Origin of the sequence: Pseudomonas sp. BF-R-19, assembly GCF_019956445.1 — a bacterium.
Taxonomy (GTDB): Bacteria; Pseudomonadota; Gammaproteobacteria; order Pseudomonadales; family Pseudomonadaceae; genus Aquipseudomonas; species Aquipseudomonas fluorescens_BH.
The window spans coordinates 1-55,242 of record NZ_JAHBDN010000052.1 but is presented as its reverse complement, the minus strand read 5'-3'; the positions used below and the strand labels follow the sequence as shown (position 1 = coordinate 55,242).

General features: G+C 60.3%; 54 protein-coding genes, 2 tRNA genes, 2 pseudogenes and 1 riboswitch (1 of these 59 only partly in view). Of the genes and pseudogenes, 28 read left to right on the top strand and 30 right to left on the bottom strand.

What is annotated here, in order from left to right:
• The 4 genes from KGB28_RS14550 to KGB28_RS14535 all read left to right on the top strand — a co-directional run.
• Nucleotides 1-833, top strand: the 3' portion of a protein-coding gene (locus KGB28_RS14550; protein WP_223446065.1) for a LysR family transcriptional regulator. It extends 76 nt beyond the left edge of the window; 833 of the gene's 909 nt are visible here — the last part of the coding sequence; its start codon lies beyond the left edge, outside the window; its stop codon occupies nt 831-833.
• A gap of 225 nt (nt 834-1,058) precedes the next feature.
• Entirely contained in the window at nt 1,059-2,252 is a 1,194-nt protein-coding gene (locus tag KGB28_RS14545) for a CaiB/BaiF CoA transferase family protein (RefSeq protein WP_223446063.1), read from the top strand.
• Nucleotides 2,249-3,175, top strand: a complete 927-nt coding sequence (locus tag KGB28_RS14540; RefSeq protein WP_223446061.1) for a hydroxymethylglutaryl-CoA lyase — start codon at nt 2,249-2,251, stop codon at nt 3,173-3,175. The genes KGB28_RS14545 and KGB28_RS14540 overlap by 4 nt, the downstream gene beginning before the upstream one ends.
• A gap of 175 nt (nt 3,176-3,350) precedes the next feature.
• Nucleotides 3,351-4,682 (top strand): MFS transporter, encoded by a 1,332-nt coding sequence (locus tag KGB28_RS14535; protein WP_223446059.1) that lies wholly within the window; start codon nt 3,351-3,353, stop codon nt 4,680-4,682.
• A gap of 128 nt (nt 4,683-4,810) precedes the next feature.
• Here the strand turns inward: KGB28_RS14535 and KGB28_RS14530 are convergent, their stop codons facing one another.
• On the bottom strand, nt 4,811-5,299 hold the full coding sequence (locus KGB28_RS14530; protein WP_223446057.1) for a DMT family transporter: 489 nt from the start codon (nt 5,297-5,299) through the stop codon (nt 4,811-4,813).
• A gap of 77 nt (nt 5,300-5,376) precedes the next feature.
• On the opposite strand from KGB28_RS14530, the gene KGB28_RS14525 reads away from it, so the two are divergent.
• Nucleotides 5,377-6,285: a LysR family transcriptional regulator gene (locus KGB28_RS14525; RefSeq protein ID WP_223446055.1), complete on the top strand. Its 909-nt coding sequence runs from the start codon at nt 5,377-5,379 to the stop codon at nt 6,283-6,285.
• Between the two features lie 20 nt (nt 6,286-6,305).
• Here the strand turns inward: KGB28_RS14525 and KGB28_RS14520 are convergent, their stop codons facing one another.
• Together KGB28_RS14520 and KGB28_RS14515 are read right to left on the bottom strand one after the other, a co-directional pair.
• Nucleotides 6,306-6,590 carry a type II toxin-antitoxin system RelE/ParE family toxin gene (locus KGB28_RS14520; protein ID WP_116262211.1) on the bottom strand — a complete coding sequence of 95 codons (285 nt, stop codon included), beginning with the start codon at nt 6,588-6,590 and terminating at the stop codon, nt 6,306-6,308.
• Nucleotides 6,580-6,819 carry a CopG family ribbon-helix-helix protein gene (locus KGB28_RS14515; RefSeq protein ID WP_223446053.1) on the bottom strand — a complete coding sequence of 80 codons (240 nt, stop codon included), beginning with the start codon at nt 6,817-6,819 and terminating at the stop codon, nt 6,580-6,582. The genes KGB28_RS14520 and KGB28_RS14515 overlap by 11 nt, the downstream gene beginning before the upstream one ends.
• A 153-nt stretch (nt 6,820-6,972) precedes the next feature.
• Here KGB28_RS14515 and KGB28_RS14510 point away from each other — a divergent pair, with 153 nt between their 5' ends.
• The 5 genes from KGB28_RS14510 to tam all read left to right on the top strand — a co-directional run bounded on the left by KGB28_RS14510 (nt 6,973) and on the right by tam (nt 10,853).
• A complete protein-coding gene (locus KGB28_RS14510) occupies nt 6,973-7,611 on the top strand; it encodes a LysE family translocator (protein ID WP_223446051.1) in 639 nt (212 codons plus the stop codon).
• A gap of 79 nt (nt 7,612-7,690) precedes the next feature.
• The gene (locus tag KGB28_RS14505) at nt 7,691-9,037 is read left to right on the top strand and encodes a bifunctional diguanylate cyclase/phosphodiesterase (protein ID WP_150757365.1); all 1,347 of its coding nucleotides are present in this window, start codon (nt 7,691-7,693) and stop codon (nt 9,035-9,037) included.
• A 118-nt stretch (nt 9,038-9,155) separates the two neighbouring features.
• Nucleotides 9,156-9,314 (top strand): KGG domain-containing protein, encoded by a 159-nt coding sequence (locus KGB28_RS14500; protein ID WP_223446049.1) that lies wholly within the window; start codon nt 9,156-9,158, stop codon nt 9,312-9,314.
• Between the two features lie 72 nt (nt 9,315-9,386).
• Complete coding sequence (locus KGB28_RS14495; protein WP_223446047.1) at nt 9,387-9,890, top strand: DUF4142 domain-containing protein; 504 nt, start codon at nt 9,387-9,389, stop codon at nt 9,888-9,890.
• A gap of 192 nt (nt 9,891-10,082) precedes the next feature.
• The gene (gene tam, locus KGB28_RS14490; protein ID WP_223446045.1) at nt 10,083-10,853 is read left to right on the top strand and encodes a trans-aconitate 2-methyltransferase; all 771 of its coding nucleotides are present in this window, start codon (nt 10,083-10,085) and stop codon (nt 10,851-10,853) included.
• Nucleotides 10,854-11,225: 372 nt separating this feature from the next.
• Here tam and KGB28_RS14485 read toward each other — a convergent pair.
• The 15 genes and pseudogenes from KGB28_RS14485 to KGB28_RS14415 form a co-directional block, all read right to left on the bottom strand.
• Nucleotides 11,226-11,480 (bottom strand): annotated as a pseudogene (locus KGB28_RS14485) (type II toxin-antitoxin system HicB family antitoxin); the annotation flags it as partial.
• Between the two features lie 77 nt (nt 11,481-11,557).
• A complete protein-coding gene (locus tag KGB28_RS14480; RefSeq protein ID WP_007997797.1) occupies nt 11,558-11,827 on the bottom strand; it encodes a hypothetical protein in 270 nt (89 codons plus the stop codon).
• Nucleotides 11,828-12,291: 464 nt separating this feature from the next.
• The gene (locus tag KGB28_RS14475) at nt 12,292-13,836 is read right to left on the bottom strand and encodes a Fic family protein (protein ID WP_223446043.1); all 1,545 of its coding nucleotides are present in this window, start codon (nt 13,834-13,836) and stop codon (nt 12,292-12,294) included.
• Between the two features lie 327 nt (nt 13,837-14,163).
• A tRNA-Gly gene (locus tag KGB28_RS14470) sits at nt 14,164-14,237 on the bottom strand.
• 181 nt (nt 14,238-14,418) lie between these two features.
• The gene (locus KGB28_RS14465) at nt 14,419-15,303 is read right to left on the bottom strand and encodes an alpha/beta fold hydrolase (RefSeq protein ID WP_223446041.1); all 885 of its coding nucleotides are present in this window, start codon (nt 15,301-15,303) and stop codon (nt 14,419-14,421) included.
• Between the two features lie 313 nt (nt 15,304-15,616).
• Nucleotides 15,617-16,309, bottom strand: coding sequence for a pseudouridine synthase (locus tag KGB28_RS14460; RefSeq protein WP_223446040.1), 693 nt, complete (start codon nt 16,307-16,309; stop codon nt 15,617-15,619).
• A gap of 37 nt (nt 16,310-16,346) precedes the next feature.
• Nucleotides 16,347-16,562 carry a cysteine-rich CWC family protein gene (locus KGB28_RS14455; RefSeq protein WP_150673090.1) on the bottom strand — a complete coding sequence of 72 codons (216 nt, stop codon included), beginning with the start codon at nt 16,560-16,562 and terminating at the stop codon, nt 16,347-16,349.
• Nucleotides 16,549-16,743, bottom strand: a pseudogene (locus tag KGB28_RS14450) (diguanylate cyclase domain-containing protein); the annotation flags it as partial. The gene KGB28_RS14455 and the pseudogene KGB28_RS14450, both read right to left, overlap by 14 nt.
• Before the next feature lie 94 nt (nt 16,744-16,837).
• Nucleotides 16,838-18,616: an allophanate hydrolase gene (gene atzF, locus KGB28_RS14445; protein ID WP_223446038.1), complete on the bottom strand. Its 1,779-nt coding sequence runs from the start codon at nt 18,614-18,616 to the stop codon at nt 16,838-16,840.
• A 25-nt stretch (nt 18,617-18,641) separates the two neighbouring features.
• Nucleotides 18,642-22,286: an urea carboxylase gene (uca, locus tag KGB28_RS14440; protein WP_223446036.1), complete on the bottom strand. Its 3,645-nt coding sequence runs from the start codon at nt 22,284-22,286 to the stop codon at nt 18,642-18,644.
• Nucleotides 22,287-22,569: 283 nt separating this feature from the next.
• A complete protein-coding gene (locus KGB28_RS14435; protein WP_223446034.1) occupies nt 22,570-23,211 on the bottom strand; it encodes an urea amidolyase associated protein UAAP2 in 642 nt (213 codons plus the stop codon).
• A gap of 11 nt (nt 23,212-23,222) precedes the next feature.
• Complete coding sequence (locus KGB28_RS14430; protein ID WP_223446032.1) at nt 23,223-23,948, bottom strand: urea amidolyase associated protein UAAP1; 726 nt, start codon at nt 23,946-23,948, stop codon at nt 23,223-23,225.
• 13 nt (nt 23,949-23,961) lie between these two features.
• Nucleotides 23,962-24,750, bottom strand: coding sequence for an ABC transporter ATP-binding protein (locus KGB28_RS14425; protein ID WP_223446030.1), 789 nt, complete (start codon nt 24,748-24,750; stop codon nt 23,962-23,964).
• Entirely contained in the window at nt 24,747-25,562 is an 816-nt protein-coding gene (locus tag KGB28_RS14420) for an ABC transporter permease (RefSeq protein ID WP_102672054.1), read from the bottom strand. Before KGB28_RS14420 ends, KGB28_RS14425 begins: the two co-directional genes overlap by 4 nt.
• A gap of 15 nt (nt 25,563-25,577) precedes the next feature.
• Nucleotides 25,578-26,645, bottom strand: coding sequence for a putative urea ABC transporter substrate-binding protein (locus KGB28_RS14415; protein WP_223446029.1), 1,068 nt, complete (start codon nt 26,643-26,645; stop codon nt 25,578-25,580).
• A gap of 60 nt (nt 26,646-26,705) precedes the next feature.
• A riboswitch (guanidine-I (ykkC/yxkD leader) is annotated at nt 26,706-26,806 on the bottom strand.
• Between the two features lie 280 nt (nt 26,807-27,086).
• On the opposite strand from KGB28_RS14415, the gene KGB28_RS14410 reads away from it, so the two are divergent.
• Complete coding sequence (locus KGB28_RS14410; RefSeq protein WP_223446027.1) at nt 27,087-27,335, top strand: hypothetical protein; 249 nt, start codon at nt 27,087-27,089, stop codon at nt 27,333-27,335.
• 167 nt (nt 27,336-27,502) lie between these two features.
• On the top strand, nt 27,503-27,913 hold the full coding sequence (locus KGB28_RS14405; RefSeq protein WP_223446025.1) for a hypothetical protein: 411 nt from the start codon (nt 27,503-27,505) through the stop codon (nt 27,911-27,913).
• A gap of 144 nt (nt 27,914-28,057) precedes the next feature.
• Here KGB28_RS14405 and KGB28_RS14400 read toward each other — a convergent pair whose 3' ends face one another.
• Nucleotides 28,058-29,170 (bottom strand): enoyl-CoA hydratase/isomerase family protein, encoded by a 1,113-nt coding sequence (locus tag KGB28_RS14400; protein ID WP_223446023.1) that lies wholly within the window; start codon nt 29,168-29,170, stop codon nt 28,058-28,060.
• A 132-nt stretch (nt 29,171-29,302) separates the two neighbouring features.
• Between KGB28_RS14400 and ung the strand changes: the two genes are divergently transcribed.
• Complete coding sequence (ung, locus tag KGB28_RS14395; protein WP_008050720.1) at nt 29,303-29,995, top strand: uracil-DNA glycosylase; 693 nt, start codon at nt 29,303-29,305, stop codon at nt 29,993-29,995.
• A 101-nt stretch (nt 29,996-30,096) separates the two neighbouring features.
• Here ung and KGB28_RS14390 read toward each other — a convergent pair whose 3' ends face one another.
• Genes KGB28_RS14390 through KGB28_RS14370 form a run of 5 tightly spaced genes read right to left on the bottom strand, consistent with a single transcriptional unit; the run spans nt 30,097 to nt 35,470 of the window.
• Nucleotides 30,097-31,137, bottom strand: a complete 1,041-nt coding sequence (locus KGB28_RS14390) for an AbrB family transcriptional regulator (protein WP_223446021.1) — start codon at nt 31,135-31,137, stop codon at nt 30,097-30,099.
• Nucleotides 31,130-32,644: a tripartite tricarboxylate transporter permease gene (locus tag KGB28_RS14385; RefSeq protein ID WP_056720684.1), complete on the bottom strand. Its 1,515-nt coding sequence runs from the start codon at nt 32,642-32,644 to the stop codon at nt 31,130-31,132. The genes KGB28_RS14390 and KGB28_RS14385 overlap by 8 nt, the downstream gene beginning before the upstream one ends.
• Nucleotide 32,645: 1 nt before the next feature.
• Nucleotides 32,646-33,104 carry a tripartite tricarboxylate transporter TctB family protein gene (locus KGB28_RS14380; protein ID WP_223446019.1) on the bottom strand — a complete coding sequence of 153 codons (459 nt, stop codon included), beginning with the start codon at nt 33,102-33,104 and terminating at the stop codon, nt 32,646-32,648.
• Between the two features lie 59 nt (nt 33,105-33,163).
• Nucleotides 33,164-34,141 carry a Bug family tripartite tricarboxylate transporter substrate binding protein gene (locus KGB28_RS14375; protein ID WP_223446017.1) on the bottom strand — a complete coding sequence of 326 codons (978 nt, stop codon included), beginning with the start codon at nt 34,139-34,141 and terminating at the stop codon, nt 33,164-33,166.
• A gap of 39 nt (nt 34,142-34,180) precedes the next feature.
• The gene (locus tag KGB28_RS14370; protein ID WP_223446016.1) at nt 34,181-35,470 is read right to left on the bottom strand and encodes an OprD family porin; all 1,290 of its coding nucleotides are present in this window, start codon (nt 35,468-35,470) and stop codon (nt 34,181-34,183) included.
• A 237-nt stretch (nt 35,471-35,707) separates the two neighbouring features.
• Between KGB28_RS14370 and KGB28_RS14365 the strand changes: the two genes are divergently transcribed.
• A complete protein-coding gene (locus tag KGB28_RS14365; protein WP_007979804.1) occupies nt 35,708-36,379 on the top strand; it encodes a response regulator in 672 nt (223 codons plus the stop codon).
• A complete protein-coding gene (locus KGB28_RS14360; protein ID WP_223446014.1) occupies nt 36,372-37,760 on the top strand; it encodes a sensor histidine kinase in 1,389 nt (462 codons plus the stop codon). The genes KGB28_RS14365 and KGB28_RS14360 overlap by 8 nt, the downstream gene beginning before the upstream one ends.
• Before the next feature lie 127 nt (nt 37,761-37,887).
• Here KGB28_RS14360 and KGB28_RS14355 read toward each other — a convergent pair whose 3' ends face one another.
• Together KGB28_RS14355 and KGB28_RS14350 are read right to left on the bottom strand one after the other, a co-directional pair.
• Nucleotides 37,888-38,709, bottom strand: coding sequence for an HDOD domain-containing protein (locus KGB28_RS14355; RefSeq protein WP_223446012.1), 822 nt, complete (start codon nt 38,707-38,709; stop codon nt 37,888-37,890).
• Between the two features lie 34 nt (nt 38,710-38,743).
• Nucleotides 38,744-39,685, bottom strand: coding sequence for a YgfZ/GcvT domain-containing protein (locus KGB28_RS14350; protein ID WP_223446010.1), 942 nt, complete (start codon nt 39,683-39,685; stop codon nt 38,744-38,746).
• A 149-nt stretch (nt 39,686-39,834) separates the two neighbouring features.
• Here KGB28_RS14350 and KGB28_RS14345 point away from each other — a divergent pair, with 149 nt between their 5' ends.
• Nucleotides 39,835-40,089 carry a succinate dehydrogenase assembly factor 2 gene (locus KGB28_RS14345; RefSeq protein WP_057716026.1) on the top strand — a complete coding sequence of 85 codons (255 nt, stop codon included), beginning with the start codon at nt 39,835-39,837 and terminating at the stop codon, nt 40,087-40,089.
• Nucleotides 40,073-40,525 carry a protein YgfX gene (locus KGB28_RS14340; RefSeq protein ID WP_223446008.1) on the top strand — a complete coding sequence of 151 codons (453 nt, stop codon included), beginning with the start codon at nt 40,073-40,075 and terminating at the stop codon, nt 40,523-40,525. Before KGB28_RS14345 ends, KGB28_RS14340 begins: the two co-directional genes overlap by 17 nt.
• Here the strand turns inward: KGB28_RS14340 and nadB are convergent.
• On the bottom strand, nt 40,494-42,110 hold the full coding sequence (gene nadB / locus KGB28_RS14335) for an L-aspartate oxidase (protein ID WP_150727532.1): 1,617 nt from the start codon (nt 42,108-42,110) through the stop codon (nt 40,494-40,496). The two genes, KGB28_RS14340 and nadB, sit on opposite strands and share 32 nt — an antisense overlap.
• 551 nt (nt 42,111-42,661) lie before the next feature.
• Here nadB and rpoE point away from each other — a divergent pair.
• From rpoE to KGB28_RS14315, 4 genes are all read left to right on the top strand, one after another.
• Entirely contained in the window at nt 42,662-43,243 is a 582-nt protein-coding gene (rpoE, locus tag KGB28_RS14330; RefSeq protein WP_003172477.1) for an RNA polymerase sigma factor RpoE, read from the top strand.
• A gap of 31 nt (nt 43,244-43,274) precedes the next feature.
• A complete protein-coding gene (locus tag KGB28_RS14325) occupies nt 43,275-43,862 on the top strand; it encodes a sigma-E factor negative regulatory protein (RefSeq protein ID WP_223446006.1) in 588 nt (195 codons plus the stop codon).
• An 8-nt stretch (nt 43,863-43,870) separates the two neighbouring features.
• Nucleotides 43,871-44,830, top strand: coding sequence for a MucB/RseB C-terminal domain-containing protein (locus KGB28_RS14320; protein ID WP_223446004.1), 960 nt, complete (start codon nt 43,871-43,873; stop codon nt 44,828-44,830).
• Between the two features lie 178 nt (nt 44,831-45,008).
• Nucleotides 45,009-46,433 (top strand): DegQ family serine endoprotease, encoded by a 1,425-nt coding sequence (locus tag KGB28_RS14315; RefSeq protein ID WP_150727529.1) that lies wholly within the window; start codon nt 45,009-45,011, stop codon nt 46,431-46,433.
• A 79-nt stretch (nt 46,434-46,512) separates the two neighbouring features.
• Here the strand turns inward: KGB28_RS14315 and KGB28_RS14310 are convergent, their stop codons facing one another.
• Entirely contained in the window at nt 46,513-47,946 is a 1,434-nt protein-coding gene (locus tag KGB28_RS14310) for a M48 family metalloprotease (protein WP_223446003.1), read from the bottom strand.
• Nucleotides 47,947-48,044: 98 nt separating this feature from the next.
• Between KGB28_RS14310 and KGB28_RS14305 the strand changes: the two genes are divergently transcribed.
• Both KGB28_RS14305 and KGB28_RS14300 read left to right on the top strand, forming a co-directional pair.
• Nucleotides 48,045-48,284 (top strand): sulfurtransferase TusA family protein, encoded by a 240-nt coding sequence (locus KGB28_RS14305; RefSeq protein WP_007996208.1) that lies wholly within the window; start codon nt 48,045-48,047, stop codon nt 48,282-48,284.
• Nucleotides 48,285-48,315: 31 nt separating this feature from the next.
• The gene (locus tag KGB28_RS14300; RefSeq protein ID WP_223446001.1) at nt 48,316-49,386 is read left to right on the top strand and encodes an AI-2E family transporter; all 1,071 of its coding nucleotides are present in this window, start codon (nt 48,316-48,318) and stop codon (nt 49,384-49,386) included.
• Nucleotides 49,387-49,523: 137 nt separating this feature from the next.
• On the opposite strand, the gene KGB28_RS14295 is transcribed toward KGB28_RS14300, so the two are convergent.
• Nucleotides 49,524-49,997 (bottom strand): peroxiredoxin, encoded by a 474-nt coding sequence (locus KGB28_RS14295; RefSeq protein WP_223445999.1) that lies wholly within the window; start codon nt 49,995-49,997, stop codon nt 49,524-49,526.
• Between the two features lie 10 nt (nt 49,998-50,007).
• The gene (locus KGB28_RS14290; protein ID WP_007979776.1) at nt 50,008-50,568 is read right to left on the bottom strand and encodes a glycine cleavage system protein R; all 561 of its coding nucleotides are present in this window, start codon (nt 50,566-50,568) and stop codon (nt 50,008-50,010) included.
• A 328-nt stretch (nt 50,569-50,896) separates the two neighbouring features.
• Between KGB28_RS14290 and dapA the strand changes: the two genes are divergently transcribed.
• From dapA to KGB28_RS14265, 5 genes are all read left to right on the top strand, one after another.
• Entirely contained in the window at nt 50,897-51,775 is an 879-nt protein-coding gene (gene dapA, locus KGB28_RS14285) for a 4-hydroxy-tetrahydrodipicolinate synthase (protein WP_223445998.1), read from the top strand.
• Nucleotides 51,776-51,792: 17 nt separating this feature from the next.
• Nucleotides 51,793-52,908, top strand: a complete 1,116-nt coding sequence (bamC, locus tag KGB28_RS14280) for an outer membrane protein assembly factor BamC (RefSeq protein WP_223445996.1) — start codon at nt 51,793-51,795, stop codon at nt 52,906-52,908.
• Between the two features lie 4 nt (nt 52,909-52,912).
• Nucleotides 52,913-53,671 (top strand): MBL fold metallo-hydrolase, encoded by a 759-nt coding sequence (locus KGB28_RS14275; RefSeq protein WP_095945094.1) that lies wholly within the window; start codon nt 52,913-52,915, stop codon nt 53,669-53,671.
• Between the two features lie 28 nt (nt 53,672-53,699).
• On the top strand, nt 53,700-54,413 hold the full coding sequence (purC, locus tag KGB28_RS14270) for a phosphoribosylaminoimidazolesuccinocarboxamide synthase (protein WP_093413164.1): 714 nt from the start codon (nt 53,700-53,702) through the stop codon (nt 54,411-54,413).
• Between the two features lie 83 nt (nt 54,414-54,496).
• A tRNA-Ser gene (locus KGB28_RS14265) sits at nt 54,497-54,586 on the top strand.
• Nucleotides 54,587-55,242: the final 656 nt, after the last annotated feature.

Below are 55,242 nucleotides of genomic sequence, written 5' to 3'. Positions count from 1 at the left end.
CGCTGACCCGTGCCGCCTCGCGCGAAGCGATTGCCGTCTCGGCGGCGAGCAAGCGTTTGATGGAACTGGAGGAGGCACTGGGCATCAGCCTGTTCGTGCGCCAGGCCAAGGGCATGTCCCTGACGCCGGCCGGTGAAACCCTGCTGCACCATGCCCGGCAGATGTTGTTCAACGTCGAGAAAATGGGGCTTGAACTGGGCGAGCACAGCCACGGTGTGCGCGGCTACGTGCGGATGCTCGCCAACCTGTCGGCGATCATTCAGTTTTTGCCCGAGGACCTGCGGGATTTTTCCGAGCGTCACCCACAGGTCAAGACTGACCTTGAAGAACGTCCCAGCGCGGGGGTGATTCAAGGCGTGCTCGACGGGGTGGCCGACCTCGGGATCTGTTCCATCGACAGTGACATCAAGGGCCTGCACAGCGTGCTGTATCGCCAGGATAAGCTGGTGGTGTTGATGCCGCCGCACCATCCATTGGCGAGCCGCTCGAGCGTGGCGTTCGCCGATACGCTGGACAGTGATTACGTTGGGTTGCACGCCGCCAGTTCGATCAACATGCGTACCCACGCGGCGGCGCGCCAGACTGGCAAGGTGCTGCGTTTGCGCATTCATGTGCCGGGGTTTGATGCGATGTGCCGGATGGTCCAGGCCAACATGGGTATCGGCATATTGCCGCACAAGGCTTATGAACTGTTCGGCCGGGCGCTGGGTTTGCACGCGGTGCCGTTGACGGACGAGTGGTCGGACCGGGCGTTGATTCTGGTGGTGCGTGATGAGGCGCTGCTGTCGCCGGTGAGCCGGATGTTGTTTGAGCATTTGCGGGGTTCAGCCTGAAAGTTCTTCGCTGACTGGGCCGGCCTCTTCGCGAGCAAGCCCGCTCCCACATTGGAATGCGTTCCTCTGTGGGAGCGGGCTTGCTCGCGAAGGCTGCCCTGAGGCCACGACAATCTCCCCGAGCGTTCGCATTTCGCGAACGCTCGTTGCCAACTGAAGGTTGGATTCCCGAGCCCCCTGTCCTCTAGCCTTGGCACATATTCCAAGAACAAGAGGTACCCCGCGATGACTGCCCCCTTGAGTGCGATCAAAGTGATCGAGATTGGTACGCTGATCGCTGCGCCATTTGCGGCGCGCATGCTGGCCGAGTTCGGCGCCGAGGTGATCAAGATCGAAGCCATGGGCCAGGGCGATCCCCTGCGCAAATGGCGCAAGCTGCACGAAGGCACCTCGCTGTGGTGGTACCTGCAATCGCGCAACAAGAAGTCCCTGGCGCTGAACCTCAAATCCCCCGAAGGCATCGAACTGGTCAAGCAACTGGCGACCAGCGCCGATGTGCTGATCGAGAACCTGCGCCCCGGCGCCCTGGAGAAACTCGGCCTCGGTTGGGACGTGTTGCACGCGCTCAATCCCAACCTGACGCTGGTGCGGATCTCCGGTTACGGCCAGACCGGCCCGTACCGCGATCGTCCGGGTTTCGGAGCCATCGGCGAGGCCATGGGCGGGATTCGCTACACCACCGGCACCCCCGGTTCACCACCGGCGCGGGTCGGTGTGAGCCTTGGCGATTCCCTGGCTTCGCTGCACGCGGTGATCGGCGCACTGATGTCATTGTTGCGGGTGAAGACCGGGCAGGGCGGCGGGCAGATCGTCGATGTGTCCCTGGCCGAAAGCGTGTTCAACGTCATGGAAAGCCTGGTGCCGGAATACGACATGCTTGGCCATGTGCGCGAACGCAGCGGCGGTGCCTTGCCGGGCATCGCGCCGTCCAACACCTATCTGACAGCCGATGGCGCCTACGTGGTGATTGCCGGCAACAGCGATCCGATCTACAAGCGCTTGATGCAAACCATCGGCCGCCCCGATCTGGCCGAGGCGCCGGAATTCGCCCACAACGACGGGCGTGCAGCCAAAAGCAATCTGCTCGACGCCGCCATCACCCACTGGACCAGCAGCCTGCCCATCGACGAAGTCCTGGCCGCGCTAGAGGCCGCCGAAGTCCCGGCCGGGCGCATCTATTCGGTGGCCGACATCGTCGCCGATCCGCACTATCAGGCGCGGGACATGCTGCTCAATGCCGAGCTGCCCGGTGGTGCCACGGTGAAGATGCCGGGCATCGTGCCGAAACTCTCCGAGACGCCCGGCGGCGTGAACTGGTCCGGCCCCGGTCTGGGCCAGCATACCGACGGCATTCTCGCGCAATTGGGCCTGACCGCGATGGACATCGAACGCCTGAAAGTCGAAGGAGTGGTGCAATGATCACTGATTATTCCGACAGCCTGATCGTGCAGGAAGTGTCCCCGCGCGACGGTTTGCAAATCGAGCCGACCTGGGTTGAAACCCACGACAAGATTGCCCTGATCGATCAATTGTCGCAGGCCGGACTCAGCCGCATCGAAGCCGGTTCGTTCGTGTCGCCCAAGGCCATTCCGGCGCTGCGCGATGGCGAGCTGGTGTTCAAGGGTATCGCCCGGCAACCGGGGGTGATCTACGTCGCGTTGATCCCCAACCTGAAGGGAGCGCAACGGGCGCTGGCATGTCGCGCCGATGAGTTGAACCTGGTGATGTCCGCCAGCCAGACCCACAACCTGGCGAACATGCGCATGGGTTGTGAAGATTCATTGACTGCGTTCGGCGAGATTGTGCAGTTCGTTGGCGACAGTCCTGTGCGACTCAACGCCAGCATCGCCACCACCTTCGGCTGCCCGTTCGAGGGCAAGATCGATGAGGACCGCGTGGTGCAAATCGTCGAGGCCTATCAGGAGCTCGGCATCCAGGGCATCACCCTGGCCGACACCACCGGCATGGCCAACCCGCGCCAGGTCGACCGGCTGGTGCGCCGAGTGCTGCAGCGGGTGTCCCCGGCGGACCTGACCCTGCATTTTCACAACACCCGCGGCCTTGGCCTGTGCAACGTTCTGGCCGCCTACGAGGCCGGTGCCCGCCGCTTCGACGCGGCCCTCGGTGGCCTCGGCGGCTGCCCGTTTGCGCCGGGGGCGTCGGGAAACATCTGCACCGAGGATCTGGTGAACCTGTGCGATGAAGTCGGCATTCATACCGGCATCGATTTGCCGCTGCTGCTGAAACTGTCCCGAGGACTGCCGGCGCTGCTTGGCCATGAAGTGCCGGGGCAATTGGCCAAGGCCGGGCGCAATTGTGACCTGCACCCGACACCCTCCTGACCAAACACGAAACCCTGTGGGAGCGGGCTTGCTCGCGAAGACGGAGTGTCAGTCGACATCAATGCTGAATGTCAGACCGCTTTCGCGAGCAAGCCCGCTCCCACAGTAAAAAAGCACCTCAACCAGACAACAAAAACAATCGGACACCCACGGGAAGTCCGCCTGGAGAACCGCAATGAGCCTTAATGCACTGGAGGCCGGCGCGAGCCTGGCCATTAGCCACGACACCGAAAAAGCCCTGGTCAGCAAAGTCGCCTGGCGCCTGATGCCGCTGATCATGGTCTGCTACCTGTTCGCCTTCTTCGACCGCATCAACATCAGCTTCGCCAAGTTTCAACTGCAGGCCGACCTGAGCTTGAGCGACACCGCGTACGGCCTCGGTGCCGGGTTGTTCGTGGTCGGTTATGTGATTTTCGAAGTGCCGAGCAACATGATGCTGTACAAGGTCGGCGCCCGGCGCTGGATCGCCCGGATCATGATGTCCTGGGGCCTGGCCACGGCGGCCATGGTGTTCGTCAACAGCGAATGGCAGTTCTATGTATTGCGCTTCGTGATCGGTGCGATGGAGGCGGGGTTTGCCCCGGGCGTGCTGTACTACCTGACCCTTTGGTTCCCGCAGCACTATCGCGGGCGCATCACCTCGATGCTGTTCCTGTCGTCGGCGTTCGCCGGCCTGGTGGGCGCACCGTTCTCGGGCCTGGTGCTGCAACACCTCGACGGCGTGCTGCAAATGCGTGGCTGGCACTGGCTGTTTCTGCTCGGTGGCGTGCCGTGTATCGGCCTCGGTTTGCTGGTGCTGACCCTGCTCAAGGATCGCATCGAAGATGCCCATTGGCTGACGCCTTCGGAGAAGACCTTGCTGGCCAGCCGCATCGCTCAGCATGAGCCGCACAAGAGTGGCGGTTCGCTGCTCGCCGCGCTGCGGATTCCGGGTTTCCTGACCTTGGGCCTGATCTATTTCCTGATTCAGGTAGCGTCCTACGGTTTGAATTTCTGGGCGCCACAACTGATCCGCAGCGCTGGTACTGAAAGTCCGGTGATGATCGGCTTGCTGACGGCCATCCCTTACATCTGCGGTGCCATCAGCATGGTGGTGATCGGACGCCTGTCCGATGCTTCTGGCGAGCGACGCAAGTTTGTCGCCGGTCTGGTGGCGGTCGGTGCGGTCGGGTTCTTCTGCGCGGGGATCTTCGCCAACCACACGACCTTCCTGATTGTCGCGTTGGGCCTGCTCGGTGCCGGGATCATCGCCTCCATCCCGAGCTTCTGGACCTTGCCGCCGAAACTGCTGGCTGGTGCCGGCGCGGGCGCTGCCGGCGGGATTGCGGTGATCAACACCCTGGGCCAGTTCGGCGGCATCGTCAGCCCGGTGATGGTCGGCCGGATCAAGGACCTGACCGGCAGCACCACACCGGCGCTGTATGTCATTGGTGTTTGTGCGCTGATTGCGGTGGCGCTGTTGCTGTGGGGGTTGCCGCAGAAGTTGCGGACTTTGGACAAGGCTTGATTGCTGCGGTGTCAGATAAATCGCTTTCGCGAGCAAGCCCGCTCCCACAGGGACCGTATACTCCCTGTGGGAGCGGGCTTGCCCGCGAAGACTGACTGAAAAACACCATAGTACTTTCGGTTTTCCCCTCAACCCGCCGTCGCCAAACCCTTGGCCGGTGCATCAAAAAATTGAATCAACACCACCCCGGCCATCAACAGCGCCACCCCAAACACCTTCGGCAAGGTGAGCTGCCGTTCCATCAACCCAAACCAGCCGAAATGATCCAGCAACAACGACGCCACCACTTGCCCCGCCAGCGCCAATGCCATGAACCCCGCGGCACCGAGTTTGGGCAGCAGTACCAATGCCAGGGAAATAAAGATCACCCCAAAAGCGCCACCGGCCCACATCCAAAGCGGCGCCTTGCTGATGAATGCCAGTGACGGCAACGGCAAATGCATCGCAACGATGATCGGCAACAGCACGATAACGCTCACCAGCAACGAGGCGAGCGTCGCCCACAACGGATGGCCCAACCCACGCCCGAGGTTGACGTTGATCGCACTCTGAAACGGCACCACCGCCCCGGCGATCATCGCCAGCCCCATCAGACCGGCCCAATGCAACGTACTCATGATCGATCTCCAACAGGTTTTGCTGGACTCTAGGGTATTCGTCGCGCAGATTTAAATTCCGTTTTGTTATTCAGAACATGCAGCCAATGAATGATCTTCGACGTATCGACCTCAACTTGCTGGTGATCCTCGACGCCTTGCTCAGCGAGCAACACGTGACCCGGGCGGCCGAGCGTCTGCACTTGAGCCAGCCAGCGGTCAGCCATGCGCTGGCGCGATTGCGTGACCTGCTCGGCGATCCCCTGCTGGTGCGCGCCGGTGCCGGCCTTGTACCGACTCCGCGAGCACTGGAACTGGTGGCACCGCTGGCCCAAGCCCTGGCCCAGGTGCAAGCGCTGCTGGCGCCCAATGCCTTCGATCCCGCGACCACACAGCGCACCTTCCGCCTGGCGATGTCCGACTACGGCGCCGCCATTGTCTTGCCGGGACTGATCCGGACGTTGCGCCGCGAAGCGCCGGGCATTGACCTGCAAATCAGCCATGGCAGCCGTGAAAGCATGCTCGAAGGGGTGCTCAACGGTGACATTGATGTCGCCGCCGGTGTATTCCCGGAAATGCCCAACGAATTGCGCAGCACAGCGCTGTTCGATGAGCACTACGCCTGCCTTGTGGACCGCAACAGCCTGCCCGCAGAGGGTGTTCTCGACCTGGCCACTTATCTGGCACGCCCCCACGTCCTGCTGGAAATGCGCGGCAGCGGCACCCCGGAGATCGAGCGCGCGCTGACTGCCTTGCGCGAACGCCGGCGTGTCGCCATCAGCCTGCCGCACTGGAGCGTCGCCCCGCAGCTCATCAGCGGAACCGACCTGATCCTCACCGTCGCCTCGCGCGGATTGCGCGATATCGATGAGTCCTCATTGGTTGTCGTGCCACCGCCGTTTCACATTCCATCGTTCACTTTTGTGTTGGCGTGGCATAAACGGCGGGGTGGGGATCAGGCGTTGAACTGGTTGAATCGCAGGATTGGGGAGGGGATCGAACGCTAGAAGCTTTTCTAAAATGGTCTTTACCAATTGGAAGGTGGCAGGCGACGCGTATGAAAAATTCGTAGTACCTGAAGCCGACCTTGGCGAACCCGGTAGGGAATCAAATAGGGTCGATCAGGCATGACCCATTCCCGGGTACCGGGTAAGCGTCCTTCACGACCCGTCGCTGGAAATCGGGCAAGGTGATCGACACTGGCGAGAATCGCCTGGACAAAATCTGCTGCAGCTTCTGGATTCTCGATGGCGATGTAGGCGGCTTCGTCATCCAGATTCTTTAACGCCGTACGCAACCACTCAACGCGCATTCGCCGTCCACTTGTCAGCCATTGCGTTCACTTCTTCTTGTGTCGCGAAGTCACCTTCATCGGCTTCTTTCAAGGCTTTCTGAATTTCCTCGATTTGCCACGCTTCACGGGCCAGGTATTCACGCAGCGCATCCACGGCCAGAAATGATTTGCTGCGGCCCGTTGCTTTGGAAAGACTCGCGAGGGTATCGGCGATTTCGTCTGGTACGCGCAGGGACATAACTGACATGGCGGTCTCGATGTAGTGGTTTGTAATACAACATAATACACCGTCATCAGTGAGGCGGGGCCAGCCCGTTCGTCTGTCGAGATGTTTCAGTCGATAGGCAATGACCTGATATAGACTGGCGACCATTCACCAAGCAGTTCAAAAGGACTCCCAATGACCCCATCGTTGCTAATGGCCGTGCTTGCCTCGGGTTTTATCTACGGCATCACCCCGGGGCCGGGTGTGCTGGCGGTGTTCGGCATTGGCGCGGCCCATGGGCGACGGGCCGGGGCGGGGTTTCTGTGCGGGCATTTGCTCGGCGATGTGGTGTGGTGCAGCACGGCGCTGATCGCGATTGTCGGTGCGCGGGAGATCGGCAGTACCGCGTTCGACGTGCTCGGCGTGCTCAGCGGCCTGTACCTGTTCTGGCTCGGCTGGCGTGCGGTGCGCGCCCGGCGCAGCAGCGCTGATGCGCCACAGGGGCCGGCGCGGCAACCGTTCTGGCACGGCATTCTGTTCGGTTTGACCAATCCGAAGGCCTATCCGGTGGCGGTGGCGACGTTCACGGCGCTGTTGTCGAGCCGCGCGGAACTGCTCAACTGGTCAATGCTGCCGACGCTGATCGCCCTGAGTTTCGTCGGCGGGTTGCTCGCCTACGCTATTCTCATTGGCGTTGTCGGTGCGCGGCGAGTGCGCAGCTTGTACCAGCGTCATGAACTGGCAATCACCCGGTTGTGCGGGGTGATGTTCATCGGTTTCGCCATCAACGCGCTGGTCCATGCGTTGCCGGGGCTGATGCCGAACAAGGCTTGAATAGGATCACAAGGATGCAAGGCCGACAGGGCAGGGATGATTGATAAGCGCTGCATTATCAGGACACCCACGCTGAACCATGGAAAACCGAAACTCCGCGCCGCTGGCGAGCTATATCGATCTGTTGCTGGACGCCGTCTGTGCGGTGGATAAACAGGGCCGCTTCGTCTTTGTCAGTGCGGCGTGCGAGCGCATTTTCGGCTACAGCGCCGATGAGATGATCGGCCAGCCGATGATCGACATGGTGCACCCGGGCGATCGCCAGCGCACCCTCGACGCCGCCCGGGAAATCATGGGCGGCGAACCCAAACTCAACTTCGAAAACCGCTACCTGCGCAAGGATGGCCGCGTGGTGCACATCCTCTGGTCGGCGCGTTGGTCCGAGGACGATCAGTTGCGCATCGCGGTCGCCCGCGACATCACCGAACGCAAGCAGGCCGAATCCCGGCAGGCAGCGTTGTATGCGATTTCCGAGGCGGCCCATGCGGCAGAGGATCTGCTGGCGTTGTTCAAACGCATCCACATGATCATTGGCGAATGGCTGCCAGCACTGAATTTTTCCGTGGCGCTGTACGACGAGCACTGCGCGCAGCTGAATTTCCCTTATCACGTCGATGACCACGAGCCACGGCCCGAACAGCCCGGAACCATGACCGGGCGCTTGTGCACCGAGGTGATCCGCACGGGACAGCCGATCCTGTTGACCCCGGACCAGTGCACACCTCCTGCCGGCTTCGAAGTGCTGTTGACCGAGCAGAACGCTCCGTGTTGGCTGGGTGTGCCGCTGAACTCGCAAAACGGCACCATCGGCGCGTTGATCGTCAAAAGCATTCCGGGCGGCGAGCACTACACCGAGCAAGACATGGAACTGCTGCAATACGTCTGCGCCCAGGTCGCGACCGCCATCGAGCGCAAGCAACTGCATGCCCGCCTGCAATACATGGCCCAGTACGACCAACTGACCCAGTTACCCAACCGTGAACTGCTGCGCGACCGGCTCAAGGCATCACTGCAAGTGGCCCGGGAGAACCGCGGGCGCATGGCGCTGTTGTACGTCGACCTCGACCGCTTCAAGCACGTCAATGACACCCATGGCCACGCGGTCGGCGACATGCTGCTGCAAGCGGTGGCCAACCGCCTCAAGGGCTGTGTGCGGGAAACCGACACCGTGGCACGCATCGGCGGCGATGAGTTCGTGGTGTTGCTGCACAGCATTCGCGCTGCGGGCGATACCGACATCGTGGTCGAGAAAATCCGTCAGGTCCTGGTCCAGCCCCTGCGCCTGGACGGGCACAGCGTGAACATCCAGCCAAGTATCGGCGTCGCCCGATACCCCGATCACGGCACCGAAGAGAAGCAATTGTTCCGGCATGCCGACGAGGCAATGTACTGCGCCAAACGCGAGCATCACCTGCGACTGGTCTGAAAACCCGGGCACCGTTCGTCGTGGTATCCAGGTAATTTTCTAAACCTTTTGGGACGCGCAAATTCAGATTCTATGCGGGCTACAGCTCGCCGCGACTACCACCAAGAGGAAGAGAATCATGCCTAATTCAAGAAACTCGAACTCGGGGAACTTCACCAACGATCGAACGAAGGCCTCTGAAGCAGGTCGCAAGGGTGGGAAAACCACCACCACGACCGTCGATAAAGACCCGACGAAACCCGACATGGGTCGCAAGGGCGGTCAGAAATCCCGCTAAAGGATGCAGGTGGTTTTGATTGAGAGGCGGGGGCGAAAGCTCCCGTTTGAACTTTTCAAGGAGGGCGCGACCATGAACCGGATGGCCACCCGATTATGCAATGCCAGTTTTGCCACGTTACTGGGCCTGTTTGCCAGCAGCACCTTTGCCCAGTCGCCCGCCGAATTCATCGACGAGGCCTCGGCAAAAGGGATCGCCGATATCGAAGCGAGTCGCCTGGCGCACCAGAAAGCTGAGTCCAAAGAGGTCAAGGACTACACCATTATTGTTATCAATGACCGCACCACTGCGAACCAGCACCTGGCGAAAATCGCCAGGAAACTGGATTTACCGGTCGCCCCGCGCGAAGAAATTGTCGAAAAGGCCAAAGCCCTGATGCCACAAGTCATGGATGGGGCGACTTTCGATGAGGCCTATGCCGCCAGTCAGGTGAAGACCACCCAGGAAGCCATCGATCAGTTGCAGCAGGAGGCGCGGACCACTGACGTGCCGGAAATCAAGGTGTTCGCCGAAGAAACCCTGCCCAAATTGCAAAATCATCTGCAAATGGCCAAGGCGTTGCAGGCCAGTCGTTGACCTGAAGGTTTGAACACAAACGGCGCGGGACTTCACTCACGCGCCGTTTTTCTTTTCCGCACTGATCCAGATGTGGCTTGGGGTTGTGAATGAAAATTCGACGTGACCGAAAAGGTGATTCTCTGAAACATTTAGCGGTGCTCGCCGCGGTATCGTAGCGGCCCGAGAACAACACACCGACAGGAGAACGCAATGAGTTGGTCCGCCAAACAATACGTCGCTTTTGAAGATGAACGCACCCGTCCCGCCCGTGACCTGCTGGCGGCCATCCCCGCCGGGGACGCGCGTTCGGCCATCGATATCGGTTGCGGTCCCGGTAACTCGACCGAGCTGCTGGTGGAGCGTTTTGCCAATGCCACGGTGCGTGGGCTGGACAGTTCCAGCGACATGATCGAAGCCGCTCGCAAGCGCTTGCCGCAGGTGCAGTTCGATGTTGCCGACATCGACACCTGGAATGACAGTGGCCCGTTCGATGTGATTTTCGCCAACGCGGTGTTGCAGTGGCTGCCCGATCACGCCACGTTGCTACCGTCGCTGGTGAGCAAACTGGCGCCGGGTGGCAGCCTGGCCGTCCAGATGCCTGACAACCTGAATGAACACTCGCACCGTTTGATGCGTGAAGTCGCCGCTGATGGCCCATGGGTCAGCAAACTGGCAGGTGTCGCTGGGCTACGGACCGAGATGGCCGATGCCAGCGGTTATTACTCGATACTCAAAGCCTGTTGTACCCGCGTCGATGTGTGGCGCACCACTTACCACCATCCGCTGGCGGGTGGCGCGTCTGGCGTGGTGGAGTGGTTCAAGGGCAGTGGCTTGCGGCCGTTTCTCGATCCGCTGGATGAGGCGGAGCGGGCGCAGTATCTGAAGCAATATCAAGCGGCTATCGAGAGGGCCTACCCGGCATTGGCCGATGGCTCGGTGCTGCTGCCGTTTCCGCGACTGTTTATCGTCGCGACCCGCTGACGCGAAAAAGGGACAGTTGATGAGCGTCAACTGTCCTTTTTTTACCGCTTGGAAAAATCACTGTGGCTTGTTCTTTTTTGAGCGCCGGGCACTCAAGTACTCAAAGGCAAACGAGGCAAAGCCGAACAACCCGATCAATGAAATGATCATGATTCCCAACTCTGAATTGTGCATGTTGATCTCGGGGCGAAGGGTAAGCCGGGAGAATAAGTGATCAACTGCCGGGCTCAACGCAGCTCTACGGCTTCTTTACTCGCTTGCGGTGATCTATACGCAAAAGATATGAGCGTCTGGGTGGCAGAGTCACATTCAGCGCTGAACACCGACCCACTGTTTTGAGTCATATCAGGGGCTCCAATCAGTTCACTCGATCACGTCGATTTCCACCAATGCCCACGTACAGCCTGCGTACTTCGGATTTGCTGCATGCAGGGTAACGCTGCTGGCTGAGGGGAAGGGCGCACCGTCTTCGACGAGCATCTCGAAATGCCCCTCAATGGCTTGTTGAACCATGGCTATTGCATCTTCCAGATCTTCACCGGCGCTAAAACAACCTGGCACATCCGGGACTTCCACGCCCCACGCATGTTCGTCGTCGCCCATGGAAATCGCAATCGGGTAAAACATGTTCATGGTCCTCCGTGAACACAGCGGGTGGGGTTATGAATCCCAAAGGGCGCCCCCGAAAGGCGCCGGGTGGACTGTCAGGATGGTTCAGCATCCATGCGTCGAGCGATTACATCCAGCACATCGCAACCGTCGCGCAACGGCACGCAGCAGAGCAATGCGAAGTCACTGAGTACAACTGAGTCAGAGGTCAGGTCGCCGCGCATCGCGAGGTTTTCAAGAAGCTGCGTCACGGCGCGAATTCTGTAGCTGGCGGTGCTGAGCAAGGAGTGCAGGGGTTGGGTGGTGTTGACGTAGAGGGAGGGGAGGTCGTCGGCGTTGCTGGTTAAAGCCATGAATTCTTTCATGAGTGATTTCCTTGAATCGAGGTGATCTACCACTCAGTGTCGCCAAACAATGGGTGGCAGCTGTACGCGGGTTGGCGAACCGGGACAAGGCAAACCGGTAGACCCTGGGGTCTCCCACGCACAGCCGCCAAAAAAAAGGCAGGTGAGTGCGTTCAGAAACGCTCCGAGATAGCTCGGAGGTTTCTGTGCTTTGCCATCGAGTCGCCAAACCCGATACGCCATTTGGGCGCGGTCGGACTATAGGTCTCATGACAAAGGCACAGCAATGCGCAAGTCTACGGACATTTCCCAGTGTCGTGTAGGACGTTGCTTTTTCTGGCGTTGAAATCCGTTGAACCTATAAAAGTGGGCCCTTAACACTCGCGTTGGCAGGCGCATCACCAGATCCCGCGCACAAAAAAACCGGTCACCCGGACCGGCTTTCTCCTGAGCTGCAGATGTACGCTATCCAGTTCTACCGGAGATCACTCTTCACCGGCCCCCATCAATCGATCCTCAAACGCCGAACGCACTGCATCCACAACACGTTGCGCCATGCGCTCATCTTCAAGTATTGGGTACCCTTTTTTCAGCTTACCGGAGACCTTCCAACCGTTTTCCTTGATCGAGCGGATGATGCGATTGGCATCCTGATCCGGCATTTCGATCACTTCTTTGAGTTGTTCCTGCGCTCGCTGAAAGATCACCAGTACTCTGGCCTCATCTGCCATCTCCGTACGAATCGTATGTTCGACAACGCGTGCGGTGTAGAGAACGTGCTCGGTCAGGTCTGGGTACCGCCAGGCAAAGCTTGCGTCTACGTATTCATCGAAGTTGAAATTGCTAAGCGTTCCGTCCTCGTAGGTCACGAGTTCGCCAAACCGATAGTCTGCCGCGTAACGGCGCATGAACGGTCTTGAGAATACTTCAAGCGTACGATCGTAGCCGGCCCTGAAATCGATAGAACTGGTGATCGTGGCTGACACGGGCAGTATCACTCCGTCGGGCACTGCCTTATCCCGGATCAAGGTGTCATTGATCAGGAAGCGATGAATCCGGCCGTTGCCGTCACGCATTGGATGGATGTACACGAAGCCGAATGCAAGCACCGCGGCGCGTGCCACTGACTCGGCACCACGCGTTGCGACCTCGAACTCGTTGAGGCCTTCCAGGAGGGGGGCAAGATCTTCAAAGTGCGGGGCAATGTAATGCACGATGTCTTCGCGCATTGTGGCTTGTCCCACGAAGACAGGGGAGCGTCGCAAGCCTAGTCCGATGGCATCGTGGCCCAGAATGCCGGCTTGCAGGGACCGAAGGGTGTCGTTGCTCAATGGGGCATCTATATGGCCGCAGTGCTGGGCAATGACATGCGCAAACCGCTGGATGCGATCGGCCTGGTCGGCTTCCTTTTCGATGAGAAAGCTCGCGCGCGATTCCTTGAACGTCAGCCAACTGGCCGTTCGCATCAGGATGTCGGGACCAAAGGCTTGATCCAACTCATCCAATGCCGCACGCAGATCGAATTGCAAGGCCTCCCGCACTGGCTCGGTACGACGAACCAAGGGACAGAAGTCGGGTGTCCCCGGCAGATTGTTATTGATTCGCCAGCGCCGCGTTCGCAACGACTCGCGACGAGTCAGGTAGTTTTGTGGTGAAAGTACATCAACATAGGCGCCATTGGTCACATCAGGCACCTCCAGACGTTCCCCTGTCAGCCATTCGTAGAGGAATCCTGTGCGACGGGCATACTGGCCAAAAGGCTCCCGTTGACACCAGTCTTCAACAGGCTGCGGGCCTATGGCCGCAAACAGGCGAGCAAAGAACTCGAGATGAATCTCTTCGTATTTGAGACCGAACTCGAAATGCCCTGCGAAATCGTCTGCAGGGCGGTAGCGTGGCGGATACCTGTTCTCCACGTTTCCGGAGCTTTCACGGCTGACACGTACGGTGCCAATCATCGACTGTACGCGCAGAGGCTGCGCCAATGTGATGTTGTAACGGTTCGCGAGGGCCTGGAAACCGACTTGCATTGACGAAATCCTTTACGGGGATAAGAAAAACGCTAATAGAACTTCAATATTATGGCGAAACGATAATTTCGTGGATGGAAAAATATTAATGCTGGATGAAATTTGATACTGAATTCGTATTTTTGGAGAAAAACGTTAATAGTTTTCAGAGTAGTCGCTACAGCCGCGAAAGAAAGTACTCACCGATCACCGGAAAGTGACCGACCAAGCTATCCACAAATCCGACGCCATCAAATTACGCCCACAAAAAAACCGGCCATCAAGGCCGGTTTTTTCTGTCTCTGTATCCCCCGTCAAAAACACCCTGACGTGAGATCAAAATTCGATTGGAGCGGGTGAAGGGAATCGAACCCTCGTTATCAGCTTGGGAAGCTGGAGTAATGCCATTATACGACACCCGCTCAGAGCGCTGACTTTGTACCAGATACGGCCGCGGATTTGAAGTTTTTCTTTACGTGGAGCGGGTTTAACGCAGATGTGACAAAAAAGCCCGGAGCGCATGACGGTCGATCGCGGGCAAGCCTCGCGCCTGCAGAATGCGTTTAACGCAGCAGGGCGGGGCTTGCTCGCGATGACGCTACTTCAGCCTGCCAATGCATGGTGTTCCTGGACGTTGTGGTAACGCGGTCGGCTTTCGTGTTGCGCTGGTTTCAGGAAGCCCATCAGTGCGTTGCGGCTGTCTCGGCAGGCGGCTTTGTGCTCCATGTCGAGAAAGTGGCCGGTGGCCTGAATGGTACTGAACGTGCTGTGTTGCACGTGGCCGGCGAACAACCGGGCGTCGTCGGCGGCGGTGTATTCGTCCCATTCGCCGTTGAGGAACAGCACCGGCACGTCGATTTTCTTCGCCGCGTGCAGGTAGCACTGGCGATCGCTGTGCAGCACGTCGTTGATGTGGAAGTGCATCTGCCCGTACTCATGTTCGGCCAAGGAGCTGACGTGGCGATAGTTGAAGCGCTTGAACAACGACGGCAGGTGTTTGCCGATGGTGTCGTTCACCAGGTGCCCGACCCGGTCGCGGTCCAGGTTGCCGAGGTGTTCGACGCCGCGCTCGAGGTAGTCGAGCATGTGCGCGTTGATCACCGGGGAGAACGAACTGATCACGGCTTTTTCGATGCGCCGTGGCCGTTGCGACAACGCCATCATGGTCGCGGCACCGCCCCAGGAAAACGACAAAACGTGCTCGGCGGCGAAGTGGTCGATCAGCTCAAGAAGGATCTGCCCTTCGATTTCCTTGGTGAGCATTTTTTCATGCAGGTTGTGGGCTTTTGACCGGCCCGCGTAGGGCTGGTCGTAGCAGACGACGTTGAACTGCGGATGGAGGTTTTTCACGGTTTGTGCAAACGACGCAGTCGTGGCCATCGAGCCGTTGACCATAATAATGGTCTTCTCTGCGGCGTCTGCGCGATAGAACTCCGTGTAAACCCGATACTGACCCTGTATATCCAGCACAGCGATTTCTGGCCTCATGTCATAAGACTCCTGGCAAGCGGGTATGCGCGCAATAGAGATTGCACGAGCTTTGTGACAGGTAGGCATACGCCTGGAATTTGAGAGGCCCATGTCGATCCATTGCAGTCCGGTCGACGGGTATTGTTATTGGCGGGCAGTCTGCCGGATGAGGCCGGAACCCAAGGGTTCCTACCGGCAAAAAGTTTCTTAGAAGTATGTGGTGACTCATCGGTCACATTTCGGCCGACGTCCTGATTCAAGCAGGGGTCACGTCATCGCGCAAGTGCCATTGGTAAATTGTTCGACAACTTTCTGCTCGACGGTAGCCTGCTTAGATCAATCCGATCTCTGCATCGCTCAGTGGGCGGTATTCGCCCGGTCTCAACGCGTTGTCGAGCACCAGCGGTCCCATGCGTTCGCGGTGCAGGCGCATCACCTTGTTGTTGAAGTGACCGAACATGCGCTTGACCTGGTGATAACGGCCTTCGACGATGCTCAGGCGTGCGCATTTTGGCCCGAGCAGCTCTAGCCCGGCCGGTTGCGTGGTGAGGTCTTCGAAGGCGAAGTACAGCCCCTGGCTGAACGTGATCGCGTATTCGGGGCCGATGTCCTGCTCGGTTTCGACGTAATAGACCTTGGGCAGTTTGGTCTGCGGTTGGGTCAGGCGTCGCGACCAGCTGCCGTCGTTGGTGATCAGCATCAGGCCGGTGGTGTTGAAGTCCAGGCGTCCGGCGATGTGCAATTCGTCCTTGTCCGGTTCATGGATCAAATCGAGCACGGTCGGGTGCTGCGGATCCCGGGTGGCGCTGACGTATCCGGCGGGCTTGTGCAACATGAAGTGGCGCAGGGGTTTGCCGACTTGCAGCACGTCGTTGTCGACTTCGACGCGGCTGAATTCGCGGACTTCGCTGTGCGGGTCGCTGACGGTTTTTCCGTCAACCCTGACGCGTTTTTCCACCAGCAACAGGCGCACCTGCTTACGGTTGAAGCACGGCAGGTTGCTGAGGAAACGGTCGACACGCATGACTTAAGGATCGGTAAAGAAAGGGGCGCGCATCTTACTAGATCGATTCGGGCGCTGCTTGCAACTGCGCCTCGACTTCGGCGCAGCGCGGGCACAGGCACGAGGCGTCGCGCAGCTCCGCCGGCAGCGCCTGGAGCACGGCTGGGTCGATGCTGACGCCGTAGCACCAGCAGGCGCGGTCAGCGGTTCGCGGATCGGCCAGGGTGCAGTCGTTGGGGGCGCCGCAGGCGGGGCAGAGGTCAGGCTGGTTCATGGACGGAGTGAGACTTCTCTACGCAGGTTCGGTTGCGGCCACTTTGTTTGGCCCGATACATTGCATGATCCGCCCGCGACAGCAGGCTGTGCAAGGTGTCATCGGGCTGCAGGGTGGTGAGGTCGATGCTCACGGTCAGTTGCAAGGCTTCGTGCAGGCGCTTGTGGGAGCGAGCTTGCTCCGGGCGGCGATCCGACGATTGCGGTGTGTCAGTCACATCAATCGTGAATGTGCTGACGCCATCGCGAGCAAGCTCGCTCCCACAGGGGATGTGTTTATCGCAGGGTTTTCAGGTACATCCGCCAGCCGCCAAAGTGGCTGATGTTCACCGCACCCTCCAGTCCGTAGGCCTCACAGATAAACCCACTCTCCCAGCGACCATCCGCCAATTGTACCTTGCCCAATCCCAGCGGCGCCGGAATCCCGGTCAGGAACGAACCCAACTCGCTGCTTGGCAACTCCCAGACTTCCACCGCAATCGCCACGCCGCCATCCTTCACGCGGACCATGCCCGGACGGAATGGCGGGCCGTCGGCCAGGGCATAGAGTTGATAATCCGGCGAGCTGAATGTCGATTCCAGCAACCGGGCGCCGCGCTGCTTGAGCTGCCAGTTCAACGCCAACCCGTCCAGATGCGCACCACAGACCACCAGTCGCGCCCGATCATGGCGTGCAAACGTCGCCGGTGCAGGCGCGGCCAGGCCCTGCTGACGCTGCAGGGCATCCGCCACGCTCAACAGATACTGATCGGTAAAGGCGCGGCCAAACAGCGTCACGCCCCACGGCATGCCGTTGTCCATGAACGCGCTGGGCACGGCGACGGCGGCATAGTCGAGCAGGTTCATGAAATTGGTGTAGTAGCCCAGTTCCGAATTGCGCAGCACCGGTTCGGCCTCGAGCTCCGCCAGCGTCACCGGGCGGCCGATGGTCGGCGTGACGACGCAATCCAGGCCTTCCAGCGCTGTGTCGCACAGGGCTTTGAGCGCTTGCAGCCGATAGTAGGCGCGGAAGGTTTGTACGCCGTCGACGGCGGGCGCCTTGGCCAACACGGCGCGAATCACCGGCAACACGGCCTCCGGGTTTTGCGCCATCAACTCCCCGGCCACGCTGTAACGTTCGGCCACCCACGGACCCTCATAGAGCAAGCGTGCGGCCTCCAGAAACGGCGACAGGTCCAGTTCCACCGCTTCGCCGCCCAGGGCCTTGAGGCGGTCGATGGCATCACCGAACAACAGCGGGCCTTCAGGGCAACCGAAGAATTGCAGGTCTTGTGCACGGGGTACACCGAAACGGAAGGGGCGTGGTGTACCGAACGCCGAGCCGTCGTTCCACAGTGGATTGCTGCGGCTGTATTCGTCCCGTGGGTCGAGGCGTGCGGTGAGCGCGAGCAACTGACTGGCCTCCCGCGCCGTGGCGGTGAAGGTGGTGACGCAATCGAGCGTACGGCAGGCCGGTACGACGCCGGCCGTCGAAATCAGGCCCTTGGTGGCTTTCAGGCCGACCAGATTATTCAACGCCGCCGGTACACGCCCGGAGCCGGCGGTGTCGGTGCCCAGCGCAAAACTCGCGACCCCGAGCGCCACCGCCAGCGACGAACCGGCGCTGGATCCGCCCGACGGATACTCCGACAACACGCTGTTGGGGCATGCGCCGTACGGTGAGCGGCTACCGTTGAGTCCCGTGGCGAACTGGTCGAGGTTGGTCTTGCCCAGGGGAATCGCACCGAGGGCCAGCAGTTGTTCGACGATTGTCGCCGACCGCTCCGGCACGTAGGCAAATGCCGGGCACGCCGCCGTGGTCGGAATGCCCGCCAGGTCGATGTTGTCCTTGATCGCAAACGGCACGCCGTACAGCGGCAGGCTGTCGAGGTCGCGACCGTCGAGGGTGGCGAGGTAGGGCTCCAGTTCATCAACACTGAGCAAGTGGATGAACAGGTGATAGTCCGGGTTCAGCGCCGCGGCTTTGTCCCGCAGTTGCAGCAGCAATTGCCGTGGCGTGGTGCGGCCGTCGCGATAAGCGCCGCGCAGGGCGTCGAGTTGCAGATTGATGTTCATGGCATGAGTCCTTTTCAAAATGGGTTCAGTCGAGTTCCAGCACCACGACGCGCTGCCCGGCGCGCACCGCCGAACCCGGTTGCACGCGAATCTCGCGCACCACGCCGGCCATTGGCGCGAGCAGGGGGATTTCCATCTTCATCGACTCCAGGATCACCAGCACATCACCGGCCGCGACACGGCTACCGGTCTCTACCTGGACCTGCCAGAGGTTGCCGGCGATGTGGCTGTCGACGCTTTGTTGACCGCTGGTCAGCGGTGCATCGTCGGTCGCCACCAGGGCCAGCTCTTCACTGTCGAAATGCGCCTGGCCGCTGGCGATCCAGCGTTCGCGTTCGGCATTGAACGCGCCTTTTTGCTGATCGCGAAACGCGCCGATGGTCTCGGCTTCCCGGGCCAGGAACGCCTGGTAATCCGCCAGGTTCAACTGACTGTGCTCGATGTTCAGGTCGAAGCGCCCGAGGGGGAAATCCCGGCGGATGCGCAGCAGTTCATCGGCGCTGACCGGGTAGAAACGGATCTGGTCGAAAAACCGCAGCAACCAGGGTTTGCCATCGAACGCGGCGACTTCGCGGTAGCGGTTCCACATCTGCAACGTGCGCCCGACAAACTGATAGCCGCCGGGGCCTTCCATGCCGTAGACGCACATGTAGGCGCCACCGATGCCCACCGAGTTTTCCGCGGTCCAGGTGCGCGCCGGGTTGTACTTGGTGGTCACCAGGCGATGGCGCGGGTCGAGCGGGGTGGCGACCGGTGCGCCGAGGTAGACGTCGCCCAGGCCCATCACCAGGTAACTGGCGTCGAACACCGTGCGCTGCACTTCATCGAGGTTCGGCAGGTCGTTGATGCGACGGATGAACTCCAGGTTGCTCGGGCACCATGGCGCGTCCTTGCGCACCGTGGTCATGTATTTCTCGATGGCCAACTGGCACGCCGGGTCGTCCCAGGAAAGCGGCAGATGCACGATGCGCGAGGGCACTTGCAGGTCCTTGGCGGCGCACACGGCGTCCCATTCACCGGCAACGATGCCGAGCAGGTCGGACAGTGGCAGTTGTTCGGGCTGATAGTGGATTTGCAGGGAGCGGATACCCGGCGTCAGGTCGATCACGCCGTGCAGGTCTTTGCTTTCCAGCGCCTGCATCAGGGCGTGGGCGCGGAAGCGCAGGACCAGATCGAGTTCCGGGGCGCCGATTTCCAGCAGCAGGTGGGTGTCGCCGGAAAGACGCGCCACCAGCCGTGTGTCGTCCTGCCCAATGTCCAATACAACAGGCGACACCATCCCCTGTGGGAGCGGGCTTGCTCGCGAAAGCGGTGCTTCAGACGCATCAATGTTGACTGACACGCCCTCTTCGCGAGCAAGCCCGCTCCCACATTGATCCCATTTCAAGGCCAGGGTGCGGGCGGTCTTGAGGTCGACGGGGGAGAACTGCACCCTATCCCCAGCCTTGAGCTGTCCCAGCTGCCAAAGGTCCGCCTCGATCACCGTCACCGGGCACACGAACCCGCCAAGGCTCGGGCCATCCGGGCCGAGGATGACTGGCATGTCACCGGTAAAATCCACCGCGCCGATCGCATACGGATTGTCGTGGATGTTCGACGGATGCAAACCGGCTTCACCACCGTCGGCACGCACCCACTCAGGCTTCGGTCCGATCAGGCGAACGCCGGTGCGGCTGGAGTTGAAATGCACTTCCCACTGCGTGGCGAAGAAGGTGTCGATGTAGTTTTGCGTGAAGTATTCAGGGGCGCCGTGGGGGCCGTAGATCACCCGAATCTGCCGAATCGCTGGCAACTCGGTGACCTGCTCTTCAGCCAGTTGCTGACCGGCACGGCGGTCATTCAGGGCTGGCAGGTGCAACACATCACCGGCTCGCAACGCGCGGCCACCGTGGCCACCAAACTGGCCGAGGGTGAAGGTGCTTTTGCTGCCCAGATAATCCGGTACTTGCAGGCCGCCACGCAGGCACAGATAGCTGCGCGCACCTGCGCCGGCAATGGTGCCGAGGCTCAAGGTGGATCCTGCGGCAACCAACAGCGCAGTGTTCATCGGCACGGCTTCACCGTTGAGCAGCAATGGAATCACCGCGCCAGTCACCGCCACCACCACCTCGTAATTGAAGCGCAGCAATGGCCCGCTCATGGTGATTTCCAGCGCCGCCGCGCCTTCGTCATTGCCCAGCAAACGGTTCCCCAGACGCAGCGCCCGACTGTCCATCGGCCCCGATGGCGGCACGCCAACCGCCCAGTAACCGAGACGGCCGGGATAATCCTGAACGCTGGTCTGGGTACCGGCGCTGAGTACCTCGAAGGTGTTGGCTTGATAGACCAGTCCTTCCAGGCAACGGGTCCACGGCTGGCCGCTGGCGAAAGGCGCATCGAGCAGAATCTGTCGCAGGTAATCGCGGTTGGTTTCCACGCCGTAGAGCAGGCTGGCCCCCAGCGCATGATCCAGATCCGCAGCGGCCTCCTCGCGAGTCGGCGCCCAGCTGATGACCTTGGCGATCATCGGGTCGAAGTAAGGCGGGATCTCGCAGCCAGCCTCGACCCAGGTGTCGATACGCAGTTCAATGCCATTGGCCGCCGGGAAATCCACGGCAGTGAGCAACCCCGGGCTCGGCTGAAAATCGCGGCCCGGATCTTCCGCATACAGCCGCGCCTGGATCGCATGACCCACCGGTTGCAAACCCTGCATCAGTTCGCTCAGGGGCGGCAGATCACCGGCCGCCAGTTGCACCATCCAGCGCACCAGATCGACACCCCACACCTGTTCGGTGACACCGTGTTCCACCTGCAAACGGGTGTTCACTTCCAGGAAATAGAAGCGCTGGGCCTCGCTGTCGAACACAAACTCCACGGTGCCGGCGCTGCGGTAATTCACCGCTTTGGCCAGTTTGATTGCCGCCGCGCACAACTCATCGGCCATGCCGGCGGGCAGGTTCGGTGCCGGGGTTTCTTCGAGGACTTTCTGGTTGCGTCGTTGCACCGAGCAATCACGCACGCCGAGGGCGATCACTTCGCCGCGACCGTCGCCGAACACTTGCACTTCCAGGTGCCGGGCGCGCTGGATGTACTTCTCGATGAATACCCCGGCGTCGTTGAAATTGTTCTGGCCCAGGCGCTTGACCGCTTCGAAGGATTCGCTCAACTCGGCCGCGCTGCGACACACGCGCATGCCGATGCCGCCACCGCCGGCGGTGCTCTTGAGCATCACCGGGTAGCTGACCTGTTCACCGGCCAGCAGCGCTGCATCGAGGCTGTCGAGTAGTTCGGTGCCTTCGAGCATCGGCACGCCGTGTTGTCTGGCCAGGGCGCGGGCGGTGTGCTTGAGGCCGAACACCCGCAGTTGTTCGGGCGTCGGGCCGATGAATGCAATGTTGACGGCCTCGCAGGCTTCGGCGAACGCGGCGTTTTCCGAAAGAAAGCCGTAGCCGGGATGGATCGCGGTGGCGCCGCTGGACTTGGCGATGGCGAGGATCTTGTCCACCGCCAGGTAAGTTCCAGCCGCTGCACCCTCACCGAGGCTGTGGGCCTCATCGGCTTGCAGGATGTGCAGGCTGGCGGCATCGGCTTCGGAGTACACGGTAACGCCCTGCACTTGCAGTTCACGCAGGGTCCGCAGGATGCGGCAGGCAATGGCGCCACGGTTGGCAATCAGGACTTTTTCGAACATGGCATAACCCCTGATGGGGATGCGGGCCGTCCCGCAGTTTTTCGAAAGGCATCGGGGTCGTCCCCGGTGGCAGAATCAGATTTCTTCAAATCACCGCCGAACCCCTGTGGGAGCGGGCTTGCTCGCGAAGGGGGCGTGTCAGTCGACTTCGATGTGTCTGATACACCGCTTTCGCGAGCAAGCCCGCTCCCACATGGGGATTTGTGGTGTTTTTACTGTTTCAGGCACTGCCCGGAACGGGCCTGGCACAAGGCAAACAACCAACGGCGCAACCGCGAAAGTTTCAGTTCCATACCAGCAGCTCCGCAGGGGTGGGGTTGTAGGCGTTGCACGGGTTGTTCAGCTGCGGGCAGTTGGAGATCAGCACGATCACGTCCATCTCGGCCCGCAGGTCGACGTACTTGCCCGGTGCCGAGATGCCGTCTTCGAAGGTCAGGCCGCCGTCTGCGGTGACCGGTACGTTCATGAAGAAGTTGATGTTCGGCCCGATGTCGCCCTTGCCCAGGCGGCCATCGTGAGCACAGGCGCGCAAGTAGTTGTCGCGGCAGCTGTGCATGTAGCGTTTTTCCAGGGCGTAGCGCACGGTGTTGCTCTCTTGCGCACAGGCGCCGCCGAGGGTGTCGTGACGCCCGCAAGTGTCGGCGACGATGCTCAGCATCGGCTTGCCGAGGTTGGAATAGAGCACACTGCCAGTGCTCAGGTACACGCTGTTTTGCCGACGCAGGGTGCGCTGCACGTCGTAGCGCTCCCTGGGATTGGCAACGCTGTAGAACAAAGTGTCGACGGCCTGATTGCCTTCAAGGTCGAGGATGCGCAGGGTCTGTCCGGCCTTGACCTCCATCAGCCAAGGCTCGCCGGCGGGGATGGTGGCGCGATAGATCGCGGTGTCTGGCTGCTTGTGAACGGTAGCGATAGCGAGTGACATGGCAGCGATCCTCAGGCAAACAGACGGTCGGTGTTGATGAAGCCGCGCTCGTTTTCCGGGCGCGAGGTGCGGCAGTGTTCGGCGATGCTGGCGTCGGCGTTCATCCAGCTGAGTTTCAGCGGTTTCGGTGCATATTCCGGCGACGGGTCCATCGGGTGCTGCAGGGCGGTGAGCACCACCAGGGTGTCCATCGGCGCGTACAACTCGATGTAGTCGCCAGCCTTGGAATTGCCCTCGACGAAATGGAAGCGCCCGGCGTCATCGACGTTCACGCGGCTGAACAGGTTGAGGGTCATCAGCAGGTCGGACAGGCCCAGCCCCCACTTGCCCAGTTCCACCAACAGGTTGTCGGTACCGTTGCGGAAAAAGCCGTTGCGCAGTTCCTGATAGCGGCCCGCGCCGTACTTTTGCGCCACTTCTTCAGCGCAGAGCACGCCGCCGAGGCTGTCGCTCCAGCCGCAGGTGTCGGCGCTGATGGCGGCCAGCACGCGGCCCATGTCCGAGTACAGGCAGTGGCCGGCGGTGAGCCTGGCGGTGTGTTGGCATTTGAGGCTGTCGGGCAGATTCAGCCGTTCGGTTTTTTCATTGGCGTTGAGCAACGTCAGGCTGACGTTGGCGCCGCCACGCAGGTCGGTCAGGCGCAGCAATTGGCCGCGTTTGAGCACGAAGGAACGATGGCCGCCACCGGGGAGCATTTCCTCGGCGAAGGGCGGGAACAGTCGGGTCGAATCAGTCATGGGCAAAACCCTCTCAAGCGGTTCGAAGTGAGCCCGCCAGTTGCACTGGCAGGGCGTCGACGGCGGCACGGTGGGTGCGGCGGTCGCTGTTCAAAGGGATGTCGTAGGTGATGCGTGCGCCATAGCGGCCGGGCGCATGCGGGTCGAGACGGACCTTGTCGAACACCAGCAGGCGGGTGCCGAGGCTGAAGCCTTCGGACAGGTCATGGGTGACCATGAACACCGTCAGTCGGGTCTCGCGCCACAGCTCCAGGAGCAGGGCATGCATGTCTTTGCGGATGCCCGGGTCGAGGGCGCCGAACGGTTCGTCGAGCAGCAACACCCGTGGTTTCATGATCAGCGCCTGGGCGATGGCCAGCCGTTGTTGCATGCCGCCGGAGAGCTGCGCCGGGTACTTGTCCAGCGAGTGACCCAGGCCGACTTTGTGCAGCAGCACCGAAGCCTGTTCGCGGGCCTCTTTTTTCGCGCTGCCGAACAGGCGTCCAAGCAAACGCGAGCGCGGCAGTTCGAGGCCGATGGCGACGTTGTCCAGCACGCTTAGATGCGGGAACACCGAGTAGCGCTGGAACACCACGCCACGGCTGGCGTCCGGCTCTGCGGCCAAGGGCTGGCCGTCGAGCAGGATCTCGCCGCGACTGGCGCGTTCCTGGCCGAGCAGCAGGCGCAGGAAGGTCGATTTGCCGCAACCGGAGGCACCCACGAGGGTGCAGAACTCACCTTCGTTGACGGACAGGTTCAGGCCTTCGAGCACCACCTGATCGGCGTATTGCTGCCAGACGTTTTTCACCGTGATGAAGCTCATTTGGCCGCTCCTTCATACCAAGGGAACGCGCGGCGGGTCAGCTGCTTGAGCCCCCAATCCATCAGCCAGGCGAGCAGGGTGATCCACACCACGTAGGGCAAAATCACGTCCATCGCCAGGTAGCGGCGTACCAGGAAAATACGGTAGCCGAGGCCGTCGGTGGAGGCGATGGCTTCGGCGGCAATCAGGAACAGCCACGCCGAGCCGAGCATCAGTCGCAGCGAGATCAACAGGCGTGGCAGCAGTTGCGGCAACACCACCCGCAGCATCAGGGTCCAGGTAGACGCGCCGAGGGTCTGGGCCTTGATCAGCAACTCCACAGGAATTTCCCGGGCGCGCTGTTCCAGGTCCCGGGCCAGCGCCGGAGTAATGCCGATCACGATCAGCATCACTTTCGACAACTCACCCAAACCGAAGACGATGAACAGGATCGGCAGGATCGCCAGCGGTGGCACCATCGACAGTACGGTCAGCAAGGGTGACAACGGCGCACCGAACAGCGGCAGGGTACCGGCGGCGATGCCCAGGCACAGCCCGGCCAGGGCGCTGATGCCCAGGCCAATGGCCAGACGTTGTAGGCTGGACGCCGTGTCCTGCCAGAGCAGGTATTCGCCAGTGCGGCTGTCGGCGACGAAGGCCAGGCGTTTCACCGCGTCGGTCATCTGCACGGCGCTGGGCAGCAGCTTGTCGTTGGGGTTTTCCGCCAGTCGCTCGGCCGAGCCCATGAAGTAGGCGAACAGCACCAGGGCGAACGGCAGGATCACCAGCAACAGGCGACTCGGGCGGTCCGGGTGACGGTTGATCAGGCGCATGGCCAATTCTCCTGATTACAGCTTGGCGTCGGCGGCCATCTGCACGTAACTCGGGTCGAAGCGCAGCTTGAGGTTGCCCTTGTCGCCGCTGGTCACGCCGTTGGCGAAGGCCATGCCGACCGCGCTGGTGTCCTTGGCGCCTTCACCCAGCAAGCCGTGCTGGAAGGAGAACTCGGCGACCTTGCGCATGGTTTCCGGCAGTTGCTTGCTGGTACTGAACGCCAGGGCTTCCTTGGGCGTGGCGAACAGCTTTGTGGTGTCCAGTTGCGCCTGGAAACCCGCCAGGTCAGTGCCAGAGGCCTTGGCCATGTGCTCCAGGGCGGCTTTGCTGGCAGCGTTTTTCGCGTTCATCAAGTCGACCACTTCGAACCAGGCGCCGGTCAGTGCCTTGCCGAGGGCCGGGTTGTCTTTGAGGGTCTGGGAGTTGACCACCATCATGTCCATGATTTCGCCGGGGATCTGGCTGGAGTTGAACACCTCGGTCACCGCAGGCTTGGCCTTGATGTCCGAGAGCATCGGGTTCCAGGTGGTGACGGCGTTGACCTGATCGGTGTTGAAGGCGGCCGAGATATCGGCGTCGGAGGTGTTGACCACTTTCAGGTCTTTCTCGGTGAGGTCCACCGAATCCAGGGCCCGGGCCAGCAGGTAGTGGGAAACAGAGAGTTCCACCAGGTTGACGTCCATGCCCTTGAGGTCGGCGACTTTCCTGCCTTCGCCCTTGAGCACGATGCCGTCGTTGCCGTTGGAGAAATCGCTGACGATCAGCGCGGTGCTGTCGACGCCGCCGGCGGCCGGAATGGTCAGTGCGTCCATGTTGGTCATGGTGCAACCGTCGAACTGGCCGGCGGTGTACTGGTTGATGGATTCGACGTAGTCATTGAGCTGCACCACGTCGATCTTGATGCCGTACTTCTTCGCCCATTTGTCGACGATGCCCTGGCTGCCGGCGTACTCCCACGGCATCCAGCCGGCGTAGATCGTCCAGCACACGCTGAAGTGGTCTTTCTGTGCAGCCTGGGACGAGAAGCTCACGAGGGCGGCGAACGCAGCGGCGAGCAGGGCGGGTAAACGAAGCTGGGACATGGTGGTTCTCCAGTTGATCAAGGACGGACAGGACGGCAGCGGCACCGCTAACGGTGGCTTGTCTCCCGGGCTTTTGTCCCGCCGTGTAACCTCAACTGGAGGTCGCCAACTCTCGGACCAGTCACTCGCGATTGCGAGCCGGAACCCTAGTCAGCCATTGCAAATTGTGGTGCCGCGAACCTGTAGTGACGCCTGCACATTTTTTTGGAACAAGTGCGCTAAAGCGAGAGGCGTGCCAAGTTGGCCCGAGCGCTCTAGCGTGGGGGTCAGGGAGGTCGACGGTGTTGGTTGGAAAGACGCGCTGCCTTGTGATGGTGCGTTGGTGCACCGCATTGGAACCTGTCCGCCGCTGATCAGAAGGTGGATGCAACGTCGCACTTGGCAGGAGATTGCCAGTCAAAACAGATGTCACTGCTGTCGCAGGTCTTTACGGAGGCCGCCATGTTGCGTCGATTGTTGTTAGGTGCAGTACTTGGTCTTGGATTGTCTGGCTGCTACTACTACGCCGGTCCCGCTGACGTCTACGGGGGACCTTATTACTACCCCGGCTACTACACGCCCTATTACTACGGTTACTACGGTCCACGTTATTACGGTGGTTATCGCTCCTATTACTACGGTGGGCATGGTTACTACCGTGGCCACGGCGGTGGACATCATGGCGGTGGACATCGCGGTGGCCACCGTTGATCAGGGCGTGAATGGATGAAAAACCTTTCATCGGCCAGATGTTTCTACTTGTTTCAAGGACGCACCAGATTCCGAATTCGGTGTCTGATATTTCGACAGTCTCCGAACATTTGACTGTCGCCTGCCAGCGTCGCTGGTGTGGCTTACCCGCGGTCCAGGAGGCCGCTATGTATCGCCGAATTCTTCTGTTAGCTGTGTTGGGATTGTCCCTTGGTGGGTGCGTGCCTTACTACGATGAAGGAGGCAGTTACTACAGTTCCGAGGTCTATACCTCGCCGGCGCCAACCTATTACGCCGGGGGGAGTTCCTACTATTCCAATGGTTACTACACACCACCACCTCGGTATTACGTGCCGCCGGCGCGGTATTACCAGCCGACACCGCGCTATTACTCACAGCCGCGGATGTATCAACCATCGCGCCATTACCAGTCGGCCCCTCGTTACTATCATCCGTCGCGGGGCGACTACCGCATGCATCAGAACCATGGCTGGGACGGCCGTAACCGCGGGAACTGGAACAACGACTATCGCGGTAACGGTCGCGGCTATCGCAGCGGGCGGGGCGGCCATCGATAGCTTTGTATAAAACACAACTCTGAATGTGGGAGCGGCGGTGCGACGATTCGACTTGCTCGCGAAGGCGTCATCTCAGCAACATTGATGTTGACTGATACTCCGCCTTCGCGAGCAAGCCCGCTCCCACAGTGTTGTGTGCAGATTTCAGTACTCGGACAAATCCGCCAGCGGATGCCGACCTTCCCACGCCTTGTGAAAATGCGCCTCTACCACTGCGTCCGGCACGTTGTTGATGTCCGGCCAGTGCCAGTGCGGTTTCTGGTCCTTGTCGATCAACCGGGCACGTACGCCTTCGCTGAATTCCGGATGCCGACAACAGTTGAGGCTCAGGGTGTATTCCATCTGGAAGACTTCGGCCAGCGACAGGTGGCGGGCACGGATGATCTGCTCCCACACCAGATGAGCGGTCAGCGGCGCGCCTTCGCTCAGGGTCCTGGCTGCGCGGCTCAGCAACAGATCGGTGTGATCGCGCAGGGCGCTGATCGCCTTCCAGGCGCAACGCACGTCGCTGACATCCAGCAGCTCGTCGATCTGCTGTCGGCGCGGCAGCCACTGGGCTTCAGGCATCTGTGCCACGGCTTCCTGCTGCAAGGCCTTGAGCAGGCTGTTGAGTTGCATCGGTGTCTGTTCCTGCCAGTTCAATTGCAACAGGCCTTCGATCAATTCCGGCTGCTGCTCATCGAGCAGGAAACGATCGGCCAGGTCCAGGTCGATGGCATCGCGGCCGTTCATGTGCGCACCGCTCAGGCCCAGGAACAGCCCGAGCTTGCCGGGCAGGCGCGACAGAAACCAACTGGCGCCAACGTCCGGGTACAGGCCGATGCTGATCTCGGGCATGGCCAGGCGACTGCTCGGCGTGACGATGCGGATGCTTGCCCCTTGCAACAGTCCCATGCCTCCGCCCAGCACATAGCCGTGGCCCCAGCAGATCAGCGGTTTCGGGTAGGTATGAAGTTTGAAGTCCAGGCGATATTCCGCCGCAAAAAACTGCGCAGCCAGTGGCGGTACTTCGCCCGGATGGACGCGACAGGCTTCCACCAGGCTGCGCACTTCGCCGCCGGCGCAAAAGGCCTTGGCGCCGTTGCCGCGCAACATCACGCAGACGATCTGCGGATCCTTGGCCCAGGCCTCCAGGCGGTCGCGCAGGGCGTTGATCATTGGCAGGGACAGGGCATTCAGGGATTTTTCGGCATCCAGGCTGGCGATGCCGATGCGCGCGCCGTCGGTGCCGGTGAGTTCTTCGAAGTGCAGATTCATCGTGACCTCGATCGGGAATTTGAGGGTTAAGTATGATCGCTGTGTGGGAAAGTGCCGGATCTGCATCAGATCAATTGACAAGCGTGATGCGCTTTCCTAGGGTTCGCCCCATTGTTTTTGCCGGATGTAACCATGACTGCTGACGACCGTATCAAACTCGAACCGGGCTGGAAGGAAGCACTGCGTGCCGAATTCGACCAGCCCTACATGGCAGAGTTGCGAAACTTCCTGCAACAGGAGCGGGCGGCCGGCAAGGAGATCTATCCGCCGGGGCCGATGATTTTCAACGCGCTCAATTCCACGCCGCTGGACAAGGTCAAGGTGGTGATCCTCGGTCAGGACCCTTATCACGGCCCGGGCCAGGCCCATGGCTTGTGCTTCTCGGTGCAACCGGGCGTGCCGGCGCCGCCGTCGCTGGTGAACATTTACAAAGAACTCAAGCGCGACCTGAACATCGACATCCCCAACCATGGCTACCTGCAGAGCTGGGCCGATCAGGGCGTGCTGATGCTCAACACCACCATGACCGTGGAGCGCGCCAACGCCAATGCGCACAAGGACAAGGGCTGGCAGTTTTTCACCGATCGAGTCATTGAAGTGGTCAGCCAACAGCAACCGCACCTGGTATTCATGCTGTGGGGCGCCCATGCCCAGAGCAAACAGAAGCTGATCGATGCCACCAAGCATCTGGTGCTGACCTCGGTGCACCCGTCACCGCTGTCGGCCTATCGCGGCTTCCTCGGTTGCGGGCACTTCAGCCGCACCAACAAGTTTCTGGAGCAGAATGGCGAGACGCCGATCGAGTGGCGGTTGCCGCCGGTTTAAGCGTTGATTTGGAGGGCCTCTTCGCGAGCAAGCCCGCTCCCACAAGGATCACGCGAACCCTGTGGGAGCGGGCTTGCTCGCGAAAAAGGCAACTCGGCCTATCAGACTGAATCCGGATTCCGGTTCCAATACTTGAACAACGGCTCCGCCAGAAACAGCACAAACAACAAGCGCATCACCTGCATCGCCGTCACCAGCGGCACCGACAGTTGCAGGGTTTCCGCCGTCAGGCTCATCTCGGCAATACCGCCCGGCATCATGCCCAATGTCAGTGAACGCAGATCCAGATGGGTCAGTGCACTCAAACCCAATGCCGCCGCCGTAGCGATCAACATGGTCAACACCGTGCCGATCAAGGTGCGCCCCATGAACGATGGCGCACGCCGGAAAAACTGCCGGTTGAAGTGACAGCCCAGACCGCTACCGATCAACCATTGGCCAATCTGGCTGCCGCCATTGGGCAAACCGATGTGCAGATCCCAGCCGATGCTGACTGCCGCGCTGACCAGCAGCGGCCCGAACAGCCAGGGGTTGGGTTGACGCAGGCGCTCCCAGATCCAGGCCGCCAACGCACCCGCAGGAAACAACACCGCCAGCCAGCGCCAATCGATGCTGCCAACGTGGGAAATCGGCGCACCGTCGCCCAACAAATACTTGAAGGCTGCCGGTACGCAGAGTACGACCACCAACACCCGCAAACTCTGCCCCGCCGCCACACGGCTGAGCACCGCACCATTGCGGGCGCCGAGGTTGACCATCTCCCCGGAACCGCCGGGCATGCTGGAAAAGAACGCCGTGGCGCGATCTTCACCGGTGCGGCGCATCAGCCACACGCCGACGACCGCCGACAGGCTGGTGACCAACGCACCGAAGAAGATCAGACCGAAATGACTGAGTACCTGCTCCATCACCACTGGAGTGAAATGCAGGCCAATACCGATACCGACGATCCACTGGCCGCACTTGCGGCCGCCAGGGATTTCCGCCAATTGCCAGGGTGTCAGGCAACGCACGAGGATGATCGCCAGCAACGAGCCGACCATCCACGGCAAAGGCCAGCCGACCTGGCTAGCGAGGAAACCGCCAAACAGGCCGACCAGCGGGGTTCCCCACCAGAGTTTGAAGGGGGACCGATCAGACATCGGCGATAACGCGTTGCGCGGCCGAACGTTTGCGCCAGATGCGGATGAGCGGCATCAGCAGCATGATCGCCGTCAGCACCCAGCAACCGAAGGTGATCGGGCTCGACCAGAGGATTTCCAGCGCACCGTTGGAAATCGACAGGGCACGGCGCAGGTTCTGCTCCATCAAACCTCCGAGGATGAAGCCCAGCAATACCGGCGACAGCGGGAAGTCCAGCTTGCGCAGGATATAACCGAAGATGCCGATGCCGATCATCAGGAACAGGTCGAACGTTGTCGCGTGCACCGCGTAGACGCCAATCCCGGTAATGATCGCGATCACCGGTACCAGTGCCCAGTTTGGCACGGCGAGGATGCGGGTAAAGATGCGGATCATCGGGATGTTGAGGATCACCAGCATCACGTTGGCGATGAACAACGAGGCGATCAGGCCCCAGACGATGTCCGGTTGCTGTTGGAACAGCAGCGGGCCCGGAGTGATGTTGTACAGCGACAGTGCGCCGATCATCACCGCCGTGGTGCCGGAACCTGGAACGCCGAGGGTCAGCATCGGCACCAGCGCACCGCACGCTGCGCCACCGATGGCGGTTTCTGGCGCCGCGAGGCCGCGCATGTCGCCTTGGCCGAAAGTACCCTTGGCACCCGCCATGCGTTTTTCGGTCATGTAGGCCACGGCACTGGCCAGGGTCGCACCGGCACCCGGCAACACGCCCATGATGAAACCCAGAACGCCGCAACGGATGTTCACCACGAACACCGACGCCGCTTCCTTGAAGTTGAACATCATGCGGCCGGTGGCTTTCACTGCTTCCTGGCCGTGATGGGTTTTTTCCAGCAGCAGAAGGATTTCGCTGATGGAGAACAGGCCCAGCACCAGCACGACGAACTGGATGCCGTCAGTCAGGTGGATGTTGTCCCCGGTGAAGCGATACACACCGCTGTTGGCGTCGATGCCGACGGTCGACAGGAACAGACCGATCAGCGCCGCGATGAACGTCTTCAGCGGACGGTCACCGGCCATGCCGCCGAGGCAGACAATCGCGAACACCATCAACACGAAATATTCCGCCGGGCCGAAGGCAATCGCCCATTTTGCCAGCAGCGGGGCGAACAGCACCATGCCGCAGGTGGCGATGAAGGCACCGATGAACGAACTCCATGCCGACAGCGACAGCGCCACACCGGCCAGGCCTTTGCGGGCCATCGGGTAACCGTCGAGGGTGGTCATCACGGTGGATGCTTCGCCCGGGATGTTCAGCAGGATCGAGCTGATCCGGCCGCCGTATTCGCACCCCAGGTACACCGCCGCCAGCAGGATCAGCGCCGACTCCGGTGGCAGGCCGAGGGCGAATGCGATCGGGATCAGCAACGCCACGCCGTTGATCGGCCCCAGGCCCGGCAACAGGCCGACCACGGTGCCGATCAGGGTGCCGCACAGTGCAGTCACCAGGTTGTACGGGCTCAGCGCGACGCCGAAACCCTGACCCAAATAGCCAAGAGTATCCATATCAGTTCTCCAGAACGTCGAGCACGCCAAGCGGCAGCGGCACGTCCATCAACTTGTCGAACAGCAGGTAAAGGCCGACGGCCATCAGGCTGATGATCACGATGCTTGGCACCCAGCGACCGCCATACAGGCGTGCCATGGGCACGCCGATCAGGATGCTGGCTACGATGAAACCCAGGGGTTCGAAAGTGCCGGCGAACACCAGCAACAGCGCCACGCAGATGCCGATTTTGGTCAGGGTTTCGCGATCCAGTGGTGGCTCGTCAGCACTGTGCTTGATCGGTGCCGGACGGAACACCATGTACAACAGCGCCGAGCCCATCAGGCCAAGCATCAACAGCGGAAAGGCCCGAGGCCCCACCGGTTCGTAGGAAAAAGCCGCTTGGTACGGCCATGCCATGAGCGCCAGGCCTAAACAGACCAGCAACAGCACCGAAGCAAAAATGCGTTGTAAGAGCATGGGGGAACTCCTGTGCCGCGACTCCGCCAAGCGGAGCCGCAGCCGCTAGACAGAGGCGATCACTGGATCAGGCCGAACTCTTTGGCCAGCACTTTGTAGTCCGCAACCTGCTTCTTCACGTAGGTGTCCAGTTCCGGGCCGGTCATGGCAAACGGGAACAGTTCACGCTGATCGCGCAGCTTGGCGAACTCGGGTGATGCCAACAGCTTGTCGAAGGAGTCCTTCCACCAGGCATAGTCTTCATCGCTGACTTTTGGCCCGAGGTAGAAGCCGCGCACCACTGGCCAGACAATGTCGTAGCCTTGCTCGCGGGCGGTCGGAATGTCCTTCATTTCCGGCTCGTCCAGGCGCTTGTCGGAGAACACCGCCAGCAGGCGCATGTCGCCGCTCTGGATGTGCGGCATGGAGTCGGAGATGTCGGTGCTGCCGACCTGGATGTGGCCGCCGAGCAGGGCGGTGGCAATCTCGCCGCCACCTTCGAGGGCAACGTAACGCAGGTCACGGGGATTGATCCCGGCGGCCTTGGCGATCAGCGCGGTTTGCATCCAGTCCTGGCTGCCGACGGTGCCGCCGGAACCGATCACCACTTTGCTCGGATCTTTCTTCAGTGCCTGAACGAGGTCGTCGAGGGTCTTGTAGGGCGAATCGCTCTTCACCGCGATGGCGCCGTAGCTGGTGCCGACGGCAGCGAGCCAGCGCACGTTGGTTTCATCGAAACGACCGAACTTGCCTTGAGCCAGGTTCAGCAGCGAACCACTGGACCAGGCCACCAGGGTGCCGGCATCGGCCGGACGCTGGGCGACCACCGCGTTGTACGCCACCGCGCCGACACCGCCGGGCATGTAGGTCACGCGCATCGGTTTGGTCAGCAGTTTTTCGTTGACCAGCGCGCTTTGCGCCAGTTTGCAGGTCAGGTCGAAACCACCGCCGGGCGAGGCCGGGGCGATGCATTCCGGGCGCTTTGGTTCGGCAAGCGCATGGCCGGCGAACAGCAGGACGCTGGCGGCGAGGGCTAGTTTACGCATTGACAGGTTCATTCAAGTCTCCTTGGGAGTTGTTGTTATTGACGCACTGAATTACCAAAGGGCAACGCTATAGCTCACCAGCAGACGCACTTCATCGGCATCGCGAGCAGAGTAGTTGGAGCGGTAGGTGGCATTGCGCAGACGCACGGCGACATCCTTGAGCGCGCCGCTTTGTACAACATATTTAATCTCGGAGTTGCGTTCCCATTCTTTGCCTTCGTCTCCGTTCTTGAGCTTGATGTTGTCACCGCTCACGTAACGGCTCATGAAGGTCAGGCCAGGGACGCCGAGGGTGACGAAGTCGAAGTCATAACGCGCTTGCCAGGAGCGCTCGTCGGCCCCGGCAAAGTCGTTGATCTGCACGAAGTTCACCAGGTACGGGTCGGCGCCATCCACATACGGGAACGCGCTGTCGCCGGACATGTGCTGGTAGCCCGCGCTGAACTTGTGCCCGCTCAAGGCGTAACTCACCAGGCCGTTGAGAGATTTGTTGTCGATCGGGCCGCCACGGGCCTCGCCCTGGTCGTCACTGATGGCAAACCGCAGGTCGGTGCCAAAGGTGCCGGGGCCGAATGGCTGCGAGGCGATCAAACCAAGGAAATGCTGGTTGTAGACTTCATCGAGTTGTGCGAAGTGGTAGCTGCCGGTGATCTTGTCGGTGAGCTTGTAGTCCAGGCCGCCAAAATCAAAATGCTTGCCGGCCACGGTGCCAGCGAAACGGCCGTTCTTGTTGTTGAGGGCGATGTCCTCGAAGTCGGTGCTGTCGCGGTCCTTGGCTTTATCCAGACGCCCGCCGGTGAAGGTCAGGTTCTTGATCTCTTTGGATGTCAGCATGCCTCCTTCAAAGGTCTGCGGCAGGATGCGCCCGTCGTTGGGCTTGAGGATCGGCAGTTCCGGAATCAGGGTGCCGATTTTCAGCTCGCTGGCGGAGATTTTCATTTTGCCGGTCAGGCCGAGCTTGGAGTATTCGTCCACGGCGCGCCCATCGTCGGTCGGCAGCAGACCGGTACCGGTACGGTCTGGGCTCGAGTCGAGCTTGACCCCCATCATGCCCAGCGCATCGACACCGAACCCCACGGTGCCGTCGGTGTAGCCTGATTTCAGATTGAGCATGAACCCCTGGGCCCACTCGTCACGCTTGGACTGTTGGGCACTGGTACCGTCGCGATAATCGCGATTGAAGTACATGTTGCGGGTTTCGAAAGTGGCCGAGCTGTCTTCGAAGAATGCGGCCTGGCTCAACGGTGAAAAGCCGGCAAGGGCGGCAGCGCTGGCAAGCGCAGTGTGGCTGAAACGGGAGAGGCGGGCAGGCGCGATAGCCTGGGTCTGCAGGGACTGCATGGATGACTTACTCCGTTTATTGTTCTTATTTGTCGAAAACGCTTCGAGGCGTTTTTCGTATCGCTGTGTGGCTGCAGCGACGGCAGTCGAAACTGTCCGTGGCTGGACTGTAACGGGCTAACCTTTCGCTAACCTTTCAGCTGACTTTCACAGTTTTCGGGCTTCACAGCGGCGGTTGCGGCTGTAAACTTCGCGCCAGAGAATGGCGTCGACCATCCCGGAATGAGGTAAAGATCCATGCGTGTCCTGCTCGTCGAAGACCATTTGCAGCTCGCCGAAAGTGTCGCTCAGGCGCTCAAGAGCACCGGGCTGACCGTGGACGTTCTGCACGATGGCGTGGCAGCCGACCTGGCACTGGGCAGCGAGGAATACGCCATGGCGATCCTCGACGTCGGCTTGCCGCGCATGGATGGTTTCGAAGTGCTGGCGCGTTTGCGGGCGCGGGGCAAGAACCTGCCGGTGTTGATGCTGACCGCCCGCAGCGACGTCAAGGACCGGGTCCACGGCCTGAACCTCGGCGCCGATGACTACCTGGCCAAGCCGTTCGAGCTGACCGAACTCGAAGCCCGGGTCAAAGCCTTGTTGCGCCGCAGCGTGCTGGGTGGTGAGCGCATTCAGCGTTGCGGTGTGCTGGCCTATGACCTGGAAACCCGGCGTTTCACCCTCGGCGAAGAATTGCTGACCCTGACCTCCCGCGAACAGGCCGTGCTCGAAGCCCTGATCGCGCGCCCCGGTCGGGTGATGAGCAAGGAGCAGCTGGCGTCGCAAGTGTTCGGTCTCGATGAAGAGGCCAGCCCCGATGCCATCGAAATCTACGTGCACCGCCTGCGCAAGAAGCTCGACGGCCAGCCGGTCGCCATCGTGACCTTCCGCGGCCTCGGTTATTTGCTGGAAAGCCGCGATGCATAAGCCCAGCAGCCTGCGCTGGCGGTTGTTGTGGAACCTGGCGCTGCTGCTGGTGGTGTTGATGCTGGCCAGTGGTTTGAGCGCCTACTGGAACGGCCGCGAAGCCGCCGACACGGCCTATGACCGGACCCTGCTGGCCTCGGCGCGAACCATCGCCGCCGGCGTCTCCCAGCGCGACGGCACCCTGAGTGCCGACGTGCCTTACGTGGCCCTCGATACTTTTGCCTACGACAGTGCCGGGCGAATTTTCTACCTGGTCAATGACATCAATCAGAAGCTGATTTCCGGTTACGAAAACCTGCCGGCGCCACCGCCGGGAACGCCGCGCACCGATGACTATCCGGCGCTGGCACGCTTCTACAACGCCCAGTATCGCGGGCAGAACGTGCGCGTGGTGAGCCTGCTCAAACCCGTGAGTGAGCCGAACATGAACGGCATGGCGGAAATTCGCGTGGCGGAAACCGATGAGGCGCGCGTCAGCATGGCCCGCAGCCTGGCGACAGATACTCTGCTGCGCCTGGGCATGCTGGCGGGTGGGGCCTTGATGTTGGTGTGGTTTGCGGTGAGTGCCGCGTTGCGTCCGCTGGAGCGCTTGCGCACGGCGGTGGAAGAGCGCCAGCCGGACGATCTGCGCCCCTTGCCGTTGGTGGAAGTGCAGCGCGAATTGTGGCCGCTGGTGCGCGCACTCAATCACTTTACCGAGCGCTTGCGCGGGCAGTTCGAGAAGCAGGCGCAATTCATCGCCGATGCCGCCCACGAACTGCGCACGCCGCTGGCGGCGCTCAAGGCGCGACTGGAGCTGGGCATGCGCTCAGCCGAGCCCGATACCTGGCGCAGCACGCTGGAGAGCGCCGCCCAAGGCACTGATCGCTTGACCCATCTGGCCAATCAGTTGCTTTCCCTGGCGCGGGTCGAAAATGGCGCCAGGGCGATTGCCGAGGGCGGCGCGCAGTTACTCGACCTGAGTCAGTTGGCTCGAGAGCTGGGCATGGCCATGGCGCCGTTGGCCCACAAGCGTGGTATCGCGCTGGCGCTGGAGGCGGATGAGCCGGTCTGGCTGCGGGGCGAACCGACGCTATTGAACGAACTGCTGAGCAATCTGGTGGATAACGCACTGGCTCACACGCCGCCGGGTGGCAACGTGATTCTGCGGGTCTCGACGCCCGCCGTGCTGGAAGTCGAAGATGATGGCCCCGGCATACCTCTCGAGGAGCGCGATCGGGTATTCGAGCGCTTTTACCGACGCAATCAGCAAGTGGCCGGTTCCGGATTGGGGTTGGCGATTGTCGGTGAGATCTGCCGCGCGCATCTGGCGCAGATCAGCCTGCATGACGGTGAGCACGCAGGGTTGAAGGTGCGGGTGAGTTTTATCGCGGGGGAGTGATGCAGCGTCTGTTCAGGCCCCTTCGTCGGAACGCCGCCCGGAGCCAGCCCGCTCCCACATTGAACCGAGTCGCCGCAGATCAAATGTGGGAGCGGGCTTGCTCGCGAAGGGGGCAACGCGGTCTTTATCAGTAAAACATCGTGCGTGTTTCTTCCAGGTCAGCGCACATCACTTTGTCATCAAAGTCGATTCCGAGTGCCTTGTAGGCCGGTACATTCAACGCATCGGCACGGGCGAGCGGGTGGTCGGTGTCCTGCAGGCAATACAGACTGGCCACCTGCACCAGATCCACATAATCGACCTGCGCAGACTGGCGCTTGAAGTTCAGATACAGCCGCGGCACTTGCACCAGCATGTCGGGAAATTCCCAGACCCTGAGCAGTTTTTCGCCGATCAGCGGATGAATCCGGTCGATCACATGGTTGAGGCTGACCGGGTCGGACAGCAGCTCATAGTGATCTTCGGCGTAGGTCAGGATCGGCAACACGCCGATCTGGTGCACCAGCCCGCCAAGGGCCGCCTGATCGGGCTTGAGTCGGGTGTAGCGGCGGCACAGGGCGTAGCTGACGCCGGCGATTTCCAGGCTTTTACGCCAGACATCGCGCATCTTCTGTTCCACCACGTCGGACCGGGCATGGAAAATCTGCTCCATGACCAGGCCGATCGCCAGGTTACAGCTGTAGTTGATGCCCAGGCGGGTGATCGCGGTATGCAGATCGGTCACTTCCTGGGTCGCGCGCAACAGTGGGCTGTTGACCACTTTGATCAGGCGAGCCGACAGCGCGGTATCACGGCCGATCACTTTACTCAGGGTACTGACGCTGACTTCCGGGTTTTCCGCGGCCTTGCGAATCTGCAGGGCCACTTCCGGTAACGTTGGCAGAACCAGGTCATCGTTATTGATGGCCTCAACCAAATCCTTTTGGACCTTTTCCGCCAGCTCGCTCATTTAGTCTCTCTAGGTGTCGCGCCAAGTGTTGCCGTTATTGCTGGATTTCGCGATCGCGGTCCAGTTCATAAGGCAAGTCGAGCAGCTGCAAGGACGGCCCTTCGAGCGCGCCCAGGTGGACGTCCCCACTGTCTGCTGCTTCGGCTTGCAACACCGCCAGGAGTTCAATGTCTTGCCCGGCGCGGGCAGCCAGCACCACTTCGCCGATGGAGCTGCCGTGGGTCGGGGAAAACAGCGGGGTACCCGGTTCAGGCAGTTCGCCAGCAGCCAGTTGCAGGCGATACAAGCGGCGCTTGAGTTTGCCCAGGTACTGCATCCGCGCGACGATTTCCTGCCCGGTGTAGCAACCTTTCTTGAAACTCACGCCACCGACCGCTTGCAGGTTGAGCATCTGCGGGATGAACAATTCGCGGGTGCCGGGCATGACCTGGCCGATCCCTGCGCGGACCTGGCCTAGCAGCCATTGATTCAGATCGCCTTCGCTCAGTACTGCCGACAGCTTGCCTTTGACCGCATCGGCTTGACCGGCGGCGACCCACAGTTCGGCGCGTTCAGGCGAGACACGGATGGCGATCAGCCCATCGTTGCGCACGACGCTGTCGGTTTCTGCCGGCAGGTCCAGGCCGAGGCTGGCCAATGCAGTATCGCCATGGTCAACGCCGAAGCGGACCCAAGAGGCACTTTCGTCGGTCAGTTTCGACTTGGAAAACACCGCGTATTTTTTCAGGTCCGCCAATTGCGGTTCGAGCAATTCGGTGGCCATGGCCAGGACCACGCCGTCCCCTTCGAGCAGGATGCGGAAACTCGATTGCATCCGGCCTTTTTGCGTGCAGCGCGCACCGAGGCTGGCCCGGGAATCGCTCAGGTTGTTGAGGTTGCAGGTCAGTTGGCCTTGCAGGAATTTGCTGGCGTCCGCGCCGCGGACCGCGAGAACACCTTCATGAGAAAGGGTGCAGAAAAAAGCAGAATCGGCCATGGGTCATCGCAGGGTAAAGAGTCTGGCGGACATCATAAGGGGGCGCCTTGGAAATGGGTAGTTCACAAAGGATCACCGGTGCCCGACCAAAGCCGACTGTTCGACGGGACGCGGGCCTGTATACTTGCGGCCTATTTGAGGAGCGCTCCATGGTTGAAGATGTTGAACTGAATCGCCTCTACTGGCACAGCCGCCGCGGCATGCTTGAGCTTGACGTGTTGCTGGTGCCGTTTGTGAAAGAGGTTTATCGGCACCTCAACGAGGTTGATCGCGCCTGCTACGTCAGGTTGCTCGAATGCGAAGATCAGGACATGTTCGGCTGGTTCATGGAACGCAGCGAATCGGAAGATCCTGAGCTGCAACGCATGGTTCGCATGATCCTGGATCGTGTCCAGCCCAAGTAATGGGTTCGAATGCCGCTGGCATGCCTCGCGGCAGTTGCTGGCGGCGTATCTTCTGGCCCAGCTGTTCGCGTTGGGTTCGTTGTCTTTACTGTCAATTCCGGTCTGGGCCAGCGCGCTCGGCGTCGTGCTGTGCGTGGCTCACGGAGTCTGGCTGTTGCCCCGGCAAATCCTGCTGACCCACCCGCAGGCCTTTTGCGGCTTGCGGCGCGACGCCGATGGCTGGCAGTTGTGGAGTCGGGCCAAGGGTTGGCAGCCCGTGCAATTGAGGCCGGACAGCCTGGCGCTGCCGTTGGTGGTGGTACTGCGTTTCCGACTACGTGGTGAGCGCAGGGTCCGGGCCATTTGCGTGCCCCGGGACGCGCAGGCGGCGGATGTGCACCGACGCCTGCGGGTCCGGCTCAAATTCAGCCGACGTAGGTGGGTGGCACCAGAATAGTGTCCAGCGCGACTGGCAACAGGTTCGGGTAGTCGAGGGTGTAATGCAGGCCACGGCTTTCCTTGCGCTCCATGGCTGAGAGAATCATCAGCTCGGCCACTTGGGCCAGGTTGCGCAGCTCGATCAAATCCCGGCTGACCTTGTAGTTGCTATAGAACTCGTCGATTTCATCCAGCAACAGTTGCACGCGGTGTTGCGCCCGTTGCAGACGCTTATTGGTGCGCACGATGCCAACGTAGTCCCACATGAATCGCCGCAGTTCATCCCAGTTGTGCGCAATGATCACGTCTTCATCGGAATCGGTGACCTGGCTCGCATCCCAGGCGGGAAGGGGGGTTGGCATCGGAATCAGGGGCAGCTGTTCGAGAATGTCCGCTGCCGCCGAGCGGGCATAGACGAAACATTCCAGCAGCGAGTTGCTGGCCATGCGGTTGGCGCCGTGCAGGCCGGTGAAACTGGTTTCGCCAATGGCGTACAGCCCCGGCACATCGGTGCGGCCCTGTTGATCGACCATCACGCCGCCGCAGGTGTAGTGCGCCGCCGGGACCACCGGAATCGGTTGTTTGGTGATGTCGATGGAAAATTCCAGGCAGCGTTCGTACACCGTCGGGAAGTGCGTCTTGATGAAGGCTTCGGGCTTGTGGCTGATGTCCAGATAGACGCAATCGATACCCAGGCGCTTCATTTCATGGTCGATGGCCCGGGCGACGATGTCCCGTGGCGCCAACTCGGCCCGAGGATCGAAGCGCTGCATGAAGCGCTCGCCGTTGGGCAACTTGAGGTGGGCACCTTCGCCTCGCAGGGCTTCGGTGACCAGGAAACTCTTGGCTTGCGGGTGATACAGGCAAGTAGGGTGGAACTGGTTGAATTCCAGGTTCGCCACCCGGCAGCCCGAGCGCCAGGCCATGGCAATGCCATCGCCGCAGGCGCCGTCAGGGTTACTGGTGTACAGGTAAACCTTGGCCGCACCACCGGAGGCGAGGATCACAAAGCGCGCGCCGTAGGTGTCGACTTCGCCGGTGCCGCGATTGAGCACATAGGCGCCGAGGCAGCGATCACCTTCGAGTCCCAGGCGTTTCTCGGTGATCAGGTCAACCGCAACCCGCTGTTCCAGCAGTTCGATGTTCGGTCGTTTCCGGGCCTGGTCGAGCAGGGTAGTGAAAATGGCAGCGCCGGTGGCATCGGCGGCGTGGATGATGCGCCGATGGCTGTGACCGCCCTCGCGGGTCAGGTGGAACTCGAACCCGCCATCTTCGGTACTCGACTGTTCATCGCGGGTAAAGGGCACGCCTTGGTCGATCAGCCATTGAATCGCTTCTCTGCTGTGCTCGACGGTGAAGCGCACGGCGTCCTCATGACACAGGCCGCCGCCGGCATTGAGTGTGTCATCGACATGGGATTCAACGGTGTCGGTGTCGTCCAGCACGGCCGCAACGCCGCCCTGGGCCCAGAAAGTCGAGCCATTGGCGAGGTTGCCCTTGCTCAGTACGGCAATGCGCAAATGACCGGGCAAGGTCAGCGCAAGGCTCAAGCCGGCAGCGCCGCTGCCAATTACCAGAACATCGTGTTGAAACTGTTGGCTCATTTCAGGATTCCGCTCAAAGCGACCCGGATCGGGGGTGGCGCAGCTGGACAGGCGAGTCAAGGCAGCCGCACAGCCACTAGTATATAGAGGGGGGGAGCGGCACAATACCCGAGCTAGCATGGCATTGTGAAACTACTGTGACGCAAAACATCGGTCGCTTCGTCGGATGTTTTTCTGCCCGTTGGGCGCGAGAATGACTGTATCGCCGATTTAACAGTCTTTTTCCCTTCACGGTTGCACAATGTCGGTTCGGTGCAACTATAAATATTTGGAACTTTTGCCAAAGGGCCAAGATCAATAGACGGTTGCCTGAAACAAGGGACAGTGTCGGCTTCAGTGGAGGATTGCAGTTCGATCCCTGCTGAAGAATCCGATGACAAGATTATCCGCGCAGCCGGGTCAACTCGCGCTGCGCTTTTCGTGCGTGCCAAATCAGAGCCCGCAGGAAACTTGCCTGGAGGGGGAGAACTTTTGCGAAAAGCCCGAGTCTATGTTTGCAAGTCTGGTGGTTTACTTCTGCAATCCTCCTCCGAGCTCATCGAGGAGTGTTCATGCTAACCCAGGAAGAGGATCAGCAACTGGTCGAGCGCGTTCAGCGCGGCGACAAGCGTGCTTTCGATCTGCTAGTGCTGAAATACCAGCACAAAATTCTCGGGTTGATCGTGCGTTTCGTGCACGACACCCATGAAGCCCAGGATGTGGCACAAGAAGCCTTTATCAAGGCATACCGTGCACTTGGAAATTTTCGCGGAGACAGCGCGTTTTATACGTGGCTTTACCGCATCGCCATCAACACGGCGAAAAACTATCTGGTTTCACGCGGCCGTCGGCCGCCGGATAGCGATGTCAGTTCCGAGGATGCAGAGTTCTACGATGGCGATCATGGCCTCAAGGATCTCGAGTCGCCAGAGCGGGCCTTGCTGCGGGATGAGATCGAAGGCACCGTCCATCGAACCATTCAGCAACTGCCGGAAGATTTGCGTACGGCTTTAACTTTACGTGAGTTTGATGGTCTGAGTTACGAGGACATTGCGAGCGTCATGCAGTGTCCGGTAGGCACCGTGCGCTCCCGGATCTTCCGCGCCCGGGAGGCCATCGACAAAGCCCTGCAGCCGTTGTTGCAGGAAAACTAAAGACAGCGGCGACAGCCAAGAGAGGAACGCCATGAGTCGTGAAGCCCTGCAGGAATCGCTGTCCGCAGTGATGGATAACGAAGCGGACGAATTGGAATTGCGTCGGGTATTGAATGCCTGTGACGATGTTGAAACCCGTGAAACATGGGCTCGTTATCAGATCGCTCGGGCAGTGATGCACAAGGATCTGCTGCTTCCACGCCTGGACATCGCCGCGGCTGTTTCTGCTGCCCTGGCTGACGAAGCCGTACCGGCAAAAGCCTCCCGTGGTCCATGGCGCAGCCTGGGTCGTCTGGCGGTCGCAGCTTCCGTGACCCTGGCGGTGCTGGCCGGTGTGCGTCTGTACAACCAGGATGAGATCGCCGGTGTCGAACTGGCCCAGCAATCCAGTCAACCCGCGCTGGCCGCTCCTCAAGTAAAAGGCCCAGCCGTTTTGGCAGGCTACAATGAGAGTTCGGATGCTACCGGCCCAATGGCCAGCGGCGTATTGCAAGGTCAACCAGGCTGGCACGATCAGCGTCTGCCAGGTTACTTGCGCCAACACGCACAACAGGCTGCACTGAAAGGCACTGAGAGCGCTCTGCCTTACGCTCGTGCCGCAAGCCTGGAAAACCGTTAAGGAGGATCATGCGCGCCATACCTCTACTTTCGCTTCTGCTCAGCGGCTGGTTCATCGTTCCAGCCCAAGCCGATGAAGCTCAGGACTGGTTGACCCGCCTGGGCCAGGCAGAGCAGCAGCAAAGCTTTCAGGGTGCTTTCGTCTACGAGCGTAACGGTAGTTTTTCTACCCATAACATCTGGCACCGCGTCCAGGATGGAAAGGTCCGCGAGCGATTGATCCAGCTTGACGGTTCCGCTCAGGAGGTCGTTCGCATTGATGGGCAAACCCAATGCGTCAGCGGCACACTGATAGCAGGGCTTGGGGACTCCCCGAACTCCGCTGCCCGTGCACTCGATCCTCAAAAGCTCAAGAATTGGTATGACCTCGCCATCATCGGCAAGTCGCGTGTCGCCGGGCGTTCGGCGGTGATCGTATCGCTGACACCACGCGATCAGCACCGCTACGGTTTTGAACTGCATCTGGACAAAGAGACCGGCCTGCCTTTGAAGTCCTTGCTATTGGACGACAAGGGACGGTTGTTGGAGCGCTTCCAGTTCACGCAACTGGATACCGCTGACGTTCCTTCCGAAAAAGACCTGCAGGCCAGTAATGATTGCAAGCCAGTCAATCTCGAAAGTGACAAGGCTTCTGCCGTCAAGTCTGCCCAGGTCTGGCGTTCCGACTGGTTGCCGCCCGGCTTCGAGCTGACCAGCAGCACCGCTCGCAAGGATCCGCAGACCAAGACCCAGGTCAATAGCCTGATGTATGACGATGGTCTGACGCGCTTTTCGGTATTCCTCGAGCCGTTGAATGGCGCAACAGTCACCGACACCCGTACTCAGTTGGGGCCGACCGTTGCGGTTTCCCGGCGCCTGGCCACGGCACAGGGTGACATGATGGTCACCGTCGTCGGCGAGATACCGGTCGGTACTGCTGAACGGATAGCGCTTTCGATGCGCACCGACGCCGCTGCAACCAAGCAGTGAGCTGAATTCGAAATGTTTCGTGAGCATTTCAATTTGCAAAAATCCCGTAAATTTCTTATAGGTCAGAGCCCCTCGGCTCTGGCCTTGTTTGTTGTTCCCGGAACAAAAATACCGGCGTATTGTTCCCGGTGTTCCTTGCTCCATATCGCTTAACCCTGCTCGTCGTAACGGGAGCCGTATGTCGATACCTCGCTTGAAGTCCTACCTTTCCATTATTGCCACCGTGCTGGTGCTCGGTCAGGCGGTCACCGCCCAAGCGGTCGAGTTGCCTGATTTTACGCAACTGGTCGAACAGGCCTCGCCTGCGGTCGTGAACATCAGTACCACGCAAAAGCTGCCGGATCGCAAAGTCAGCCAGCAAATGCCCGACCTCGAAGGCTTGCCGCCGATGCTGCGCGAATTCTTCGAACGAGGCATGCCGCCACAATCGCGCTCACCTCGCGACCGCCAGCGCGAGGCGACTTCCCTGGGCTCGGGTTTCATCATCTCTTCCGATGGCTATATCCTGACCAACAACCACGTGATCGCCGATGCTGACGAAATCCTCGTCCGTCTGGCTGATCGCAGCGAAATGAAAGCCAAGCTGATTGGTACCGATCCACGTTCAGACGTGGCGCTGCTGAAAATCGAAGGCAAGGATCTGCCCGTGCTCAAGCTCGGTAAATCCCAGGACCTGAAGGCCGGCCAATGGGTTGTCGCGATCGGTTCGCCATTCGGCTTTGACCACACAGTGACCCAAGGCATCGTCAGCGCCGTCGGTCGCAGCCTGCCGAACGAAAACTATGTGCCGTTCATCCAGACCGACGTGCCGATCAACCCGGGTAACTCGGGCGGCCCGCTGTTCAACCTGAATGGTGAGGTGGTCGGGATCAACTCGCAGATCTATACCCGCTCCGGTGGCTTCATGGGCGTGTCGTTTGCAATCCCGATCGACGTGGCCATGGATGTTTCCAATCAGCTGAAGTCCGGTGGCAAGGTCAGCCGTGGCTGGCTGGGCGTCGTGATTCAGGAGGTGAGCAAGGACCTGGCCGAGTCGTTCGGTCTGGAGAAGCCGGCCGGTGCGCTGGTTGCCCAAATCCAGGATGATGGTCCGGCTGCCAAGGGTGGTCTGCAAGTGGGCGACGTGATCCTGAGCATGAACGGTCAGCCAATCGTTATGTCGGCCGACCTGCCGCACCTCGTTGGTGCGTTGAAGGCTGGCACCAAGGCCGATCTGGAAGTGATTCGTGACGGCAAGCGCAAGAATGTCGAATTGACGGTCGGCGCGATTCCGGAAGAAGGCAAGGAGCTGGACGCGCTGCCAAAATCCAGCATCGAGCGCAGCAGTAATCGCCTGGGTGTTTCCGTGGTCGAGCTGACTGACGAGCAGAAGAAAACCTACGACCTCAAAGGTGGTGTGCTGATCAAGGAAGTGCAGGACGGCCCGGCCGCCATGATCGGCCTGCAGCCGGGTGATGTGATCACCCACCTGAACAACCAGGCCATCGGTTCTACCAAGGAGTTCGCGGACATCGCCAAGGCGCTGCCAAAGAACCGCTCGGTGTCGATGCGGGTACTGCGTCAGGGGCGTGCGAGCTTCATCACCTTCAAGCTGGCTGAATAACCCGGTTTTTGTTGGTTGAATAAAAAACCGCCTCGAAAGAGGCGGTTTTTTTGTGTTCGGAGCTTTTGTCGCCGGGGCGTCAGCCCATCATGTCCTTGATCATGCGCTCCTGTTCCATCAGCTCGCGTTGCCGCGCGTCAATCCGCGAAGACAGCGGGAAGTTGCTGCCAGCCCTGCGTTTGGCGAAGTCCAGTTGCTGAATGGCCTGTTTGTAGTCCCCGACCAGCGCAAAGTATTCGGCGCGAGCCTGGTGCAGGCCGATGATATTGCCCGACAGGCCGCGCGTCTCGGCAACCTGATACCACACGTCCGGGTCATCCGGACGCGACTTGAGCAGGCTTTCGAGGGCTTTTTCCGCATCCGCGGCGCGGTTCTGCTTCAGCAGCAGGTCGACGCGCGCCTGATTCAGCGGATAGTTGCCAGGGTACTGGGCCATCAACCGCTCAACCCGGGACTGGGCGTCCGGCAGGCGATTGTTGGTGATGTCCAGGTCGACCTGAGCCAGGTTGTAGATGATCTCGTTGGGTGCCTTGGCCAGCAGCAACTTGAGGTTTTCCCGTGCTTCGTTCAGTTGGCCACCCTTGATCTGGGCAATTGCCAGGCCGTAGCGCGCCACGTCGCTTTTCGGGTTTTCGTCGAGCTGGGCGCGGAAGCGCTTGGCACCGAGCCCCGGGGTTTCTTCATAGATCAACTGGACGCGCGCGCGGATCAGTTGATAGCGCATGCTGTCTTCGATGCCACCCTGTGGTGCTAGTTCGGCGCGGTTGCGGGTGTCGGCGATACGCGATTCGGTGACCGGGTGAGTCAGCAGGAATTCCGGTGGCTTGGCATCGTAGCGATACTGACGCCCCAGGCGCTCGAACATGGTGGGCATCGAACGGGGGTCATAACCGGCCTTTTCCAGATTGAGAATGCCGATGCGGTCGGCTTCCTGTTCGTTCTGGCGGGAGAATCGACGCTGTTCCTGAATGGCCGCAGCCTGTGTGCCGGCAATGGCCGCGATCCCGGCGTCACCGGCGCCCGCGGCTGCAATCACGATACCGGCCAGCAATGCAGCCATCATGGGGACTTGCATGCGTTGTTGCGCTTCGACACCCCGGGCAAAGTGGCGCTGCGACAAGTGAGCCAATTCGTGCGCCATTACCGAAGCGTATTCGCCTTCGGTCTGGGCGTTGAGGAACAAACCTCCGTTCACCCCGACGATCCCGCCCGGCGCGGCAAAGGCGTTAAGCTGCGGGCTGTTGATCAGGATGAATTCCAGTCGCCGGTCAGTGACCTGGCTGGTCTCGACCAGTCGGTAGACGCTGGATTCCACGTAATCCTTGAGTTGCGGGTCGTTGAGCTGCGAAACCTGACTGCGCAACATGGCCAGCCAGGCCCGGCCGAGCTGGTATTCCTGTTGCGGTGAGACAATGGCAGAACTGGCGTCGCCGAGTGACGGCAGGTCGTCGGCGAAGCCCGGTGAGGCGAGCAGGCAAGCGAGCGTCAGCAGGGTAGGGCGCAAAAAGGTCATGCACAAAGCCTTAGTCGACAAAGACCTTACTGTAGCCGGACACCGGCGTTGCGACCAGATATTCTAGGCAACTCAACCACCTGACCCGGAGTGATGCAATGACCGACGCTGTAGAGCATGACGTTGAACTGGACGCCAGCGGCCTGAACTGTCCGTTACCGTTGCTCAAGGCCAAGATGGAGCTCAACCGGCTGGCCAGTGGTGCGGTACTCAAGGTCATCGCCACCGATGCGGGTTCGCAGCGCGACTTTCGCACCTTTGCCCGATTGGCCGGTCATACCCTGCTTCGTGAAGAAGATGACGCGGGTGTTTACCGCTACTGGTTGAAAAAGGCTTGAAGTCGACTGCGTTTGCTCCTAAGGATTATTGATGTTCAAAGTGTTACGCGACTGGATTCAGCGCTATTTCTCCGATGAAGAAGCGGTGGTGCTGGCTGTCCTGCTGTTTCTGGCATTCACCGTCGTACTGACCCTGGGCGGTATGCTGGCGCCGGTGCTCGCGGGCATGGTGCTGGCGTATCTGATGCAGGGGCTGGTGGTGACCCTCGAGCGCCTGCGCGTGCCGGGTTGGGTCGCGGTGGGGATGGTCTTTGCGTTATTCATGGGATTGTTGCTGGTATTCATCGTGGTTGTCGTGCCATTGCTGTGGCACCAACTGATTACTTTGTTCAACGAGTTGCCCGGCATGCTTGCCAAGTGGCAGTCACTCTTGTTGCTGCTGCCTGAGCGCTATCCGCACCTGGTATCCGATGAGCAAGTGCTGCGGGCCATTGAAGTGGCGCGGGGCGAAATCGGCAAGTTTGGTCAGTGGGCGCTCACGTTCTCGCTATCGAGCCTGCCATTGCTTGTAAACATCATGATCTATCTGGTGCTGGTGCCGATCCTGGTGTTTTTCTTCCTCAAGGATCGGGCCATGATCGGCCAGTGGGTGCGCGGTTACCTGCCCCGTGAGCGGGCGTTGATCACCCGGGTCGCCCATGAAATGAACCGGCAGATAGCCAACTACATTCGCGGCAAGGTCATCGAAATCTTCATTTGCGGTGGCGTGACCTACATCGCCTTCGTTGTTCTTGAGCTCAACTACGCGGCGCTGCTGGCATTGCTGGTGGGGATATCGGTGGTGGTGCCTTATGTCGGCGCCGTGGTGGTGACCGTGCCAGTGTTTCTGATTGCTCTGTTCCAGTGGGGCTGGAGCGATCAGTTCATATACTTGATGGCGGTCTACGGGATCATTCAGACGCTGGATGGCAACGTGCTGGTGCCCTTGCTGTTCTCGGAGGCGGTCAACCTGCACCCGGTGGCGATCATCTGCGCGGTGCTGTTGTTTGGCGGGTTGTGGGGCTTCTGGGGAGTGTTCTTTGCGATTCCCCTGGCAACACTGTTCAAGGCCGTACTGGATGCGTGGCCGCGCAAGGAGCCGGTGGTGGCGCCGTTGCTTTAATTCACGAAGTGGATTTATGAGCTGAAGCGAAGGGCCTCATCGCGAGCAAGCTCGCTCCCACAGATGGTTTGTGGTGGACACAAAACCAATGTGGGAGCGAGCTTGCTCGCGATGGCGTCCGAAAGGGCGCTCAAAAATCAGGCTTTGCTCAGGGCCTGAGCAGCCGCCAAAACGGCATCAACATGCCCCGGCACCTTCACGCCGCGCCATTCCTGACGCAGCACGCCGTTGGCGTCGATCAGGAACGTGCTGCGATCCACGCCCATGTATTCCTTGCCGTAGAGCTTTTTCAGCTTGATCACGTCGAACAGCTGGCAGATGGCTTCGTCCTTGTCACTGATCAGCTCAAAGGGGAATTCCTGTTTGCACTTGAAGTTCTCGTGGGATTTCAGGCTGTCGCGAGACACACCGAACACTTCGGTATTGGCGGCCTTGAACGCAGCGTATTGATCACGAAAACCCTGCCCCTCGGTCGTGCAGCCCGGCGTGCTGTCCTTGGGGTAGAAGTAGATCACCACCTGCTTGCCTTTCAGGCCAGCGAGGCTGACGGCTTGCCCGCTGGTGGCGGGGGCTTCGAAATCGGCAACCGGTTGGTCGATGGCAACGGCCATGAAAGCTTCCTTACATTGGGTTCTGTGGGCGCCAGGGTTCGATCAGGGCATCTAGGTTCAGCGCGTCGGCAAAATCCAGGAACTGATCGCGCAGCCAGCTGATTTGCACGCCGGCCGGCAAGGTCACGGTAAACGTGGCGTTGAGCATGGTGCCGCCGGTCTGCGGAGCCTGGTAGGTGTCGCAGGTCAGGTTTTCCAGCTCGACATTGTGGTCCATGAAGAACTGGCACAGCTCGTTGATGATGTCCGAGCGGTAGGCCGAGCTGACATAAGCGACGTACGGCAGGGCCTGGGGGCGGTTTTCCAGGGCCGCGCTGCGCACCACGTTGACCGTGAACGCATGCCGCTTGGCCAATACTGGCAGGCTGCCTTCCAGGCGCGCCAGGGCATCCCAGCTACCGGAGATTTCCAGCACCAGGGCACTGCATTCGCCATGACGGGTCAGGCGAGAGGTGACAACGGCGCAGCGGTTTTCATGGCTGGCGCGGCACAGGACGTTGGTCAGCTCCATGGGGTTGGCGCCGAGGGCACTGATAACAAGGAATTGTTCGCGAACTGTGGGGGTGGACATGCAGCATTCCTAAAGCGATGAGCGGTCGATACGTCCAGAGGGCGTTTTGTCGGGAGCCAGCCTGCGGATGCGAATTCAGAAAACCCCAAGCGGCAGGTTGCGACGTGCTCCGGCGGGGCGGGAGCGAGAGGCGGCAACGCTGGATCAGGGCTTGTGATGCCGAAAATGGAGGCTGAAACCCGACGGACGAGCTTGTCTGTACCGATCAAAGTCTGAAGGGTAGCGAAAACCGGCGCCAAGGGGAATGGCGGCAGCACAGTACTTCGCTTGTGCAAGCAACTTGGCGCCAGTACCATTACGGCTCTCTTTTTCCGGCAGGAGCGGTTTCATGATTGCGGGCAGTATGGTGGCACTGGTCACACCCATGGATGCACAGGGGCGTCTTGACTGGGACAGCCTCAGCAAACTCGTGGACTTCCACCTTGAAAACGGCACCCATGCCATTGTCGCCGTCGGCACCACCGGCGAATCGGCAACCCTCGACGTCAACGAGCACATCGCAGTCATCCGCGCTGTGGTCAAGCAGGTCAATGGCCGCATTCCGGTGATCGCCGGTACCGGCGCCAACTCGACCCGCGAAGCCGTCGAATTGACCCGTAACGCCAAGGAAGCCGGCGCCGATGCCTGCCTGCTGGTCGTGCCGTACTACAACAAGCCGACCCAGGAAGGCCTGTACCTGCACTTCAAACACATCGCAGAAGCGGTCGACATCCCGCAGATTCTCTATAACGTTCCCGGCCGCACCTCCTGCGACATGCAGGCCGAAACCGTGATCCGCCTGTCCACCGTGCCGAACATCATCGGTATCAAGGAGGCGACCGGCGACCTCAAGCGCGCCAAGGCCATCCTCGATGGCGTAAGCAAGGACTTCATCGTCCTTTCCGGCGATGATCCGACCGCTGTCGAGCTGATTCTGATGGGCGGCAAGGGCAACATCTCCGTCACCGCCAACGTCGCTCCACGTGAAATGGCCGATCTGTGCGAGGCCGCCCTCAAGGGGGATGCCGAGACCGCCCGGGCAATCAACGAAAAATTGATGCCGCTGCACAAGGACCTGTTCATCGAAGCCAACCCGATTCCGGTGAAGTGGGCTTTGGTTGAGATGGGCCTGATGCACGAAGGCATTCGCCTGCCGTTGACCTGGCTGAGCGCACCTTGTCACGAAACGCTGCGCACGGCCCTGCGCCAGTGCGGCGTCCTGGTTTAATTGAGGAAGTACAACGCATGAAGCGAATGGCCGGACTTTCCGCACTTGCCTTGATTATCTCCAGCACCAGTGGCTGCGGATGGATCTGGGGCCCGGAAGGTTATTTCCGTGACCGTGGTAGCGATTACCTGGAAGCGCAACAGACTGCACCGATGCAAATACCGCAGGATGTCCGTACCGCCAAGCGTCTGGATCCGCTGTTGCCGATCCCGCGCAACGTGGCCGATGACACCGTCAAGGGCGAATACATCGTTCCTCGTCCGCAGCCATTGACGGCTGGGGTCGACGCCAGTCCGTACTCCCTGCAGAAGAGCGGTGATTCGCGCTCGATCCTGGCGCAAAATCCACCGGCCGAAATCTGGCCTGTAGCCGTTCAGTTCTTCCAGGACAACGGTTTCCGTCTGGATGAACAGCGTCCGCAAACCGGCGAATTCACCACGACCTGGCAGCATTCCGATGAACTGTCCGCGGCCATGGCCAAGCGCCTGAGCGCAGCCGGCGTCAGCACGGACAGCGAAACCCGCGTGCGGGTGCGCATTGAGCCGGGCGTGCAGCGTAATACCAGTGAAGTCTATGTGGTCAGCGCCGAGCGTCCTGCCGGCAGCACCGCCGACGTGGCCTTCACCAACCGTTCGGTCAACACTGGCCTGGACGCGGCACTGGTCGACGACATGCTCGCGAGCATGAGCCGCATCTCGGAGAAGGGCGGTTCGGTCTCCATGCTGGCTTCGCGTGATTTCGACGCGCCAAGTCGTGTCAGCCTGAGTGAAGACGGCAGCGGCAACCCTGTGCTGAACGTCGGTACCGATCTGGATCGTGCCTGGTCGAGCGTCGGTCGTGCGTTGGAACAGGGCGAATGGCGTGTTGAAGACATCAACCGCAGCCTGGGCCTGTACTACATCAACCTGGCCGAAAAAGCCGAGAGCAAAGACGACAAGCCAGGCTTCTTCAGCAGCCTGTTCGGCAGCGCGCCGAGCAAGGAAGAGCTTGACGCCCGCGCCGAGCGTTATCAGGTTCGCCTGAGCAAGGTTGGCGAGAACGTACAGGTCACCGTCGAGAAAAACATCAACACCGTGGCGCCGGCAGATGTGGCGCGTAAAGTGTTGAGCAAGATTCAGGACAACCTGGGCTGATCCTATGCGTTTTGCCGTTCTCGGCAGCGGCAGTCAAGGGAACGGCACGCTGATAGCCAGCGCTGATACGTACGTATTGGTGGATTGTGGTTTTTCCCTGCGGGAAACCGAAAAACGCCTGCTGCGCCTGGGTGTGAACCCTGCGCAGTTGAGCGCGATACTCGTGACCCACGAACATGCCGACCACGTGCATGGCGTGGGTTTGCTGTCTCGGCGCTACAATCTGCCTGTCTACCTCAGTCGCGGGACCTTGCGCGGGATGCGCAAACCGATTGAACCCGCAGGCTTTCTGGCCGGCGGCGAGCAGTTGCAAATCGGCGACTTGAGCATCGGTGTCATTGCCGTGGCCCACGATGCACAAGAACCGACGCAATATGTGTTCAGTGACGGTTTACGGCGCTTCGGCCTGTTGACCGACCTGGGCTCGTATTGTGACAAGGTGCTGGACGGCTATCGGGACCTCGATGCGTTGATGATCGAGTCCAATCACTGCCGTGACATGCTGGCTCGCGGTCATTACCCGTACTTTCTCAAGCAGCGGGTGGGTGGTGAATTGGGACATTTGAATAACCACCAGGCGGCATTCCTGGTGGCCGAGCTGGGCTGGAAAGACCTGCAACACCTGGTCCTGGCCCATCTGAGCAGCAAGAACAACCTGCCGCGGCTGGCCCGGCAATGTTTTGTCGACACCCTCGGGTGCGACCCGGACTGGCTGCAACTGGCCGATCAAGATTCAGGGCTCGACTGGCGTCACATCGCCTAGCCCATCTACTTAGCAAGCGGAGCCCATCATGGAAAAACGTGAAGAACTCTACCGCGGCAAAGCCAAGTCGGTTTACAAGACCGACGACGCTAACCGTTTGATCCTGCTGTTTCGCAACGACACCTCGGCGTTCGATGGCAAGCGTATCGAACAGCTCGACCGCAAAGGTATGGTGAACAACAAGTTCAACGCCTTCATCATGCAGAAGCTCGAAGCGGCCGGCGTGCCGACCCAATTCGACAAATTGCTGGGCGACAACGAATGCCTGGTGAAGAAGCTCGACATGATCCCGGTCGAGTGCGTCGTGCGTAACTACGCCGCTGGCAGCCTTGTCAAGCGTCTGGGTGTCGAAGAGGGCATGAAGCTCAACCCCTACACCTTCGAACTGTTCCTGAAGGACGACGCCAAGGGCGACCCGTTCATCAACGAATCCCACGTCGTGGCCTTTGGTTGGGGCACCGCCGAGCAACTGGTTCGCATGAAAGAGCTGTCGCTCAAGGTCAACGAAGTGCTGAACAAGCTGTTCGACGACGCCGGCCTGCTGCTGGTCGACTTCAAGCTGGAATTCGGCGTGTTCCACGATGGCTCCATCGTGCTGGGCGACGAATTCAGCCCGGACGGCTGCCGTCTGTGGGACAAGGCCACCGGCAAGAAAATGGACAAGGACCGCTTCCGTCAGGGCCTCGGTGACGTCATCGAAGCCTACGAAGAAGTCGCCAATCGCCTGGGCGTACCGCTTTAATCGACGCAAGCATCTGATAGCACAGAAATATTTCGCTTAGGGGGTTCGCTTCCTGCGAAAGTGTTGTTATGATGCGCGCCGTTGGAGAGATGCCAGAGTGGCCGAATGGGACGGATTCGAAATCCGTTGTACCTTCACCGGTACCTAGGGTTCGAATCCCTATCTCTCCGCCATTATTGAATAAGACTAAGCCCCTGAGATGGTTAAACATTTCAGGGGCTTTTTCGTTTCTGTCATGTTGGTCGGGGCATTTCGTGTCCCGGCATTTTTGACGCGATACCCGTCATGCTCTTGGGATCCCCCGGGTATCCATTTACCGCAGGGCTTTCTCACCATTGTTGTATCTATATGTCCAGGCGACGTGGTTTGGGTTCGCTGCTGCCCCAGTGCTTTATATAGATGCTGGAGGTTCTCGTGGTGGCAACCCGGGTGCTTTGGTAGGGAAGAAGAATTTTCAGGTGGGGGGTTGACCACGCATTTTAATCCTGTACTATTCGCCTCCCGCTAACGAGCAGTTTGATGTTGCTCTTGGCTTAAGTAGTTGATTTTGTTGAAAAATCAGAAACTTTTAAGGTTGCAAATTGAAAAGATGCGCTGTAAGATGCGCACCTCGGTTGAGACGAAAGATCTTAACCAGCCGCTCTTTAACAACTGAATCAAGCAATTCGTGTGGGTGCTTGTGGAGTCAGACTGCTAGTCAACAGATTATCAGCATCACAAGTTACTCCGCGAGAAATCAAAGATGTAACCAACGATTGCTGAGCCAAGTTTAGGGTTTTCTCAAAACCCAAAGATGTTTGAACTGAAGAGTTTGATCATGGCTCAGATT

Bases quoted from the DNA above. Each gene is read 5' to 3' on its own strand.
- KGB28_RS14385 (WP_056720684.1), bottom strand. From the start codon at position 32,644: ATGGATACTCTTGGCTATTTGGGTCAGGGTTTCGGCGTCGCGCTGAGC.
- dapA (WP_223445998.1), top strand. From the start codon at position 50,897: ATGATTGCGGGCAGTATGGTGGCACTGGTCACACCCATGGATGCACAG.
- KGB28_RS14475 (WP_223446043.1), bottom strand. From the start codon at position 13,836: ATGCAAGTCGGTTTCCAGGCCCTCGCGAACCGTTACAACATCACATTG.
- KGB28_RS14465 (WP_223446041.1), bottom strand. From the start codon at position 15,303: ATGAGGCCAGAAATCGCTGTGCTGGATATACAGGGTCAGTATCGGGTT.
- KGB28_RS14540 (WP_223446061.1), top strand. From the start codon at position 2,249: ATGATCACTGATTATTCCGACAGCCTGATCGTGCAGGAAGTGTCCCCG.
- purC (WP_093413164.1), top strand. From the start codon at position 53,700: ATGGAAAAACGTGAAGAACTCTACCGCGGCAAAGCCAAGTCGGTTTAC.
- ung (WP_008050720.1), top strand. From the start codon at position 29,303: ATGACTGCTGACGACCGTATCAAACTCGAACCGGGCTGGAAGGAAGCA.
- KGB28_RS14430 (WP_223446032.1), bottom strand. From the start codon at position 23,948: ATGACTGATTCGACCCGACTGTTCCCGCCCTTCGCCGAGGAAATGCTC.
- KGB28_RS14460 (WP_223446040.1), bottom strand. From the start codon at position 16,309: ATGCGTGTCGACCGTTTCCTCAGCAACCTGCCGTGCTTCAACCGTAAG.
- KGB28_RS14505 (WP_150757365.1), top strand. From the start codon at position 7,691: ATGGAAAACCGAAACTCCGCGCCGCTGGCGAGCTATATCGATCTGTTG.
- KGB28_RS14325 (WP_223446006.1), top strand. From the start codon at position 43,275: ATGAGTCGTGAAGCCCTGCAGGAATCGCTGTCCGCAGTGATGGATAAC.
- KGB28_RS14375 (WP_223446017.1), bottom strand. From the start codon at position 34,141: ATGAACCTGTCAATGCGTAAACTAGCCCTCGCCGCCAGCGTCCTGCTG.
- KGB28_RS14415 (WP_223446029.1), bottom strand. From the start codon at position 26,645: ATGTCCCAGCTTCGTTTACCCGCCCTGCTCGCCGCTGCGTTCGCCGCC.
- KGB28_RS14350 (WP_223446010.1), bottom strand. From the start codon at position 39,685: ATGGCCGATTCTGCTTTTTTCTGCACCCTTTCTCATGAAGGTGTTCTC.
- KGB28_RS14500 (WP_223446049.1), top strand. From the start codon at position 9,156: ATGCCTAATTCAAGAAACTCGAACTCGGGGAACTTCACCAACGATCGA.
- KGB28_RS14275 (WP_095945094.1), top strand. From the start codon at position 52,913: ATGCGTTTTGCCGTTCTCGGCAGCGGCAGTCAAGGGAACGGCACGCTG.
- KGB28_RS14455 (WP_150673090.1), bottom strand. From the start codon at position 16,562: ATGAACCAGCCTGACCTCTGCCCCGCCTGCGGCGCCCCCAACGACTGC.
- KGB28_RS14370 (WP_223446016.1), bottom strand. From the start codon at position 35,470: ATGCAGTCCCTGCAGACCCAGGCTATCGCGCCTGCCCGCCTCTCCCGT.
- uca (WP_223446036.1), bottom strand. From the start codon at position 22,286: ATGTTCGAAAAAGTCCTGATTGCCAACCGTGGCGCCATTGCCTGCCGC.
- KGB28_RS14520 (WP_116262211.1), bottom strand. From the start codon at position 6,590: ATGCGCGTTGAGTGGTTGCGTACGGCGTTAAAGAATCTGGATGACGAA.
- KGB28_RS14545 (WP_223446063.1), top strand. From the start codon at position 1,059: ATGACTGCCCCCTTGAGTGCGATCAAAGTGATCGAGATTGGTACGCTG.
- KGB28_RS14435 (WP_223446034.1), bottom strand. From the start codon at position 23,211: ATGTCACTCGCTATCGCTACCGTTCACAAGCAGCCAGACACCGCGATC.
- KGB28_RS14320 (WP_223446004.1), top strand. From the start codon at position 43,871: ATGCGCGCCATACCTCTACTTTCGCTTCTGCTCAGCGGCTGGTTCATC.
- KGB28_RS14360 (WP_223446014.1), top strand. From the start codon at position 36,372: ATGCATAAGCCCAGCAGCCTGCGCTGGCGGTTGTTGTGGAACCTGGCG.
- KGB28_RS14480 (WP_007997797.1), bottom strand. From the start codon at position 11,827: ATGAAAGAATTCATGGCTTTAACCAGCAACGCCGACGACCTCCCCTCC.
- KGB28_RS14355 (WP_223446012.1), bottom strand. From the start codon at position 38,709: ATGAGCGAGCTGGCGGAAAAGGTCCAAAAGGATTTGGTTGAGGCCATC.
- KGB28_RS14535 (WP_223446059.1), top strand. From the start codon at position 3,351: ATGAGCCTTAATGCACTGGAGGCCGGCGCGAGCCTGGCCATTAGCCAC.
- KGB28_RS14390 (WP_223446021.1), bottom strand. From the start codon at position 31,137: ATGTCTGATCGGTCCCCCTTCAAACTCTGGTGGGGAACCCCGCTGGTC.
- bamC (WP_223445996.1), top strand. From the start codon at position 51,793: ATGAAGCGAATGGCCGGACTTTCCGCACTTGCCTTGATTATCTCCAGC.
- KGB28_RS14290 (WP_007979776.1), bottom strand. From the start codon at position 50,568: ATGTCCACCCCCACAGTTCGCGAACAATTCCTTGTTATCAGTGCCCTC.
- KGB28_RS14365 (WP_007979804.1), top strand. From the start codon at position 35,708: ATGCGTGTCCTGCTCGTCGAAGACCATTTGCAGCTCGCCGAAAGTGTC.
- KGB28_RS14310 (WP_223446003.1), bottom strand. From the start codon at position 47,946: ATGACCTTTTTGCGCCCTACCCTGCTGACGCTCGCTTGCCTGCTCGCC.
- KGB28_RS14510 (WP_223446051.1), top strand. From the start codon at position 6,973: ATGACCCCATCGTTGCTAATGGCCGTGCTTGCCTCGGGTTTTATCTAC.
- KGB28_RS14530 (WP_223446057.1), bottom strand. From the start codon at position 5,299: ATGAGTACGTTGCATTGGGCCGGTCTGATGGGGCTGGCGATGATCGCC.
- KGB28_RS14295 (WP_223445999.1), bottom strand. From the start codon at position 49,997: ATGGCCGTTGCCATCGACCAACCGGTTGCCGATTTCGAAGCCCCCGCC.
- KGB28_RS14400 (WP_223446023.1), bottom strand. From the start codon at position 29,170: ATGAATCTGCACTTCGAAGAACTCACCGGCACCGACGGCGCGCGCATC.
- nadB (WP_150727532.1), bottom strand. From the start codon at position 42,110: ATGAGCCAACAGTTTCAACACGATGTTCTGGTAATTGGCAGCGGCGCT.
- KGB28_RS14380 (WP_223446019.1), bottom strand. From the start codon at position 33,104: ATGCTCTTACAACGCATTTTTGCTTCGGTGCTGTTGCTGGTCTGTTTA.
- KGB28_RS14495 (WP_223446047.1), top strand. From the start codon at position 9,387: ATGAACCGGATGGCCACCCGATTATGCAATGCCAGTTTTGCCACGTTA.
- atzF (WP_223446038.1), bottom strand. From the start codon at position 18,616: ATGAACATCAATCTGCAACTCGACGCCCTGCGCGGCGCTTATCGCGAC.
- KGB28_RS14405 (WP_223446025.1), top strand. From the start codon at position 27,503: ATGTATCGCCGAATTCTTCTGTTAGCTGTGTTGGGATTGTCCCTTGGT.
- KGB28_RS14300 (WP_223446001.1), top strand. From the start codon at position 48,316: ATGTTCAAAGTGTTACGCGACTGGATTCAGCGCTATTTCTCCGATGAA.
- KGB28_RS14515 (WP_223446053.1), bottom strand. From the start codon at position 6,819: ATGTCAGTTATGTCCCTGCGCGTACCAGACGAAATCGCCGATACCCTC.
- KGB28_RS14305 (WP_007996208.1), top strand. From the start codon at position 48,045: ATGACCGACGCTGTAGAGCATGACGTTGAACTGGACGCCAGCGGCCTG.
- KGB28_RS14315 (WP_150727529.1), top strand. From the start codon at position 45,009: ATGTCGATACCTCGCTTGAAGTCCTACCTTTCCATTATTGCCACCGTG.
- KGB28_RS14525 (WP_223446055.1), top strand. From the start codon at position 5,377: ATGCAGCCAATGAATGATCTTCGACGTATCGACCTCAACTTGCTGGTG.
- KGB28_RS14410 (WP_223446027.1), top strand. From the start codon at position 27,087: ATGTTGCGTCGATTGTTGTTAGGTGCAGTACTTGGTCTTGGATTGTCT.
- KGB28_RS14345 (WP_057716026.1), top strand. From the start codon at position 39,835: ATGGTTGAAGATGTTGAACTGAATCGCCTCTACTGGCACAGCCGCCGC.
- tam (WP_223446045.1), top strand. From the start codon at position 10,083: ATGAGTTGGTCCGCCAAACAATACGTCGCTTTTGAAGATGAACGCACC.
- KGB28_RS14425 (WP_223446030.1), bottom strand. From the start codon at position 24,750: ATGAGCTTCATCACGGTGAAAAACGTCTGGCAGCAATACGCCGATCAG.
- KGB28_RS14420 (WP_102672054.1), bottom strand. From the start codon at position 25,562: ATGCGCCTGATCAACCGTCACCCGGACCGCCCGAGTCGCCTGTTGCTG.
- rpoE (WP_003172477.1), top strand. From the start codon at position 42,662: ATGCTAACCCAGGAAGAGGATCAGCAACTGGTCGAGCGCGTTCAGCGC.